Genomic DNA, 57,671 nt, shown 5'->3' with positions numbered 1-57,671 from the left:
GTGGCTTCGTCACCAGGCGCTTTAATCCAGCGTTGTTGGCCATGCCATTCCAAAATAATGTCATCCGCGCAGTCAGCGATAGTAATGGATCCGCAGGCTGCAGGTAGTGCTAAGCGATACAGTGTTTGATCGGCGCCTAGATTTGTAAATGTGGACTGTTTTTGCTCACGCAAATCATTCCAGAAATTTTCTGCCGCTTCACTATTCAGTTCTGTGGCATTTACCAAAGAGCTCATGAGAGGAACGGCAGCTTTCACGGCTGCTGCTGCACCTGCGAGGCGGAAGGTTAACTCTCCATCACCACCTTTGGCTGAACCAATCCAGCAACTTGCTGATAATGGAAGTGGCTGACCAGCCCATTCGTTTAATACTTTAAGAGCATTTTCTTGGGGGATATTGCAACGCAAGCTTGTGGTTGCAGCATGCTTTGGCAATACCTTGACTGAGGCTTCGAGTAAAAGTGCAAGCGTTCCTAAGGAGCCAGGTAACAAGCGAGAGACATCATATCCAGCAACGTTCTTCATTACCTTGCCGCCAAAGGAAAGATCCTGCCCTTTACCATCCAGGATACGGGCGCCCAATACAAAGTCCCGGAAATTACCAACAGTGATGCGTCCTGGACCAGCTAGTCCCGCAGCAATAGCCCCGCCAAAGGTTGCATTCTCACCAAAGTGCGGCGGCTCAAAAGCGAGAACCTGATTCTTTTCTCTAAGGGCAGCTTCAATCACCTTTAGCGGAGTACCAGCGCAAGCGGTGATGACTAGCTCTTCTGGTTGGTATTCCAATATGCCTGAGTAGGAGCGAGTATCTAGCTTGGTATAGCTATTCGGATTTCCATACCAGGACTTGGTGCCGCCACCTTCAATCGAAAGCGGGGTTTTATTCTTCGCTGCATTGAGAATTTGCTCTCGGAATGCGTCGATTTGTAGATTGGAGTGGCTCATTAAAAGCGCTCCAGCTCTGGGTGAGGTAATTGACCGCCACTAATGCGCATACGACCATATTCTGCGCAGCGACTCAAGGTTGGGATAGCTTTATCTGGGTTGAGTAATTTTTCTGGGTCAAAGGCACTCTTCACGCCCCAGAAAGATTCGCGCTCACCTTCGCCAAATTGCACACACATCGAATTAATTTTTTCAATACCAACACCATGCTCGCCGGTGATAGTGCCGCCGAGTTCTACGCATGCTTCTAAAATTTCAGTACCAAATTCTTCTGCACGGTGCCATTCATCTTGATCGGCGCCATTAAATAAAATTAATGGATGCATATTGCCATCGCCCGCATGAAAGACGTTTAAGCAACCGAGGCCATACTTTTCTTCCATTACCTGAATGCGCTTAAGTAATGTGGCAATGTGGCGGCGAGGTATGGTTCCATCCATGCAGTAGTAATCTGCAGCTAAACGTCCTGCTGCGGGGAAAGCATTTTTACGTCCGCTCCAAAACTTTAAGCGCTCGCTTTCATCTTTGGAAATCTGAATACCACTTGCACCAGAATCTTCAAGAACCTTGGTCATACGTTCGATTTCTTCAGCAACTTCTTCCGGCGTGCCGTCAGACTCACAAAGTAAAATCGCTGCCGCTTCTAGGTCATAGCCAGCATGCACAAATTCTTCAACAACACGCGTGGTTGCTTTATCCATCATTTCTAAACCAGCAGGAATAATGCCTGCAGCAATGATGGCAGCAACAGCGTTACCACCTTTTTCAATATCATCAAAACTAGCCATAATCACACGAGCCAATTTTGGCTTAGCAACTAATTTGACAGTGACTTCAGTAACTACTGCGAGCATGCCTTCGCTACCCATCATGATCGCCAGTAAATCGAGCCCAGGGGCATCTGGCGCTAGACCACCAAATTCAACGATCTCACCGTTCATGAGTAATCCGCGAACACGCAGAACGTTATGTAATGTCAAGCCATATTTAAGGCAATGCACACCACCTGAGTTTTCGTTGACGTTGCCGCCAATGGAGCAGGCAATCTGAGAGGATGGATCGGGTGCGTAATACAAACCAAGATGGGCAACTGCTTCCGAGATCGCGAGATTACGCACGCCAGGTTGAACAACTGCAGTGCGAGTGAATGGATCAATGCTGATAATTTTCTTGAGCTTAGCTAATGACAGGACTAATCCCTGAGAAAGAGGCATCGCCCCACCAGAAAGACCTGTCCCTGACCCACGAGGCACCACAGGAATCTGCATTGCGTAGCAAACCTTCAAAATTTGAGCAACTTGCTCTTCTGTTTCAGGTAGCGCCACCGCTAAGGGCATCCGTCGATAGGCTGCCAGACCATCACATTCATAAGGAATAGTGTCTTCTGGCTCCCAAAGAAGGGCATGTTCCGGAACGATTGGGCGCAATGCTTCAACCAATTTGGACTGAAGGGCGCTGATAGCGGCTAAATCGGGGGGTGGGGTCACCATATTCATAGGAATCATTTTAGCCATTTACCTATAATTAGGTTTATGGGAAATCGACTATCAAAAATCGCCACTAGAACCGGTGATGCAGGGATGACGGGCTTGGGCGATGGGAGTCGCGTAGAGAAGGACCACCTGCGGATCTGCGCCATGGGCGATATTGATGAGCTGAACTCGGAAATTGGTGTTTTGATGACCGAAGACATCCCCGCCACCATTGCACCTGAATTGCATGAGCTTTTTCTGCAGGTGCAGCACGATTTATTTGATTTGGGCGGCGAGCTTTGTATACCAAATTACAAGCTACTGAATCCCGACCATGTCGCGCAATTGGATATTTGGCTTGAAAAATACAATTCGCAACTACCTCCCTTAACGGAATTTATCCTTCCCGGCGGAACTCGGGCTGCAGCACAGGCACACGTCTGTCGAACCGTATGTCGCAGAGCAGAGCGTTCGATTGTGCGCTTAGGTTGGGAAGAGCCTTTGTATGACTCTCCTCGCCAATACGTGAATCGTTTGTCTGATTTACTTTTTGTACTTGCGCGCATCCTGAATCGTGCCGCCGGTGGTTCGGATGTGCTTTGGAAGCACGAAAAAAAAGAGACTAAATAATTTAGTCTCTTTTAGTGGTAGTACTTAGTACTTGGAATTTACTTCTGCATTATTTTTTCTTACTTCTACGTTTCTTAACAGCATTAGCAAGACGCTCTAAAACCTTCACAGAATCATCCCAGTTAATGCAGGCATCAGTAATACTCTTGCCGTATTCCAATTTGCTTGGATCATCTTTTCCAGGTGTGAATTTCTGAGCCCCATCATTTAAATGACTTTCAATCATTACGCCAAAAATCTGATGAGATCCAGATTCCATTTGCTGCGCCACATCATCGGCAACGACAATTTGACGCTCATGTTTTTTGCTTGAATTGGCGTGTGACAAGTCAACCATCAAACTGGCTGGAAGCTTGGCTGCCTCTAGCTCAGCGCACGCAGCCTGAACAAACTTTTCTTCGTAATTGGGCTCTTTACCGCCACGCAAAATCACGTGACAGTCTTTGTTGCCTTTGGTTTCTACAACAGATACTTGACCATTCTTATGAACGGATAAAAAGTGGTGTGGACGACCTGCTGCTTGAATGGCGTCAGTTGCAATTTTGATATTGCCATCAGTACCATTCTTAAAACCGATAGGAGCAGAGAGACCAGAAGCGAGTTCGCGGTGAACTTGGCTCTCAGTAGTACGCGCACCAATAGCACCCCATGAAATCAGGTCAGCAATATATTGCGGAGAGATGACGTCTAAGAATTCACTACCAGCTGGCATGCCGAGACGATTAATTTCCATTAGCACTTGGCGGGCAAGACGTAGACCTTCTTCGATACGATAGCTTTCATCAAGGTATGGATCGTTGATTAGCCCTTTCCAACCAACAGTAGTGCGTGGCTTTTCAAAATACACACGCATCACAATTTCCAATTCACCAGAAAAACGCTCACGCTCTACTAAGAGTCGTTGGCAATATTCCAGCGCCGCCTTTGGATCATGAATTGAGCAGGGTCCAATAATGACGAGTAAGCGGTCATCTTTGCCATGAATAATGTCGCGGATCTTTTTGCGAGTTTTGCTGATCAGCGCTTCAGTTGGTGTTCCAGAAATTGGAAAGAAACGAATTAAATGCTCTGGCGGAGGCAGAACAGAAATATTATCAATGCGTTGATCGTCAGTATCTGAAGTCTTGTCGACAGCAGAGTACCAATTAGCGGGATTCGTATTTTGTTGGCTCATCTGGCTATTTTAAGCCGTATTTCGCCCATCTCAGGCAGTCCCGCCTACAGTCAGGCTATCAATCCTGAGGGTGGGCTGTCCTACCCCAACTGGAACGCTTTGCCCTTCCTTACCGCAAACCCCAATGCCACCATCCAATTTGAGGTCATTTCCGATCATGGATACCTGTTTTAAGGATTCTGGACCGCTACCAATAATAGTGGCGCCTTTGACGGGATATTGAATTTTGCCATTCTCAACCCAATAGGCCTCTGAAGCAGAAAAAACGAATTTACCGCTAGTGATATCTACTTGCCCGCCGCCAAAATTGACAGCATATAAGCCACGCTTAATGCTGGCAACAATTTCTTGAGGATCATCTTTGCCGGCTAACATATAGGTATTGGTCATGCGTGGCATGGGCAGAGAGGCGAAACTTTCACGGCGACCATTGCCGGTTAGGGGCATCTTCATCAAGCGTGCATTCAGACTGTCTTGAATGTAACCCTTTAAGATGCCATCTTCAATTAAGGTGGTGCATTGTGTGGGCGTACCTTCATCATCAATATTTAACGAGCCTCTACGTCCAGCGAGTGTTCCGTCATCAACTACCGTGACACCCTTAGCTGCTACTCTTTCCCCTATGCGACCAGCAAAAGCGGAAGATCCTTTACGATTAAAGTCACCCTCGAGACCATGACCTACAGCCTCGTGCAGTAGAACGCCTGGCCAACCAGGTCCCATCACTACTGTCATCGGGCCGGCAGGCGCGGGGCGTGAGTCTAGATTCACTAAAGCGCCATCAACCGCCTCATCCACATAACGATTAATTAGCTCAGTATTAAAGTAAAGGTAGTCATGGCGTGCGCCACCACCAGAAGAACCTGACTCACGACGACCGTTCTGCTCTGCAATGACGTGCACTGAAACGCGCACTAGAGGGCGAACATCGGCGGCCAATAGCCCGTCTGCGCGTACTACCAAAACGACATCAAACTCGCCAGCCAAACTCGCCATAACTTGAATGATGCGAGGATCGCGTGCTTTTGCGCGACGCTCAATGCTTTCTAGCAACGCAATTTTTTCTTTCGGTTGCAACGAATCTAGAGGATTAATGTCTGAGTAGAGCTTATTCGATACATTGTTAAATAGTTTGCTTGCAACGGCTTGCTTACCGCCCTCAGGGCCAATAACTCGAGTAGCTTTTGCTGCCTTATCTAATGCTTCTAGATTAATTTCATCGGAGTAGGCAAAGGCAGTCTTATCGCCATAGATGGCGCGCACACCAACACCTTGGTCAATGTTAAAACTGCCTGATTTCACAATACCTTCTTCTAGACTCCAGCTTTCACTGCGAGTATGTTGGAAGTAAAGGTCTGCATCATCAAGACGGTGGGTAAACAGATTGCCAAAGGTGTGATGCAGGTCTTGCTCTGATAGCCCTGTTGGCTCAAGCAAAATGGATTTGGCTAATTTAATGAGGTCTGCTTGCTTTTTGGTTTTGGTCCAATTGGCGGGAAATAGTGCTTCTGGTGCATTCATGTGGTGGGGCAGGTCTTTCTTTAAAGCTTGCGATGCGCAAGTGCAGGTAACTTAGAGCGTACCTCGTTTAATTTATCTTTGCACAAGATCCCAGAAATAAAGCCCTCCCCTTCAGGAAGGCTAGTCAGGATATCGCCCCAGGGATCAATTAGCATGCTGTTGCCCCATGTGCGACGCTGATTTTGATGTTTGCCACCCTGAGCTGATGCCAATACATAGCATTGGTTTTCAATAGCTCGGGCACGCAATAGGATTTCCCAGTGATCTTTGCCGGTCGTATAGGTGAATGCAGCAGGAATGATATGACAGTCTACTTGGCCAAGAACACGATAGAGTTCTGGAAAGCGTAAGTCGTAACAAATGCTCAAGCCAAATGTCCAATCACTTCCGTTGACTGAAATCTGCAAAAGACCTGGTTTATTGCCAGCTTCTATAGTTTCCGATTCTTGATAACGCTCAGTTGCTGTTTGAAATCCAAACAAATGGATTTTGTCGTAACGTGTAATTTGAGCCCCTGTAGGATCAAATACAAGGGTCGTATTTAGCACCTTGTTAGGATCTTTCGCTTCCAATGGGATCGTGCCTGCCACCAAATAAAGCCTATTTTCTTGGGCAATCTGTGACAGATACTCTTGAATGGGGCCGCTACCAATGCGCTCTCGAGCACGCACTTTATCCGTATCTTTCAGCCCCATTAAACAAAAATACTCCGGCAGAACAGCCAGTTGTGCACCATCTGCTGCTGCAGCAGTAATGAGTCGGCCCGCAGTGGATAAGTTCTCCTGCAAATCAGGGGTAGAAATCATCTGAATGGAGGCAATCTTCATTTCTGCACCACTTTCTGATGTGCTCATACTGTATTCGTTAGAGTTCGCTAGGGGTTTTAATAGGGCCACTTGAATTATTCGGATTACTTTGTGGGCTCGTGCTATTAATGCTTGGTTTGGTTTGCTCCTTTAGTAAATCCTTGCTGCGAATCGTATCAATTACTTTGCTATCGATTGGCTGACCCTTTTGATCAAGGGGGATCACCTCTGGATTATCCCAAGATCCTTGAATCAAATAATCAGACTGAAAATTGCGATTTATTTGACTGGTAATTAAGTACTGCCCAACCAATGCACCAAGCCCCAGGATGGGGTTAATGGCAAATGCAGCTAAAGAGCCCGCTGTAGCATCAATCGTCGGGAAAATAGTGACCCGCAAATCTTGTGTCTGTTGAGGAATATTAATTTGGCCAGACATAGCAACCCTTGCTTGATCTAGACCCATCGTGAATTGCTTAGCCTGAGCTACCCCTGCATTCATTTCAAAAGCGGCATCAATGGTATTGAATGGCGTGCCTTTGGTAACAATATCCCCTAGGCTTCCTTTGAGGTCAAGCGTGGCAAATCTAAATAAGCTTTGTAAGCTCAGAACATCGAGCAGTTTTGCGCCACCACTATTCACTTCTAAGAGACGACCTTTTTCTAGATTGAGATTTACCTTGCCTGCAAGGGTGTCGTATTTAGGGCTAAACGGAGATCCGTCCCAATCGGCATTAACGATTAATTTACCTTGCCCACCCTCTACTGATTTCTGGTTGGTCCAATGCCCAATAATTTGACCAGCATCTTTAATATCCAGATCAACATTTAAGTTTGTATGGGTTAAGGAATTAGAGGTGCTGCCAACCCAACGACCCGTGATCTTTGAGCTACCTTGTGGGTTGCTAAATTGAATGGAATCAATGTTGAGAGCATTGCCGCTAGTGTTGGTTTTAATTTTTAGTTGCCCAAGCTGTGCTTTATTCCACTCAAAGTCATCAATGGTTAAATCAAGATTAGGTATAGAGCCAGGCTCAAGCGCATTTTTAAGAGTAGGGGTTTTTTGAGCCTGTTTTGTCGGCAGGGGTGCTGGGGTAACGACCATCTCAGGAACTTTGAGGCGCATAAGTCGTCCGCTGATAAGGTCTGCCTGAGATTGATTACCAGGTTGGTATTGAAGATTGCCAACAATCTGCGGGGAGCCTCTTAAGCGTAGTTGCCAAGCAGAATTTTTGTTGGTTGCCGCCAGGTTTAAGTCCTGCCAAGTGCGGTCAAACAAGGTTAATTGCTTGACCTGCGCTGAAACTTGAATGCTGTTGCTATCCCTTGAGGAAGAACCGTGTGCAGATTTGTTTTTATTTGACTGGCTCAAAAATTCTTGCCAAATATCTAAGTTGAGTTCGTTGCTTACTAGGTTGAGTTGAAAACCTTGTTGAGGAGGGATGGCGGGAGTTCCAATTCCAACTGCATGACGAAGAATTTCATCGCTTGCTGTTTCGCCTTGAAGAAAGTAGGCATCACCAATCTTTCCATCCCAAGAGAGACGGCTTGAACTGGTTTTGGTTTTTGCAAGAGTTTTGATATTCAGCTGGCCTGACAATGCAGTCCCAATCTGTTTTTTGACGGGTGCAGGAGCAGAGCTACCCCAGTCACGCATATCAATCTTGAGATTGGTATCGCTATTACCTTTGTTAAAGCTAATGGTGCCGTCATATTTAGCCGCACCGCTCATTGCCTGCATTATCGGAAATACTTGTTCATCAGTATCTTTTGCAAAGTAGTTCTTAACAAAACTGGCTGCAATATCTCCTGAGATACTGTAGCTCGGATTGCCTTGGTTAGATCCAACGCTTGAAATTTTGATGGCGCCGCCAAGGAAATTAGCGGTAATGTTTTCAAATTCTGGATTGACTTCGGTAATTCGCATCTTTCCTTTGAGGTTCTCAAAAGGCGGCAAGTCAGCCCATTGAATTCTATTGCCAGGAAAACTTAATTGAATATCAGTGTTGGTATCTCCATTGCCTGACAGCGGAATCTGCAAACCCAAGTTGAGGTTGATAGGCCCTGTTATCTTCAGATTCTTCTCAAGATCGGCCTGTTTTTTGCCAACGGGAGATAAAAATAAATACTCTAAGAGTTGTTGAGCATCGCCTTGTGCCTCTCCATTAACAGTTAGGAGTAACTGCTTTGCACTAACGCTCGGAATTTCTGCATGAAATTTATTCAGAGCAACTTGTTTGTAGCTTGCCTGATTGATATCCACTGTAAAGTTGGCATTCTGCATCTTAAGGACGCCATTGACCTGATTTACAGGGGACCAAACTCCTTGCGCTGGCGTTAAGGTCGGTACGGGGCTGAAGGTTGCGCCTGTGATGGGTAGGTTGAGGGTGAACTCTCCTGCGCCCAATTTAGGGAATGGCACTTCATTTGGATCGCCTTGAATATGGAGGCTCCCTTTTTGAATAACTCCGGCATCGAAGGCTTTGCTTAAGTAGGTCTTGACGTCGCTACTCATGCCAATCGGTAAATAACGAGAGACTGTTTTGAGGTTGGCTTGTGCAAAGTCCATATCTAGAGTCATGTAGTCTGGCTTTTTGGTATCGCCAACAACGTAATTTAGATTGAGTGTTGTTGAGATTTCGGGATTGCTAAGCGCCAACTGCTTTGCATTAATAACCCAATTCCCTTTTTGCTTTGACCAGGAGATTTGACCGTTGGCTTGATCTAAATTGATTTTGGGGTTAACCAATAAGTCATTTACTTCAAGCTCCAAATTGTTGGATTTGATCGAGAAGCTTCCCTTGTTCTGATCTGCAGTCAAAAAGCCTGAAAGTTTTGATACAGACGGCATTGATTTGTTGATGCCAACAAAGCTTAAGTCGATCAGTTTGCCGCTTACGGTAAAGTCGAGCTTATTAGATTTAAACCAGCCACCTGGAATCTTAAGGGCCGACAAAGGCGATTTGCTTTCTGACCAATTGATATCCAAATCTTGTAGTTCTCCATCTGCTTTCGAGGCCTTGATCCATTGATGAACTTTTTTAGATAGTGGAAGGTTGAGAGCAAACAACGCAATATCTTCAACCAATATCTTGGGCGATGAAAATCCAAACTCTTTAATTTCCCCACCTCCGGCTGGCGGTCTCCAGCGGAATGTCATTGGACTTAAATTTTCTAGTGGAGATGATTTGGGGCTATCACTATCGCGCCAGGCAAAATTTTTCGTAGTAACGGCTATCATTCCGCTGTCAGTTTCTTGAATGAGGCCGGTTTCTAATCTTCCAAGCGCAATAGCATCTTCATCTTTGGATAGTTGAATAATTAAGTTATCTGCGGCTAAATAAATTTCCCCACCATCAGGCTTGCCATTATCAATTTTTAGCTTTCCATTGGAAGTAAGGATTCCCTCAAGTGCATTCAGTGGCAGAGAGAAGTCGCTAGCTATTTGACTAAGCTGTAGATCATTTAAGTTCCAGGAAATATTTCCAATCCAGTCGCGCCAATTGCCGGCTTGGCCACCGATATGATGTACTAAGTCAATGTCAACCGTGAGCGGGCCTTTGGTCCATGGTGTAGCGGCGCTCAAAGAGCCTTGATGGCTGCGAATGCCGTTGCTCAGAGAAAGGCTTTGAATGTCTATTGTCGTGATTGATTTCTTCTGGAGCTGATCATCCCAAAATAGTTTGACATTACTAATGCGAATTTCATTTTGAGCAAATAGCCAATTCTCTGCAGAGTAGTTACTGGAATTTCCATCTACTGAAATGCCTGCAACAGTAATGATGCCTTTCTTATTGCGTTGTGCATATATCTCAGCATTTATAATATTGATTTCATGAAAAAATGGCGCAAGGTGATAAAAAGTTGCCCAACTGAGTTGCCCGTTAATTTTTTGAACAAATAAGAGTGGTTGTGATTTATCGGGACTATTAAAGCGCAAGCCCTGTATTTCAAAATTGGGTCTAATCCCAGTCCATGAAACCTGAAGACTATCCATCGAAACTTCAGTGCCAATTCGAGCGCTAATCAGTTTTTCAACTGACGATTTAGATTTTTCAATTTGCGGCCAAAGAATAAAGCGCACTCCTACATGCCCGATGACAAGAAGCGCTAAGACAAGGCCAGCCAAAATCAGGGCACGCTTACGCCAAGCCCCACTCGAACCTTGAGGACGTTTGGCGAGCACGCTCTTGAGGCGAGGTGGGATGAGATTTTGCAGCATGGCCCCTATTATCCTTCAGGCATGCCATGATCGCCAAGCTTCTGGCTTGGATATCGGGGTCGGATTAAGATGGGGGGAATGGATGATTTTTCCCGACAAATTGATTTTTTAAAGCAGCACTCGACTTATGCGCGACGCTGGTTAAGTGCTCACCCCGAATGGCTTGAATGGCTACGTATTCAAGGGCAGAAAACAGTCGATATTCAGGGCATTAAGGATTTGCTGCAAGACTGCTGCCTCGACAGTCAGGCTGTTGAGCAGGATGAGGCGGTGTGGATGTCTAATTTACGCTTAGCTAGGCAGCGTTTAATGCTTTGGGTAGCATTTCGGGATCTCAATGGATTTGCTGACCTTCAAGAGGTTACGCATGCGCTAAGCCATTTTGCTGAGTTAGCGGTTTCTGCTTCGATTGCCTTTATTCGTGAGGATCTCAAGATTCGCTTTGGCCTGCCTTGGAGTGACTCAACACAATCTGAGATGCCCCTGATGGTTGTTGGAATGGGTAAATTAGGTGGTCTTGAGTTAAACCTCTCATCCGATATTGATTTGATTTTTCTTTATGAGCATGAGGGTGAGACTTCTGGCGGCCCTAAGAGCTTATCTAATCACGAGTGGTTTACTCGGATGGGCAAGCGTTTAATTAAGTTGCTTGCCGAGCATGACGCTAATGGATTTGTATTTAGGGTTGATATGCGTCTTCGTCCCAATGGTGATTCGGGGCCCTTGGTATGCAGCCTAGATATGTTGGAAGAATATTTATTGGTGCAGGGCAGGGAGTGGGAGCGATATGCCTGGATTAAAGGTAGATTAATTACACCCCTTCCAGAGTCTCCAGATTTCATCCTCTGTCAAAAAGAGCTTGACCAACTGATTCGTCCTTTTGTATATCGCCGCCATTTAGACTATGGTGTGATTGCTTCTATCCGTGATTTACATGCTCAGATTCAGGCGGAAGCGGAGAAGCGATCCTCGGGTCATCTGGGGCGCTCAAGAGATATTAAATTGGGGCGTGGTGGAATTCGTGAGATTGAGTTTCTGGCACAAATGTTCCAACTGATGCGAGGTGGCACAGACCCTCGCTTTAGAGTGCGACCAAGTTTAGAGGTCTTAGAGTTGATTAAGCAGTGCAGCATCTTGCCCGCTCACGAGGTGGAATCCTTGCAGGCAGCTTATGCATATTTACGGCGCTTAGAGCATCGTATTCAGGTTTGGGATGATCAGCAAACACACTATCTGCCAGAGGATGAAGAGGCGCGCTCACGTTTAGCGATTTCGATGCAGGATCAACACGCCCAAGCTGAGGTTTTTATGGTGGAATTAGAGCGGCATCAAAATAATGTTGCTCAGTTATTTGAAAAAGCATTTTTACTAGACGATAGTACGCGTCTCGAGATTGCTCCCTTATCTCGTGACTGGGCGCCAGACCAAACTCGATTTCCTAATTCATATATTCGCTGGCAAGCATGGATTGATAGCCCTAAACAAAAACTATTGCCACAAAAAAGCCGCTTAATTTTTGATAATTTAATGTGCAAGGCGGCAGAGAGTTTGTATAGTGAAAGCTCTTCTCCAGAGTATGTCGATAAAACGCTATTACGCTTTTTTGACTTGCTAGAAGCAATCGCCAGGCGTAGTGCATATCTTTCTATTTTGGCTGAGTATCCCAAGGCTCTATCTAATGTTTTGGACTTACTGAAAGCCTCTCAGTGGGGTGCTCAATATCTAACGCGTCACCCCCACTTATTGGATCACTTATTAAACGCTCAATCGGAAAGAGCATTAATCGAAGATCCAGAAAAATATTGGACAGAGGTACGCCTCAATCTCAATATGCGGCTTGATGACGTAATGGCCGAGGGGGATGGTTCGGAGCAGGCCATGGATATTTTGCGAGTCACTCATCACAATGAAACTTTTATTACACTATTAGCTGATCTGGGTATTGGTGTACAGCAAGCCTTACCGGTAGAGCGTGTGAGCGATCATCTTTCTGCCTTAGCAGATTTAATCTTACAGACAACCTTTGAGCGCGCATGGCCGAGCGTAGTTAAAAAGTTTGACTTACCCCTTGATGTCAATCCTCCATTTGCGGTGATTTCTTATGGCAAGCTGGGAGGTAAGGAGTTGGGCTATGCCTCTGACTTGGACATTGTATTTTTATATCAGGCAGGCGAATCAGACTATGCGGCGCAAGAAATTTATGCGCTTTTAGCAAAGCGGATGATTAATTGGCTCACAGCATTTACCTCAACGGGAAGCTTATTCGAAATTGATACCCGTCTTCGTCCAAATGGCTCCGCTGGATTCTTGGTAACTAACGCCGAGGCCTTTAGGAGGTATCAACTGCGTGAAGGTGATAACACTGCCTGGGTTTGGGAGCATCAAGCCCTAACTCGCGCGCGCTTCTCCGCTGGTAGTCCAAAGGTGGGGGTATTTTTCGATTCTGTACGCTCAGAGGTATTAAGCCAGCACAGAGATATTGATCAGTTGCGACTTGAGATTCTAGAAATGCGTCGTAAGGTGCATGCGGGCCACCCCAATGCTAATGTTGAGTTTGACTTAAAGCATGATGACGGTGGCATGGTTGATATTGAATTTATAGTACAGTTTTTAGTGCTGGGATATGCTCGTCAGTATCCCCAACTCATCGGTAATCTGGGCAATATTGCCTTGTTGCGTATTGCTGGTGATGTTGGCTTAATTACTCATGAGGCTGCGCAATCTGTAGGAGATGCTTACCGCCTCTTAAGAGCCCGTCAACATCGTTTGCGTTTAGATGGCGCAGAAAAGACCCGTATCAATCTAGTGGATGAGGTTGAGCTTATTGCGGCAAGAGGTGTAGTGCAAGCACTATGGTTGGAGATATTTAAGGCGCCTTCTAATCTCAGTTAGAGGGAGATGAGTACTAGTTTTGTTCTAGCAGCTCACGGGCATGACGGCGCGTAGTGTCGGTAATAGTAGCGCCACCAAGCATACGCGCTACTTCCTCAACACGCTCACCCCTGCCTAGGATCTGAACTTGCGATACTGTCTTCTCACCGGATTGGGATTTGCTGACTTTGAGGTGATGGTTACCTTGTGCGGCAACCTGCGGTAAATGAGTTACGCACAGAATTTGGTGGGATTGACCTAGTTGATGCAAGAGCTTGCCAACTGTTTCCGCCACTGCGCCACCAATACCTGCATCAACTTCATCAAATATTAGTGTCGGTGTAAATGATGCTTTACTAGTGATTACACTGATTGCTAGGCTAATACGTGCTAACTCACCACCAGAAGCTACTTTTGCGAGCGAGCGTGGGGTACTGCCGGCATGACCTGCAACGAGGAATTCAATTTGCTCTAGACCATGCGATCCACCATCATTAAGGGGGGTGAGGGCAATCTCTAGGCGACCACCAGCCATAGATAAATCTTGCATTGCATCGCTTACTAATTTACCGAGATCAGTTGCAGCTTTTTGACGTTTTTGTGAAAGTTGTTTTGCAAGCTTTAAATAGACCGCCTCTTCTTGCTTTACTTGCTCTCGTAATGCTTCAATATTTTGCGATGCAGTTAAAGCATCCAGTCGTTCAGTAGTAGTTTGTAATAACGCTGGCAATTCGTCTACTTCAGAGCGGTATTTTCGGGCCGTACTGTGCAATGCTTGCATGCGTTCTTCAATTTGGGCAAGCCGGGTAGGATCTAAATCAATTTTTTGAAGGTAACGATTAAGCCCATGAATAGCTTCATCAAGCTGAATGCTAGCCGACTCTAAGGCTTCATTAATGTCTACTAGCGCTGGATCATGCTCTGCTAACGCACCTACATTAGCGCATACCTTCGATAATGAAGATTCAAGCGAGTTATCGGCATCACTTAACACTTCAATTGCTTCTTGGCAGCCACCAATCAGCTTTGCACCATTGGCTAAGCGTGCATGCTCACTTTGTATGCTGGTCCATTCACCCTCTTGTGGAGAAAGCTCAGTCAGTTCTTCTAGTTGCCATGCAAGACGCTCACGCTCACGTTCAACATCTTGACCGGCATTTTCTGCTCGCTCTAGGCGACGACGAGAATCAGTAAGGGTTTTAAAGTTCTGCGCCACTTCAACTGCGAGTGGTAGTAACCCAGCATGACGATCTAAAAGCTCACGTTGAGCACCACCCTTTAACAAAAGTTGATGCGCATGCTGCCCATGAATATCTACTAATTGATCACCCGCTTCGCGCAATTGCGCCAAAGTTGCAACACTGCCATTAATAAAGGCACGACTTCGTCCGCTGCTTTCCACTGTTCTTTTGAGTAACAGGCTTTGGTCATCATCCTCTAATGGGAACCCCTGGGCATCAAGCCACTGACTAAAAGATAGCACTAACTCAGGCTCTATACGAAAGAGTGCAGAAATTTCTGCGCGGTTACTGCCTTCACGTATTTGGCTGCTATCGGCACGCTCGCCTAGCACTAGGCCAAGAGCATCAAGCAAAATCGATTTACCAGCCCCGGTTTCTCCAGTAAGCACAGTAAAGCCGCTTGAGAAATCAAGCTCTAGCTGGTCAACAATGACAAAGTCACGAAGTGAGATAGTCTGAAGCATGTATTAGCGTAGCAAAAAACGTGACATCAGAATGTCGATGGATACTCATTCCAGTGCAGTTTCTCGCGTAAGGTTTTGTAGTCGCTGTGACTGCGAGGATGCAGGAGGGTGATTGTTTTTTGAGATTGACGTACTTCAACCTTGTCACCTGTTTGGAGGTCGGTTTGAGATTGCATATCAAAATTGACTATGACTTCTCGGCCATCCACCACTTCAATAATGGTTACGCAGTCTTCAGGCAATACTATTGGGCGATTGGAGAGGGAGTGTGGCGCAATTGGCGCCAGTAAGATGCCAGCAACGCGCGGATGCAAAATGGGTCCACCAGCTGAAAGCGCATAAGCTGTTGAGCCGGTAGGAGTGGATACGATCAAACCATCAGATCGTTGGTTATACATAAATGAACCGTTGACATGTACTGCTAACTCCACCATTCCAGAAATTCCAGAGCGGTTTACGACAACGTCATTAAGGGCTAATCCGCGATTAATTTCTTTGCCACTGCGAAGAACTACTGCATCGAGCAAAGTACGCGTATCGGCTTCATATTCGCCGGCAATAATTTTGGGGAGGGTCGCTTGAACGGACTGAATGGGAATATCTGTCATATAACCCAAACGACCCATATTGATGCCGACCAGTGGCACATTGCTGCCTGCAAGTTGACGACCGATCCCTAGCATCGTTCCATCGCCCCCTAAAACCACTACCAAATCAATTGCTCCAGCAAAATTCTCGGCCGTTTCGGTTAGAAAGTCTTTTAAGCCAACGTGCTTGGCGGTGGCTGCCTCCAGAAATACCTCGCAACCCAGGTCCTTTAGGAGTTTTGCCAGATCTTTGAGGTGTTCCTCAATGCCTTCGGCCTGGTATTTGCCGACAAGTGCAACCCGGCTAAATGCCTTCTTGGTGGAATTTGGGGATGGGCTTAACATATAACGATTAAACCATAGGCATAAAATCCCTTCCACCATGGATGAACGTTCCCGCGCACTACTAAAAACCCTGATCGAGCGCTACATCGAGGAGGGTCAACCTATTGGCTCGCGCACGCTCTCTAGATTCTCGGGTTTAGACCTTTCTGCGGCCACTATCCGTAATGTTATGGCTGATTTGGAGGATATGGGCCTAGTTACCAGTCCTCATACCTCTGCTGGCCGTATACCGACCCCACGGGGTTATCGCTTATTTGTAGACACCATGGTGACTGTCCGTCCCCTGGAGGCGATGGCTGCTCGAGAGGTTGAAAAAGGCCTTTTGCCAGATTCTCCACAAAGGGTTCTCAACTCTGCTGCGCAGATCTTGTCAAACTTGACCCATTTTGCGGGTGTTGTCATGACGCCTAAGCGAGCCCAGGTTTTTAAACATATCGAGTTTTTACGTTTGGGTGAGGGCAAGATTTTGCTCATCATGGTTACCCCAGAGGGTGATGTACAAAATCGCATATTGCCTACAACTCAGGATTACACACCGAGCCAACTGATTGAAGCTGGTAACTTTATTAATGCTCAGTTTGCTGGCAAAAGTTTTGATCAAGTACGCATGCATTTGAAATCCGATTTAGATAATTTGCGTGCAGATATTTCTGGGTTGATGACCTTGGCTCTGCACGCCGGTGTGACTGATTACGATATGGGTCGTGGCGATATGGTGCTCTCTGGCGAACGTCGTTTACTTAATGTTGGAGATTTAAGTTCTAACTTAGATAAGTTGCGCAAGATGTTCGATATGTTGGAGCAGAAATCCGTACTCATGCAATTACTGGATGTATCGAGTCATGCAGATGGTATTCAAATCTTTATTGGGGGCGAGAGCGACTTATTGCCTTATGAAGATCTCGCCGTGATCAGTGCTCCATATAGCGTAGATGGTCAGATAGTAGGTACTCTAGGGGTCATTGGGCCAACGCGCATGGCATACGATCGAGTCATCCCTATCGTAGACATCACCTCAAAATTACTATCGGGCGCATTAAGCTCCTAAGCTAAATACTTTTATATTCATAACTTACTACTAGAGACAAAATATCTTGAATCAGACCCCGCATTTACGCGCAACTAAAACTGCAGTTTTACTTTTGAACTTGGGGACGCCATCTGCTCCGACGCCTAAAGCAGTGCGCGCCTATTTAAAAGAATTTCTTTCTGATCCGCGTGTAGTAGAAATTCCACGCATTATTTGGTGGTGCATTTTGAACGGTATTATTTTGCCAATTCGTAGTAGTGCTTCTGCAAAAAAATATGCTTCGATTTGGTTACCAAAATTAGGTTCGCCGTTGATGCATTACTCACGCCTGCAGGCGAAAGAGTTGGGCGAGAGATTTGCGAATGAAGGTCATACCGTTTTAGTTGATTTAGCAATGCGTTATGGCGAGCCATCAACGCAATCTGCCCTCGAGAGCCTGAAGGCACAAGGCATGGAGCGACTATTGTTACTACCTTTGTACCCCCAATATTCGGCCACGACAACGGCATCTAGCTTTGATGAAGTCTTTCGTATTTTAGGAACCTGGCGTGACCAACCTGAGTTACGTTTAGTGAAGCACTATCACGATAATCCTGCCTACATTGGTGCGTTACGCGATCAGGTGTTATCAAGCTGGGATAAAGACGGGCGCCCTGATTTTGCAAAAGGCGATCGCTTTGTAATGTCTTTCCATGGCTTACCAAAACGCAATTTAATGAAGGGTGACCCCTATCACTGCGAGTGCTTAAAATCGGGTCGTTTGCTCGGCGAATCTTTAGGTTTAGAGCCTGGCCAATATGTTGTTACCTTCCAATCACGCTTTGGTAAGGCTGAGTGGTTAAAGCCTTACACCGCGCCAACGATTGAAAGATTAGCCAAAGAGGGTTGCCAGCGCATTGATATTTTTTGCCCAGGGTTTCCGGCAGATTGTCTGGAAACACTTGAAGAGATTGCGATGGAAGCCCGCGAAATTTTCTTGGAACATGGCGGCAAAGACTATCGCTATATCCCTTGCTTAAACAGCAACCCCAAGTGGATTGAGGCTCTTAGCCAAATTGCGTATCATCATCTGCAAGGCTGGTCTTTAGGAGTGGAGTCTGAGGCGGAATTAGCCAAGCGTAATGAAAGGGCTGAGCTAGCCGAAAGAATGCAGTCTTGAAATTGAAATGATTGACCCCATATTGCACAGTAATAGTGATCCTTATAGAAAAGTAAAATATCCCTCATGACACAAGAAAACCAAAATTCATCTCCAGAGCAAGAAAATCCTGCGGTAGATCCAGTTGCAGAATCTGCAGCAGAAACGCCTGCTGTAAAAACCCCCGAGCAAGAGATTGCTGAGCTCAATCAAAAGGTTAGCGAGTTACAAGACAATTTCTTGCGTGCGAAAGCGGAGGGGGAAAATATTCGCCGTCGTGCAGTGGAAGATATTGCTAAAGCCCATAAGTTTGCAATTGAAAGCTTTGCTGAGCATTTAGTACCGGTCACCGACAGTTTGTATGCAGCATTGAGTACTGATGCTGGTGATGCCAAAGCGTTCAAGGAAGGCTTGGAAATCACTCTTAAGCAGCTACTGTCCGCCTTTGAAAAAGGCCGTATGACTGAAATTAACCCTGCGCTTGGCGATAAGTTTGACCCGCACCACCATCAAGCCATTGCTTCAGTACCCTCCGAGCAGGAATCAAATACCGTGGTTTCGGTCCTCCAACGAGGTTATACCGTAGCCGATCGAATTCTGAGACCTGCCTTGGTGACGGTTAGTGCTCCGAAATAAGCTCTAAAACCCGAAAGAGGGCATAAAAAAGGCAGATTTCTGCCTTTTTTGCTCCTCCCCTCTTGAAATACCCTTTTTAGACCCCATTTATTGGGTATCGAAATATTCATTAGTACAACAAAACAACTTAATTTTTTGGAGCAATTATGGGAAAGATTATCGGAATCGACTTAGGAACCACGAATTCATGCGTTTCAGTCGTTGAAAACAATGCACCTAAAGTTGTCGAAAACGCCGAAGGCGGTCGCACAACTCCATCCATCATCGCTTACGTTGAAGATGGCGAAGTATTGGTTGGTGCGCCTGCAAAGCGTCAGTCAGTCACCAATCCTAAAAACACCATCTACGCAGTAAAGCGTTTGATGGGTCGTAAATTTACAGATCCTGAAGTACAAAAAGACATCAGCTTGATGCCTTATTCAATTATTGCTGCTGATAACGGCGATGCTTGGGTTCAAGCGCGCGACAAGAAAATGGCGCCACAACAAGTGTCCGCCGAAATCTTGCGCAAGATGAAGAAAACTGCTGAAGACTATCTCGGTGAAGAAGTGACAGAGGCAGTAATTACTGTTCCGGCTTACTTCAATGACAGCCAACGTCAAGCAACTAAAGACGCTGGACGTATTGCTGGCTTGGATGTTAAGCGCATCATTAATGAGCCAACTGCTGCTGCATTAGCATTTGGTCTGGACAAACAAGATAAGGTTGACCGCAAGATTGCTGTGTATGACTTGGGTGGCGGTACATTCGACGTATCCATCATTGAGATTGCTAACGTTGATGGTGAGAAGCAGTTTGAAGTGCTCTCTACTAACGGCGACACATTCTTAGGTGGTGAAGACTTTGACCAACGCATCATTGACTGGATCATTGCTGAGTTCAAGAAAGAGCAAGGCGTTGATTTGAGTAAGGATGTTTTAGCATTGCAACGTTTGAAGGACGCTGCAGAAAAAGCTAAGATTGAATTGTCATCTGCACAACAAACAGAAATCAACTTGCCGTATGTGACGGCTGACGCTAGCGGTCCTAAGCATTTGAACTTGAAGTTAACCCGTGCCAAATTAGAGTCCTTGGTAGAAGAGTTGATCAAGCGCACTGCTGGTCCTTGCTTAACTGCAATCAAAGACGCTGGTGTGAATGTAGCTGATATCGATGACGTGATTTTGGTCGGCGGTCAAACTCGTATGCCTGCGGTTCAAGATAAAGTAAAAGAAATCTTTGGCAAAGAGCCACGCAAAGACGTAAACCCAGATGAAGCAGTTGCTGTTGGCGCTGCAATTCAGGGTTCTGTGTTGTCTGGCGATCGTAAAGACGTATTGCTCTTGGACGTTACCCCATTGTCATTGGGTATCGAAACTCTTGGTGGCGTCATGACCAAGATGATTCCTAAGAACACCACGATCCCTACTAAGCATTCACAGGTTTACTCCACTGCGGAAGACAACCAGCCTGCTGTAACTATTAAGTGCTTCCAAGGTGAGCGCGAGATGGCTGCTGCCAACAAGTTGCTCGGCGAATTTAACCTCGAAGGTATTGCTCCAGCGCAACGCGGTATGCCACAAATTGAAGTGACTTTTGACATCGATGCCAATGGTATTTTGCATGTAACAGCAAAAGATAAAACCACTGGCAAAGAGAACAAGATCACCATCAAAGCAAACTCTGGCCTTACTGAAGAAGAAATTCAACGCATGGTTAAGGATGCTGAAGCCAATGCTGCCGAAGATAAGAAAGCGCTTGAGTTAGTAACTGCACGTAATACTGCCGATGCCTTAGCCCACTCAACTAAGAAAGCCTTAGAGGAGCATGGCGCCAGCTTAGAGGCTTCTGAAAAAGAAGCAATTGAAGCGGCCCTGAAGGACTTGGATGAGGCTATTAAAGGCAGCGACAAAGAAGCGATTGAAGCAAAAACTGAAGCCTTGGGTAAAGCAAGTCAGAAGCTGGGCGAAAAAGTCATGGCTGCTGAGCAGGCTAAAGCTGGTGGCGCTGCTGCTGGTGCGGCTCCTGGTGGCGCAGCCCCTGGTGCTGCTCCTGATGCGGACGTGGTTGACGCTGACTTTAAAGAGGTTGATGACAAGAAGTAATTCTGAAATCAGACATTCATTAACGTAGTTTTGATGTACTTAAATAACAAGTCGGCCTCGTGCCGACTTGTGTCATTCAGGTTGTTGAGAGGAATAGGCCGTGCCTAAAAGTAAACGCGATTTTTATGAAGTGCTTGGTGTAGCAAAAGGTGCCAGTGATGATGAGTTGAAAAAAGCTTATCGCAAGATGGCGATGAAACATCATCCAGATCGCAATCCCGATAGCAAAACGGCCGAAGCCCAATTTAAAGAAGTTAAAGAAGCTTATGAAACTCTAACCGACCCTAATAAGCGCGCTGCTTATGATCAGTATGGTCATGCTGGAGTTGACCCATCTATGGGCGGCGGGTTTGGTGGGGGTGGGTTTGGCAGCGGCGGCTTCTCGGATGCCTTCGGTGATATTTTTGGCGACATCTTTGGTCAAGGTGGAGGTCGTCAATCTGGTCCTCAGGTTTACAAAGGCGCTGACCTGCGCTACAACATGGATATCACGCTGGAGCAGGCGGCCGAAGGCTATACGACACAAATACGTGTTCCTAGCTGGAGTAATTGCAAACCCTGTCATGGCACAGGCGCAGAGCCAGGATCAAAAGCGGAAACATGTACAACCTGCGGTGGGCATGGTCAGGTGCGTGTGCAGCAAGGTTTCTTCTCTATGCAGCAAACTTGCCCCAAGTGTCGTGGCACAGGCGAGTACATTCCCAAGCCATGCAAAACTTGTCACGGTAGCGGAAAACACAAAGAACAAAAAACGCTTGAAATCAAAATACCAGCAGGTATTGATGATGGCATGCGTGTGCGTTCAGTGGGTAACGGCGAACCGGGCATTAATGGCGGACCATCTGGCGATCTCTATGTAGAGGTGCGCGTAAAACCCCATAAAGTATTTGAGCGCGATGGTAGTGATTTGCATGTACAAATGCCGATCTCCTTTGCGACTGCAACGATCGGCGGTGAAATCGAAGTGCCAACACTCTCAGGGCGCGTTGAGTTTCCAATTCCAGAGGGTACGCAGACTGGCAAGACATTCCGCTTGCGGAATAAAGGCATTAAAGGCTTACGCTCTACCTTGGTTGGTGATCTTTTTGTTCATGTTCTTGTGGAAACACCAATTAAGCTCACGGACGAGCAAAAGAAATTGCTCCAAGAGTTTGATGACAGCCTAAAGTCTGGCGGCGATAAACACAGTCCTCAACAAAAGGGTTGGTTTGATGGTGTGAAGAGCTTTTTTAGTTAATTAGCCAGCAAAGCCGTATTCGGGTCCGGGGAACTTCCCGGACTTCACTTCGCGTACGTAAGCCTTAATAGCAGCCTCAACGGAGTGGTGGCCTTCCATAAAGTTTTTGACAAACTTTGGCGGCTTCCCTGGACTGATGCCCAGCATATCTTGTAGAACCAATACCTGACCAGAGCAATTTGGTCCAGCACCAATCCCAATCGTTGGAATGTGAAGTTCAGCGGTAATCTTTTCGCCTAATGATGATGGAATTGCCTCCAGCACCAACATTTGTGCCCCAGCTTCCTGACAAGCAAGCGCTTGTTCAAGCATGATGGTAGCCGCATCTTTTGATTTGCCTTGTACTTTATAGCCGCCCAGAATATGCACTGATTGTGGCAACAAACCTAGGTGCGCACAGACTGGAACACTACGCTCTACGAGGTGACGAATTACGTCAACTTGCCAATCACCGCCACCTTCAAGTTTGACCATGTCAGCGCCAGTGCGCATCAATTGGGCGGCTGACTCTAAAGCTTGTGCAGGATCTCCGTAGCTCGCAAATGGCAGATCAGCGATGAGAAAGGCCTGAGTATTAGCGCGCGCAACACACTCGGTGTGATACGCCATTTGTTCAATAGTCACTGGCGTAGTGTTGGAGTGTCCTTGAATGACATTGCCCAGTGAGTCACCAATCAAGATCGTTTCAACTCCGCAGCGATTTAGAAGTGCTGACATGGTTGAATCGTATGCGGTGAGCATGGAAATCTTTTCACCCTCAGCATGCATTGTGAGGAGCTTAGTAATGGTGATTGGCTTGTCGCCTTGTAAGTAACCCATGGCGTGAGTTTAATGAATTAATGAGCCGTTTGGCTATAAACGTCTTTTTCCCCGCAATTGCAGTTCCTACAGGGGAGTTTTTCAATTCTTTGATGAGCTACATTCGGTAAGTAGGCTTTGAGTTCGCCCCAGTTGGGTAGAAAAATATCTGGCGCAATTTCCAGCAGGGGTAGGAGCACGAATGAGCGCTCGATGATTTTAGGGTGGGGCAGCATCAACTCAGTTTCATTCTGAGTAACCCCTTCAAAAGAGAGGATGTCGAGGTCGAGGGTTCGAGGCGCATTTGCATATGGGCGTTCACGACCAAACTCTTGTTCAATCGTTTGGCAAACATGGAGCAGGCCGTATGGACTTAATTCGGTTTCAACTTCAATGACAGCATTAATGTAATCACCACCTGGAGCTTCAACCGGCGCGCTTTGATAAAAGCAGCTTTTTGCTAGGATTTGCAGTTCAGAGCGTAATGCCAGACAGACAATGGCATCAGTAATAAGCTGACGTGTGTCGCCGATGTTGCCGCCAAATCCGATATATGCCCGAGCCATAAGTTTCCAAACTAAAGATCAAACTACTTTACAGAAATTTCTCTAAGTTTGCTCAGCTCGCTGCACTTTCTGGAGGCACGGCTGATTTTGGCTTTCTACGGCGCCGTCTTTTGGCGGGACTTTGGCTGTTACCTAACTCATTTTTGACGCTAGCCATGAGCTCATCTTGGCCTGTGGGTTCGGCTGCAATAAAGTCTGTCCACCATTGACCGATCGCAGGGTTTAATTCTCCCGTAGCGCAGCGTAGGAGCATAAAGTCATAACCCGCTCTAAAACGAGGGGATTCAATGAGGCGGTAAGGGTAGCGACCTACCCGCCTCTCAAAGCGGGGCTGCATAGACCAAATCTCACGCATATCGCTTTCAAAGCGACGTTGAATAGTCATGCCGCTACTTTGAGTTGCAATCGTGCCATCCATCGCATCGTGCAAGGCGGGAATATTGGCCATTCCCTTTGCGGAATTGGCTTTCCAATTCTTCAATAAATCAGGCCAAAGTAGGGTGGCAAATAAAAATCCTGCAGAGACACTTTTGCCAGATTGGATGCGATCATCAGTATTGGCTAATGCCAGTTTTACAAAATCATTTGCCCCTTTGGAGTCTTCACCTTTATCTAGAATGTGATCTAGTAGTGGAAGTAAGCCATGATGAAGTCCAGCATCTTTGAGTCCCTGGATGGCTGCCCAAGAGTAGCCTGACATCAAGAGTTTTAGAATTTCGTCAAAGAGTCTGGCTGAGGGAACATCATTTAATAGTTTTCCTAACTTGGCAATCGGGGCACGTGTAGCGCTGTCTAATTCAAAACCTGTCTTAGCTGCAAACCGAACTGCTCTGAGCATACGAACAGGATCTTCACGATAGCGCTTTGCTGGATCACCAATCATGCGCAAAGTTTTCTTTTGCATGTCTGCCATTCCGCCGTGATAGTCAAGAACGGTTTCGGAAGAAGGGTCGTAATACATCGCATTGATTGTGAAATCACGCCTTGCTGCATCTTCACCTTGCGAGCCCCAGACGTTATCGCGCAGGATTCGACCACTCTCAGCTACGTGATCTCCAGCATTGTCTAATAAGGCCCTGAAGGTTGATACCTCAATGATTTCTGGGTGCCCCTTACCAAAAAAAGTCACATGCACAATCTGAAAGCGGCGACCAATCAGGCGCGCTTTACGAAAGAGTCTTTGCACTTGATCAGGCGTTGCATTGGTTGCAACGTCAAAATCTTTCGGACCAATTCCAAGGGCAAGATCTCTGACAGCGCCACCAACAATAAATGCCTCATAGCCTGCTTGTTGCAATGTGTGCGTTACCTTCACTGCGTTCTTAGAAAGTAGGTGAGGGTCAATACGATGTGCTTTTTTAGGAATGCGTTTTGGGGCGCCAGTATTGTTCGCCTGTGTGTGCTTGACCATTGGGTCGCGGCGCAAAATACGTTTAATAAATTTTGTAATCATGCAAACAATTCAAGAATAGGCCAGTTACGCTGCTTCGCTTCATTGCGCAGGCGAGCATCTGGATTGGTGGCAACAGGATGACTTACCTGTTCAAGCAAGGGGAGATCATTCATCGAGTCAGAATAAAAATAACTGTAAGGCAATGTATCTAAGGATAGTTTTTGAGATGCCAGCCAATCGTGTAGATTTTGAATTTTGCCTTCACGAAAATTTGGAATGCCCTTAACTTCGCCGGTGAAGTTGGCCAAGGGTTGGTTGTCTGCCGTAGCAGGTTCGGTAGCAATCAGATATTCAATCCCAAAGCTCTCAACAATGGGTCGGGTGACAAAACTGTTAGTTGCGGTAATTACGCAGCAAAGATCACCAGCATCCTGGTGACGCTTTACAAGATCCATTGCTTGTTGTCGGAGTTGGCCGTTAATCACTTCTTTCATAAAGGCGTCGTGCCATTCTTTGAGTTGTGCGCGTGAGTGCTCTGAAAGAGGCTTTAAAGCAAATCGCAGAAATTCATGAATATCGAGCTTGCCATCTTTGTAGTCTTGATAAAAGCGTTCGTTTTGTCGTGCGTAGTATTCACTATCTACAACCCCAATGCGAGCCAAAAATTGGCCCCACTCGTAATCGCTATCGCAGGGCAAAAGAGTGTGGTCTAAATCGAAAAGGGCTAACTGGGTCACGAATGAAGTATTGAATAAATTATTTAGGCTGCAAAAGCTCGCGTACAAGAGGCAAGGTTACAGCACGTTTTGTTTCTAGTGAGTAAGCATCTAACGCATCAATTAAAGCCATTAAGCTAGGCATATCCCGGTAAAACCGACTTAATAACCAAGGAAGTACATCAGGAGATAGAATAAGCCCTCGTGCTTTGGCCGCTTCCTCTAATGCCTGTATTTTCTCATCATCATCCAAAAGCTGCGTCTGAAAGATCAAACCCCAGCCCAGACGGGTTCTCAGGTCCTCTCGAAGCTTTAAATTAGCCGGCGCAGCCTCACCAGCCATGAAAATGTATACCGCTTTGCCTGCCTGCACTCCATTGAGAATGCGAAAAAGTGACCCAACGAGGCGATCATCTAATCGATCAACATCATCTACAGTGATTACTGAAGGGGTAGTGCTTTCAGAGATTGCCCCCATCTTTTCTTCGAGTCGAACCCAAGATGCAGGCTCGAATGGGGTAAGGGCAATGCGCTCTAAGCTGGCATGTTCTGCTGCATTCCCAATGGCATCAAGTAAGTGCGTTCTTCCAGACCCTTCAGGTCCCCACCAGTAAATCCAGCGTTGATTCAGCGGATTCTCAGAAGCATGGTTACCAAGCGTGTTCCACGATTTTTGAATATCTTGTAGAGCAGAAATTAAGGCAAGATCTTTTCCAGGAAGATAGTTTTCTAAACTAGCTTTCGGTGAATGACTGATATCAAGCGCAAATTGTTTTGGAAGCGAAGGTGTATTCATTGCTACCAATTTTATTTTTGATACCAAGAGCTTTGTGTATAGACAGACCAAAAATACTGAACTAATACTAAACTTACTGCGCTAATTGGAAGTGCAAGTAGCACTCCAAAAAAACCAAACAAGTTGCCAAAAAGTAGCAAGGCAAATAGAACGGCAACAGGGTGCAAGCCAATACGCTCTCCAACTAGACGTGGTGTTAAGAAAAAGCCTTCTAGAAGTTGGCCGATGCCGAATATGATTAGCACCCCAATAAGCTGAGGTCCAATACCAAATTGTAAGATTGCAGAGATGATTGCTAGACTAAAGCCAAGGGTAATCCCAACATACGGTATGACAATCATCAAGGCGGTGAATACACCTAAAGCAACTGCCCCTTTGATACCAATCACGCTCAAAGCAATACTATAAAAAACAGACATGATAGAAATCACAATAATCATGCCGCGCAAATATTGCGAGAGCAAACCATCAGTGTGCATTGCCAAGTGCGTAATCGTATCTTGAGCTCGCAAAGGTACTAGCGTTTTAACAAGAGTGAAGAAGTGAGTCCAATCAATGAGTAGATAGAACATCACAAAAATAATGAGCACTGAATTTACAAATCCAGTGATTACCGAACTACCTGACATAAGTACCGTATTAAAGGTCGTTGTCATTAAAGAATCTGCATTATCACTAATATGCTCAGATATTTTTTGTGAAGCTGCAGTTTTTAAAGTGCCCCAGTCAACATTAATATGAAACTCGGCCAACTTTGGCTCGAGCCAGGCCTGTGTATTTGCTATCCAATCTGGAAGCTGGGCTTTAATCAAGGGAATCTCGTTTTTGAGTAGGCCAATAAATAAGCTCAGAATGGCAATTACGATTGCTAGGCCCAAAACTACAGAGAGTGCTGCTGCCACAGCAGCGGGTATCCGCCTTCCTTCCATCCATAGGAAAGCAGGCCTTAGGATGTAGGCAAGGATGAATGCAGTCAGAAAAGGGGTAAAAATTTCAGCCATGACGAGTAATCCTCTAGAATTCAATGATTCTACTGATCTAGTAGCATTTTTTACTAATATTCCGGCCCCGACATGACTTCACCTTCTAATTCCTCCTCAAAAGGCCTTTCCTACCGTGATGCTGGCGTTGATATTGACGCTGGGGACGACTTGGTTGACCGCATTAAGCCGCTCGCCAAGAAAACCATGCGTGAGGGTGTTCTGGCTGGAATTGGCGGCTTTGGAGCCCTTTTTGAGGTGCCTAAGCGCTATAAAGAGCCAGTTTTGGTTGCTGGTACGGATGGCGTAGGCACTAAGCTTAGGTTGGCATTCGAGTGGAATCGCCATGAAACCATTGGCCAAGACCTGGTAGCCATGAGTGTGAATGACATTTTGGTTCAGGGTGCTGAGCCTCTTTTCTTCTTGGATTATTTTGCTTGTGGCAAGTTGACTGTGGACACTGCGGCAACCGTTGTTGGCGGTATTGCCAAGGGTTGTGAATTATCTGGCTGCGCATTGATTGGTGGCGAGACAGCTGAAATGCCCGGTATGTACCCACCAGGAGAATATGACTTGGCTGGTTTTGCAGTCGGCGCCGTTGAAAAATCCAAAATCATTACAGGTGCAACCATTGTTCCAGGCGATGCGGTATTGGCAATTGGTTCTAGTGGCGCGCATTCCAATGGTTACTCATTGGTGCGTAAGATTATTGAACGTGCCGGTGCAAAGCCAAGCGATGATTTAGGTGGTCGCTCACTAGGTGATGTTGTGATGGCGCCAACAGAAATTTATGTAAAGCCGCTTCTGAAATTGATTTCTGAAATCAATGTAAAAGGAATGGCACATATTACTGGTGGTGGTTTGGTAGATAACGTACCCCGCGTGCTTCCAGAAAATACTCAAGCAGTGCTTCATCGTGATAGTTGGGAAATGCCGGAGCTCTTCCGTTGGTTGCAAATGAAGGGCGGTGTTGCTGATGCAGAAATGGTGCGCGTATTTAACTGCGGTATCGGAATGGTGGTGATTGTATCTCCTGATCAAGTGGATGCTGCGATCAAGTCTTTAACTGCTCAGGGCCTCAAAGCTTGGACAGTTGGCGAAGTGGTTGAGCGTCCAAAAGATGCGCCACAAACGATTGTTATTTAAGTTACCAACCTAGTTACTCAAATTTTTCTTGCAGTAATCTAATGCCGCCTTCAACTCTTCGGGGTTGAAGGGGTCAAATGTTTTTCTTCCCTCAATTGCCCGCAGCCATGTGAGTTGTCGTTTGCTAAGTTGTCTAGTTGCCGCTAATGCTTTGTAGCGCATTTCTTCAGCATCAATTTCCCCATTAAGAAATTCCCAGGCTTGGCGATAGCCTACCGAGCGAATGGCTGGAAGATCTGCATGTAATCCAGTATTGGCACGCAGTGCTTTGACTTCATTCATAAATCCCGCCGCAAGCATTTCATCAAAGCGTTTCTCTAAATTGAGATGCAATCGTTTGCGATCACTTGGCTCTAGTGAAACTAAATTAATCCATGGTGGAATGGCACAGCCTTCCCTGCCATCTTCACTGGGCGAGTCAGCAAGTAATGCTGACATGGGTTTACCAGTGATTTCAAAAACCTCTAAAGCGCGTTGCACTCGTTGAGAATCATTCGGCTTTAAACGCGCTGCAGTTTCGGGATCCACTTTAGCAAGCTGATCGTGCATTGCTGGCCAACCGATAGTCTTACCCTCTTCATCCAAGCGAGCTCGAATTTCTGGATTTGCTGGAGGCAGCGAGGAGAGTCCATGCGCCCACGCGCGCCAATACAGCATGGTTCCGCCTACAACAACCGGAATATTTCCTCGAGCACGAATTTGTGCGCAAAGATCTTTCGCATCTTTAGCAAAACGCGCCGCTGAATACACTTCGGTGGGATCGATGATGTCAATCAGGTGATGTATGACTGCAGTTTGTTCGGCTTTGGTGGGTTTTGCGCTACCTATATCCAAACCGCGGTAGACAAGGGCAGAATCCATGCTGATGAGCTCAATCGTTTGACCAATGGATTTTGCATACTCAGCCAATGACATGGCGAGATGGGTTTTGCCTGCGCCCGTGGGCCCAACAATACAAAGAATGGGGGCTTCATAGAGAGCATGCATTGGCTGAATGTAGGGTTCAGTTGACATACCCAATTATAAGAGCCTGTTAATATCCGCAACAACCCACAAGTTAGAGAGCGAGTCGATGGATACCCTTTTGCAAATCAGTGATTTATTGCTTCATATTGATAAACATCTAGATGTGGTGATTCAGCAATATGGCCCCTGGGCTTATGGATTGTTATTTACCATTGTTTTTGCAGAGACGGGCTTGGTGGTGGCCCCATTCTTGCCAGGTGATTCACTTTTGTTTATCGCTGGTGCATATTGCGCCACAGAACATTTCAATATCTGGACCTTATGCATTGGTTTGTTAGTTGCTGCAGTCGCAGGGAATACCTTGAACTATTTCATTGGTCGCTGGATTGGCAAACGCGTATTTAGCAGTAAATCGCGCTGGATTGATCAAGGTGCTCTACTGAAGACGCATGCCTTTTATGAAAAGCATGGCGGAAAAACCATCATCCTTGCGCGCTTCCTACCAATTATTCGGACCTTTGCGCCTTTTATCGCCGGTGTATCCGAGATGAACTTCTCACGCTTTCAGCTTTTCAATATCACGGGCGCTGCTCTGTGGGTATTTGGGTTGGTGATTGCTGGATATTTCTTTGGCAATATTCCTATTATTCGCCAGAACCTGAATGTGATTGTGCTAGTGGGGGTTGGTGCAGCGGCTATTCCAGTTGTACTAGCAGCCCTGTATAAAATTTTTCAGCGCAAGCAAGACTAAAGCAAGCAAAACAACTAAAGCCAAAATTTCTTGGCTTTAGTGCAGCTTTGTTTGACTCTCGAGAGTGGCGATATGCTCACGAATATCGCTGGCATCTTCAGCCTCTGGCATTTCACTCAGGTAGCGATGCATATCTGCTAATGCAGGACGTAAATATTCCAGTTGTGCAAAGATCAACCCGCGGTCTCTAATCTCCTCAGCGGAGTCAGGCAGAAGGATTACAAGACGCTCTTGAATGCCCAATAAACGCTCCCAGCGCTCATGCTCAGAGTAAATCATTTTCAGGTTTCTCAGGAAGCGCGACAAAATCTCTCTCGAGCTGGAGGCGCGTAAGAATATATTCAGCGGCAGGCTCAGCTCACCTCGATACCCTTTGGCATCCAAGTAGGGGTCAAGCATCTCTTGCAATTGATGTTTAGAGAGTGATTCTCCAGTAAGGGGATCCATGATCACTTCACCTTGTTGTAAAGAGATGCGCATCATGAAGTGATTGGGAAATGAAACCCCCCGAATTTTCAAACCAATTTGATTGCCTAATTCCATCATTAGCATTGCCAATGAAATTGGAATGCCCCTGCGATTCTCGAGTACGTAATGCAAGTACGAATTCTCGGGCGCATAAAAATCATTTGGATTCGGACCAAATCCTAACTCGTTATAAAAGAAATGCTTCAGAATTTGTAAGCGCTGAACTGGGGATGTATCTGGAGTCACGCGTGACTTTAATTTATTACCCAATTGATCAAGCTGATCCAGTACATGTTGAACATCTAGATCGGGATAAGCGTGTTGTGCGATGGCGATTGCAGCCTCCGTTAGAGGGAGGTGTTCGTCTTCAGCAACTAGGGAAGTGAAATAGTCGAGTTGTTGTGTTGGCATAAAGTCTATTTTGCATGACGTAAGAATTTTTGCCAGCGAATTCCAACTAAAGCGAGGGATGCAAAGTAAACGATGGCCGCAACAGCTAGCCATGTGGCAAGTAAGCCAATGCGAAGCCATGGCTCGGCTTGAAGCTCGATCCAATGATATGCGCCAGCAGCATAAAAAAGTACTGCGGCAAAGGGAATGAGGGCCAGGAATAATTGGCCTAGGTACTTGGCCCAGGCAGAGCTTGGTAGGGCACCGCGTCTATGTAGGCCAACCCATAAGAGGGCTGCATTCAGACAAGCGCCCGTGCCAACCGATAAAGCAAGACCAGCATGCCCAAGCCAAGGCACGAAGACGAGGTTGGCTAATTGGGTGGCCACTAAAACGAGTAATCCAATTTTGACTGGGGTGCGAATATCTTGGCGAGAATAAAAGCCGGGAGCTAAAATTTTTACCAGAATCAAGCCAATCAGCCCAACTCCATAGGCGGCTAAAGCTCTTTGCGTCATCACGACATCAAGTGCATTGAATTTACCGTAGTGGTATAGGACGGCTGCCAGTGGCTCCCCAAATATAAAGAGCGCAAGCGCACATGGTGCGGCTAGCAAAAATGTCAGTTGCAATCCCCAGAGGAGTAATTCTCCAGCATGTACTAAATCATTTTTGGCATTGGCTTTGCTTAAGCTTGGCAGAAGCACGGTACCTAGCGCTACTCCAAGTAGTGCAGTTGGAAACTCCATTAAGCGATCTGCATAAGATAGCCAGGAAACACTTCCTGCTTGAAGGCGTGAAGCAATATTGGTATTGATGATGAGGGATATTTGTGCCACAGACACCGCAAAGACTGCCGGCCCCATCAGGCGCAATACTCGTCTTGCATCTGGATTATTGATAGCCGTTTTGATGGCGCCTGGCAACAAACCAATGCGCGGTAATAGGCCAATGCGAGAGAGGGCGGGAATTTGAATGGCAAGTTGCAAAACGCCACCAATCAAAACGCCAATGCTTAGGGCGTAAATGGGCTGCTCAAGATGGGGCGATAAAAATATGGCGCTTCCAATTAAGGCTAGGTTGAGTAAAACCGGGGTAAAGGCGGGAATAGCAAAGCGCTGGAATGTATTCAAAATGCCGGCTGACAGCGAAACCAGGGAAATCAGGCCGATATAAGGGAACATGATGCGGGTCATCACTACGCTAGCCTCATAGGCAGGACCACCCTTAAAGCCCGTAGCAACGATCAAAATGAGGGCTGGGGCGCCAATTACGCCCACCAATACTGTGAGCAGCAAAGCCCAAAATAAGAGGGTGGAGACCGCATTAACGAGGATTTGGGCCTGTTTTTGATGCCCTTTACTGGAGATTTCTCCCAAAATAGGTACAAAAGCCTGAGAAAAAGCCCCTTCGGCAAACAGTCGGCGTAGCAAATTGGGTAGCCTAAAAGCCACATTAAAGGCATCGGTCCACTCTGAAGCCCCGAAACTACGGGCAATCAGGGTCTCCCGAAGCAAGCCCGTAATACGGGACAGCATGGTCAGGGAGCTGACCTTAGCGGCGGCAGAAAGCAGATTCATGAGCCGATTTTCACCTATTTATCAGTCGGCTGGGCTTTTTTGCCCCTTTAATGTAAAATCTTGGGTTTTGGCGAGCTTGCTTATGAATCTAGCAAGTCCGCAAGATTTTTAACTAATCGCATTTTGCAATTTATAGAGGCAAGGTTTAAAGATGGCCAATACAGCACAAGCGCGCAAGCGTGCACGCCAAGCAGTAAAACAAAACGAACACAATTCCAGTTTGCGTTCAAAGCTCCGTACTTCCATTAAGGCAGTTCGTAAAGCTATCGAAACTGGTGACAAAGCCGCTGCAGCGAAAGTTTTCTCTGCAACTCAAGCAACAATCGACAAGATTGCTGACAAAAAGATTGCTCACAAAAATACTGCAGCTCGTCAGAAGTCACGTTTGTCTGCAGCTATCAAGGCTATGGCAGCGTAATACAGTTTTAGTTTTAGGCTGGTCGAAGTAGTTTCGACCTAGGCCCGCTCCTCAACAGAGCGGGTTTTTGTTTTTAAGGCTGGGCCGAGGCTGTTGGGTTGAACTCACATGCCTCTTCGATTGGTAGGTCATTGTCTTTGGCAAAGTTCATGACAAAGTCTAGCGCTCGTGGATCTAGGTCTCTCAGCCGAGTATCGATAACAACGCATTTCACTTTTGCAATTAGCACTGGTCTGACATAGGGCGAATAAGTGAAGCGAGGGTCCCCGGAATCTCCGGGAGGGCGAAAAGTAGCCATTACCCCGCACAAACGCTCTGCCCAATCGCTGGGCCGAAATGGTTTGCCAGAAGTGGTAATGCCTTGAATGAAAAGCTTTTTGTGGTTCAAGTTCGCGTAATGATGGTTGTAGGAATTAGTATTGCTAAGTCCTCTAGCTTAACAGCCTGAGTTGGCCGTAAGATGACTTTAGGATCTATTTTCGTGCAGCCGAATGTTTGAAGAAAAAAAATGCAAGCCAAAACTTTAGTAGAAAGCTCAACTATGACATCGCTGGCAAAGCCTCAAGCGCCCGGTAAGGTAAAGCACTACCTGCAGTTTTCTGATCTGACTCGTGAAGAGTACGACTATTTACTCAAGCGTTCGGCGTGGCTTAAGGCCAAATTCAAGAGCTATGAAACTTGGCATCCACTGCATGACCGCACTTTGGCCATGATTTTTGAGAAGCATTCCACCCGCACTCGTTTGTCATTCGAGGCGGGTATTCATCAGCTTGGCGGTCATGCGGTATACCTAAACACCCGAGATACCCAGTTGGGTCGTGGCGAACCTGTAGAGGATGCTGCTCAGGTGATTTCAAGGATGACGGACATCATCATGATCCGTACCTTTGGTCAGGAGATTATTGAGCGTTTTGCTGCTAATTCACGGGTGCCTGTGATCAATGGTCTGACAAATGAATTTCATCCTTGCCAAGTATTGGCCGATATTTTTACGTTTGTTGAGGCTCGCGGTCCGATTCAAGGGAAGACGGTAGCTTGGGTAGGCGATGCCAACAATATGGCCTATACCTGGTTACAGGCTGCTGAATGCCTAGATTTTCAATTGCGCTTCTCTGCGCCAGAGGGTTATCAGTTAGATGCAACGCGTTTGTCACCAGAATCCGTCAAGCATTTAACCATTTGCGCTGACCCCAAAGAAGCTTGCAAAGGTGCTGATCTAGTGACTACCGACGTATGGACCAGCATGGGCTATGAGGATGAAAATGCTTTACGTATGAATGCCTTCCAGGATTGGATGGTCGATCAAGAGCTAATGTCCTTGGCTAAGCCTAATGCCCTATTTATGCACTGCTTGCCAGCGCACCGTGGTGAAGAGGTTTCAGCGGAAGTGATTGATGGGCCACAAAGTATTGTTTGGGAAGAGGCAGAAAATCGTTTGCATGTCCAAAAGGCTCTGATGGAGTATTTGCTTTGCGGTCATTTGGATTAAGTAATAAAACTTCAGCAATAAAATAATCAGCAAGTAACAAGCAATTCGTTTTCACTAATTTTGATTGAATAAGAAAAAATGTCCGATATTAAAAAAGCAGTCTTAGCGTATTCCGGTGGTCTAGATACCAGTGTGATCTTAAAGTGGCTTCAAGATACTTATGGCTGCGAGATCGTCACCTTTACCGCTGATTTAGGTCAGGGCGAAGAGCTGGAGCCAGCACGCGCTAAGGCTTTGCAATTTGGTATCAAGCCTGAAAACATTTTTATTGATGACTTACGCGAAGAGTTTGTGCGTGACTTTGTGTTCCCAATGTTCCGTGCGAATACGATTTACGAGGGTGAATATTTGTTGGGCACCTCTATTGCGCGCCCATTAATCGCTAAGCGTCAAATTGAAATTGCTCGCTTGACCGGTGCTGACTCTGTATCGCATGGCGCAACCGGCAAAGGAAATGACCAGGTTCGCTTTGAATTAGGTTACTACGCTCTTGAACCAGGAATCAAGGTAATCGCTCCTTGGCGTGAGTGGGATCTTCTCTCACGCGAGAAGTTGATGGCTTATGCAGAGAAGCATGGCATTCCAGTTGAGATGAAGCATAAGCAAGGCGGTTCACCGTACTCAATGGATGCGAACCTCTTGCACATTAGCTATGAAGGCCGTCACCTCGAGAATCCAAACGCAGAGGCAGAAGAGTCTATGTGGCGTTGGACTGTTTCTCCTGAAAAGGCTCCAGATGCCCCAGAAATTATCGAAATCGAATTCAAGGCTGGCGATCCAGTAGCAATCGATGGCAAAACTTATAAGCCGCACGAGTTGTTGGCTGAATTAAATCGTCTTGGTGGCAAACATGGCATTGGTCGTCTCGACTTAGTGGAAAACCGCTTTGTTGGCATGAAGAGCCGTGGCTGTTACGAGACTCCTGGCGGCACAATTCTTCTAAAGGCTCATCGTGGTATAGAAAGTATCACCCTGGATCGTGAAGTAGCCCACTTAAAGGATGATTTGATGCCTCGCTACGCAAGCTTGATCTACAACGGTCTGTGGTGGGCGCCAGAACGTCTCGCACTCCAAACCCTGATTGATCATACGCAACAGGCTGTGAATGGTGTTGTACGTCTAAAGCTCTACAAAGGTTCTGTCTCCGTGATTTCGCGTGACTCAGCCAATACTTTGTTTGATCAGAATATTGCAACCTTTGATGATGATGGTGGCGCATACAACCAGGCAGATGCTGGCGGCTTTATTAAGCTCAATGCTTTACGTATGCGTATTGCTGAAACAGCTAGACGTAAGCGCGCAAAGAAATAATCAAAACCAACTAGTTTAGAAAGAACCAAGATGCAATTTGATCAAGTTTCCGTAGGTAAAAAAGCCAATGTATTTTTTGATGGCAAGTGCGTGTCTCACACTGTGACATTGCCAAATGGCGTGCGCAAGTCAGTTGGCGTGGTACTGCCAAGTACCTTGCGTTTTGACTTAAGCACTAGCGAGATTATGGAAGTAGTTGATGGCAATGCTTTTGTCAGCATCAACGGCGCCCCTGAGCAAGAGTTCAAGGCTGGTCAAAGCTGGGAAGTAGAAAAGGGTGGCTATTTCATTATTCGTGCTGAGCAACCAGTGCACTATGTTTGCCATTTCGAGTAACTAAAAGATACTTCAAATAATGCCACCTTCGGGTGGTTTTTTATTTTGTGTCGTGTAAGAATCTACAAATGAAGATTGCTCATATTGTTACTGTATTCGGGATACTTATATCCTCTACTGCATATTCCCAAGTCTTTGATGTTCTTTACAAAGACGATGCGCCTACTAGAACATTGTTAAACCCAGTCAAAAATGCTAAAGCAGTAGTCTTGTTATTTCCTGGTGGCGGTGGCGTCTTAAATCTGAAGGATGATGGTTCAACGACCAACGGCCATACCTTTGTCAGGTCTAAGGATCTCTGGGCTCAGTATGGAATTGATTCTGTGTTGGTGGATACGCCTTATGACCTTGGTGCAGGTATGCGTAATTCAAGATCCATTAGAGATCACCAGCAAAGAATTTTGAATGTGGTGACTTATTACAAAGAAAAATTAAATCTACCGGTATGGATATTTGGCCACAGCATGGGCACTGTTAGCGTTACTGAATTTGTAAATGGTGGAAAAGAAAAAGAAAAATTGATCGCTGGGGTAATTGTTGCGGGCACTTATAGGTCGGCCACAATAGATTCCGATGTAACAGTGCCTGTGCTAGCAATTCATCACGTTGATGATGGTTGTGGGTCTACGCCATTTGTTTCATCTGAAAGAATTATTGATGGCCGCTCAAAAAAATTAAGCTCCCAATTTATTCAGATCGATGGCGGAATCAGTGAAGGTGATGTTTGTGGCTCAAGGGCGTATCACGGCTTCAATCAAAAAGAACCAGAGTTCGTTAAAGCTGCAGCCCAGTTCATATTGAAGAACTAAGCCCAAATAATTACCGCCTTGGCAAGCCAGTGACAACTGCGCCCGGTACGATTACTCTTTCTGAGAACCACTGCTTATTCATTTCCAATGCATAACGCACAGCCGCTTTAGGGCAATGGTTGTTAGTAGTTTCAGCCTGCATCTCTTCAATGTTCACAATCTTGCCATCATCCGCAATGAATGCAATCGAGAGTGGAATCTTAGTGTTATTCATCCAAAAGCAGTGACCAGCTTTTTGTTCGAAGATAAATAACATTCCAGAATTGGTTGGCATGCTTGTGCGATTCATGAGACCAACCTCTCTAGCCTTCGGTGTATCGGCAAGCTCAGCCTGAATTCGGTAGATACCCGCCTTTAATTCAACAGTCGGTAAGCCAACATTGACTTGAGCTGACGCAAAGCCCGAGCAAAAGAAAAAGAGGATGGCAAATAATTTAATGAAATTGTTTTTTGAGATAAGCATGAATATATTTTAAGTGAGGGAAATTGCGGACGAAAAAAAACCCAGGAACGAATCCTGGGTTTTTAATAATGATCTAAGGACTATTAAGCCGCTTGGATATTGGTAGCTTGCTTGCCTTTAGGACCTTGGGTAATATCAAACGTTACCTTTTGGTTTTCCTTGAGGGTTTTGAACCCAGGCATAGTAATTGCGCTGAAATGCGCGAACAACTCTTCTTCACCATCATCAGGTTTGATAAAGCCAAAACCTTTTGCATCATTGAACCACTTAACAATTCCGGTCGCCATGCGAACTCCATTACATAAACTTAAAACAACCGTGATGAGGGTAAATACTTTTTAATCAGTCTCAATCCACAACACGCCTAAATAGAACCTCTCTTGAAGCCTACCCCCTGATTGTTTGCCCTTTTTGGAGGGGTGTCAAGGAGTTATATGCCCCTACCCCCTAGTAATTACCCCTTTTTTTATAGAAAAATGCCCCAATATAGGTTTAAGAGGGTTTTTTTGCGTGTTTTTCGCAACATGACCCCTGTAAATTAGAGTTTCAATATCTGTGTTTAGAATGTTTCTCATGAGTCGCGCTCCCAAAAACCCCACCACTGGCAACCCCAGCAATCCATACGTTGAAGATACCCTTCTGCTCGAAAAACAGATCGAGCAAGTTAAGGCGCCCTCGATGTATAAAGTTTTACTATTAAATGACGATTACACGCCAATGGAATTTGTGGTGATGGTCATTCAGGAGTATTTTAATAAGGATCATGAAACAGCTACACGCATTATGTTGCAAGTACATTTAATTGGCAAAGGCGTTTGCGGAGTATTTACCCGTGATGTCGCTGCCACGAAAGTGCATCAAGTTATCGAATTATCCCGTGAAGCGGGTCATCCACTACAGTGCACTATGGAGGAAGCATGATTGCCCAAGAATTAGAAGTAAGTTTGCACATGGCGTTTGTTGACGCAAGGGCATCGCGACATGAGTTCATTACGGTCGAGCATTTGCTCGCGGCCTTACTGGATAACGCCACCGCGGTAGAGGTCTTAAAAGCCTGTGCAGTCAATATTGCAGAGCTGCGTAGCCAACTCAAAAACTTTATTAATGACAATACACCGGTGGTCCCAGGCAATGACGAGGTTGATACGCAACCTACGCTAGGATTTCAGCGAGTCATTCAGCGTGCCATCATGCATGTGCAGTCCACATCAAATGGAAAGAAAGAAGTGACTGGTGCAAACGTACTAGTGGCCATCTTTGGTGAAAAAGATTCGCATGCAGTGTATTTCTTGCAACAACAGGGCGTTACACGATTAGACGTTGTGAACTTCATTAGTCATGGTGTGCGCAAAGATCAGTCCGAGCATGTGAAGCCTGTGGAGCCCTCTCAGGAAACTGAGGAATCTAGTGCCTCTGGCAAAGAAAGTCCTCTAGAGCAATACACCCAGAACCTCAACACACTGGCCCGTCAAGGCAAGATTGATCCATTGATTGGCCGTGAAAGTGAAGTAGAGCGCGTGATTCAGGTCCTCTGCCGTCGTCGCAAGAACAATCCATTATTAGTGGGCGAAGCTGGCGTTGGTAAAACGGCGATTGCTGAGGGCTTGGCCTGGAGAATCGTTAAGGGTGATGTGCCTGATATTTTGGCTAACGCTACCGTTTACTCTTTGGATATGGGCGCTCTTTTAGCGGGGACTAAATACCGCGGTGATTTTGAACAGCGCTTGAAAAGTGTTCTGAAGTCTTTAAAAGATCATGCGCATGGCGTTTTATTTATTGATGAGATTCATACATTGATTGGTGCTGGTGCGGCTTCTGGCGGAACATTGGATGCTAGCAATTTACTAAAGCCTGCATTGTCCAATGGTCAGCTGAAATGTATCGGCGCAACTACCTTTACAGAATATCGTGGAATTTTTGAAAAGGATGCAGCTTTATCGCGTCGTTTTCAAAAGGTAGATGTTGTTGAGCCAACAGTAGATCAAACCGTGCAAATTTTACGTGGCTTGAAGTCACGCTTTGAAGAGCACCATAGCGTGAAATATGCGGCAGGCGCATTAGTCGCCGCTGCCGAGCTTTCTGCGCGCTACATTAATGACCGCCATTTGCCCGATAAAGCAATTGATGTCATTGATGAAGCGGGCGCTGCCCAACGTATTTTGCCGAAATCTAAGCAGAAGAAAACTATTGGCCGTCCTGAGATTGAGGAAATTGTGGCAAAGATTGCGCGCATACCGCCGCAATCAGTCACGGTCGACGACCGTAGTAAGTTGCAAACTTTGGATCGTGACATTAAGAGTGTGGTTTTTGGTCAAGATCCTGCGATCGAGGCCTTGGCTAGCGCTATCAAAATGACTCGTGCTGGTCTAGGCAAGATCGATCGTCCAATCGGCTCATTCTTGTTCTCCGGACCAACTGGTGTTGGTAAGACTGAAGTTGCTAAACAGCTTGCCTACATTCTAGGTATTGAGTTGCTCCGTTTTGATATGTCCGAGTACATGGAGCGTCATGCAGTGAGTCGCTTGATTGGTGCGCCTCCAGGTTATGTAGGATTTGATCAAGGCGGCTTACTCACTGAGGCCGTAAATAAGAAACCACATTGCGTGCTCTTGCTTGATGAAATTGAAAAAGCTCACCCAGATATTTTCAACATTCTCTTGCAAGTGATGGATCATGGCACATTAACGGATAACAATGGTCGTAAGACTGATTTCCGTAATGTGATCATTATCATGACCACGAATGCTGGTGCTGAAGCGATGCAGAAATCAACCATTGGCTTTACCAATGCGCGTGAGTCTGGTGATGAGATGGCTGATATCAAGAAATTCTTCACGCCGGAGTTCCGCAATCGCTTAGACGCCATCGTTTCCTTCAAAGCTCTTGATGAGTCGATCATCATGCGCGTGGTTGATAAGTTCTTGATGCAGTTAGAGGAGCAACTCCATGAGAAGAAAGTGGATGCAACCTTTAGTCCTGCCTTGCGAGCCCATTTGGCCAAGCATGGCTTCGATCCTTTAATGGGCGCTCGCCCGATGCAACGCATCATTCAAGACACTGTCCGTAAGGCGCTTGCTGACGAGCTACTGTTTGGTAAGTTGGCTCAAGGTGGTCATGTGGATGTTGATATTGATGCTGATGGCAAAGTCCTATTGAACTTTGATGCTCCAGCATTACCAGGAAAGCGCGCTAAGGCTGATGTAGCGCCTGCTGAAGAAATTTAATTCACTAATTTATTTAATAAATACAAACCAAAAAGGAAAACATGTCTCATCACGATAAATTACTAGAAGCCTTTGAAACTTACAAAGCTGAAAATGAAAAGTTTCAAGGAAAAGGTATTAAAGCTTCTGCAGCCCGCGCTCGCAAGGCTTTGCAAGAGATCGCAGGATCATGCAAAGAACGCCGTAAAGAAATCACTGCTGAGAAAGAGTCTCGTGAAGGTGCTGGTGCAGGTATGTCACAAGATGCAGCTCGCAAGGCGCATATTCGTAAGTAGCTTAGTAGAGTTTTTATGAAAAGCCACCCTTGGGTGGCTTTTTTGTTGCCGCGCGAAGCTTATGTAAGGCGTTGGTGTTCCGGGTTACAGGAGATGGCGATAAAAACTATTATTCAATTAATTAGTAGAAAAGTACTAATTAATTGAATAATCTGACAATGAGCAGTCCTTTTCAGTCGTGGTTCGGGATAAGATTGAAGAAGTCAAATAATAAATATCTAATTCTTAATTACAGTCATGCAGGACTCTGAAAATTTAATTGAAGTGCAAGACCCTGTTGCTGCAGTAGTGGGACAAAAATATCAGTCAGACATATTTTTTGCCGTCACTTATGAGGGGCAATTCGTGGAGGCTAGCGATGGATATTGTCAGCTCATAGGCTATGACAAAGCAGAGCTATTCGGCATGAACATGAGTGACGTGCAAATAGAGGGTGCACGGGAAAAGAGTTTGAATGGCCTGCAGCATCTCGTTGATAAAAGCTTTACCCAAATTTCAATCGAACAGCTATCTAAAGATCAAAGAGTCATTTCATTTTTGATCAATGCGTTTATTGGATCTCAAGATGAAAAGATTTTCTGCTTTGCCATTGAGAATAAATCAACGCCCAAAGCAAAAGACGGATTAAAGTTATCGCTCGAGCTTGCCAATAGTTTAATCAAGAATTCCAGTGACTTAATTCTGATTACTGAGGCTGAGCCATATCACTGGCCGGGACCGAAAATTGTTTTTGCTAACGATGCCTTGCTCAAACAAACTGGCTATACACTCGAAGAGGTCATAGGAAAAACTCCCCGAATATTTCATGGGCCAAATACCGATGCCGAAACGGCGCATCGTATTCATCTTGCTCTGGATAGGTGGCAGCCGATTCGAGAGGAGGTTCTTAATTACACAAAAGATGGAAAAGAGTTTTGGCAAGAACTGAATATTTATCCACTGGCTAATGAGGTTGGATGGTTTACTCATTGGGTTTCAATTCAAAGAAATATTACCGAGCGAAAACTTTTAGAAAAAAAACTTAATGAGATGCAGTACTTCTTGGAGGAATCCCAGCGGCGTTTGGTGATTGCAACTAGTGCTGATGGTGTCGGAATTTGGGATTGGGATATTATTAATGATATTTTGATTTGGGATGATCAAATGTATCAGCTTTACGGAATTCAGAAAGAGCAATTTGCTGGTGCATATGAAGCTTGGCAAAATGGCCTACATCCTGACGACAGACAGGAGGGTGAAAAAGCGATTCAAGAAGGAATCCAAAGCGGTGAGTTCAAGCTTGAGTTCCGCATAGTTTGGCCAGATGGCAATATTCGCTACATACGTGGTCATGCTCGCACCTTAAAAGATTCAGGCGGCATTGCTTATCGCATGATTGGAACAAATTGGGATATCACTGAACAAAAATCAGCAGAAAATAAAGCTGAGGAACTCGCTTTTTTTGACCCTCTCACTAATTTAGCAAATAGGCGCTTGTTTATTGATCGGCTTCAACGAGCTATTAAAGCGACTCAGCGCAGCAAGGCCTATTGCGCGCTTTTCTCTATTGATCTTGATAATTTCAAGATGACAAACGATATCCATGGACATAATGGTGGCGATACTGTATTGAAATTAGCCGCCACCAGTTTTTTAGGCGCAGTGCGGGCTGGTGATACTGTTGCGCGCATGGGCGGGGATGAATTTATGATTTTGATAGAGGACTTGAGCTCTAGCGCCTCAGAGGCGGCACATGCAATCAAAATTATTGCAGAAAAAATTGCATCTTCGTTTAATGAGGCTCGGAAAAAAACTTCACATGTTTCAATGGGCACCATTAGCATTGGAACTACATTATTCCAAGGTGAGGGTTGTGGTGAAATTGATGAATTGATAAAGCAGTCGGATCTGGCTCTTTACCAAGCAAAAGAGGCGGGCCGGAACTGCATTAAATTTTATGATGAAGATATGCAGGCCTCTATCAATGCGAGGATGGCTTTACAGGCCACGTTGCAACAGGCGCTTAAGAATCAATGGTTTGTATTGCACTACCAGCCACAAATTGACGGCAAGGGTCGCATTAGCTCGGCTGAGGCACTTATCAGGCTAAATCATCCCGAACTTGGCCTTATGAGTCCGGCAAGATTTATCGGTCTGGCTGAGTCTTCGGATCTTATTGTTCCTATTAGCTGGTGGGTAATTAAGGCTGTCTGTTCGCAACTTGTTTCATGGTCTACTCAGGAAAAGATGGCGCATCTTTCAATATCGGTCAGTATTAGTATTAAACAGTTTGAGCAAGATAATTTTGTTAGCAAGCTAATTAAAATGGTTGATGAGTCTGGGGCAAATCCAAGGCTAATTAATCTCGAATTAACAGAATCCTTATTTTTAGGCGATAGGGCTAATGCCATCCTCAAGATGCAAGCATTAAAAAAACATGGCTTTAATTTTTCCTTGGATGACTTTGGTACGGGTTACTCATCCTTATCTTATTTAAAGAGCCTTCCTTTTGATGAGTTAAAAATTGACCAAGCATTTGTGGCAGATATTCCTGAAAATAAGACAAATTGCGACATCATTCGCATCATTATTCAAATGGGACAAACGCTTGATTTGAAAGTAGTTGCTGAGGGTGTTGAAAATAAGGTTCAATTTCAGTACCTCCAGGCGATGGGTTGCCATCACTACCAAGGGTATCTATTTTCTAAGCCGCTGCCAGTCGATGATTTTGTTGCGGCCACCATGCAGTTTAATTAGTGGTTTAAGTCAAGTTGGAGCTTAATTGAAATGACACACTTCTTTATTTAAAGGTAAAAATTCTTATTCACGCGATCATGAGTGTATTTACTAGACAACTCTCAACAGTTCAAAGGAGAATTATTGCCTTCCTAATTGGTGCGCTTGCGGCTTACGCATTGCTTCTATTCGCGCTGGAGATGGGTTTAGAGTGGCGCTTTTCGATCTTGGGGCCAATAGCGGGTTTTGGATCGGCAATTGTGATTGTATTTGGCAGAAAAGCAGCCATTCCATTGTTGATATTTTCCTTTCTTATCCAAACTTTCATTCTTTATCAACAAAATCAGATAGCCAATCTGGCTATTTTTTATCAGTCCGTCATTCAAGCGATAGTCTTCGCTTTTATAGCATATTTAAATGCAACCTGTTTCACTAGATTTAATAGAGCCTATCACCAGTCAAATTTTAAAGAGTGTGTTTTATTTTTTTGCACACCTGGTTTCAGCACAGCCCTTTGGTTGGGCTTGTCCTTATTCTTTCTCCCCCTCCCTGACTCCCTTGAAGTCTCGGCGTTATTTCTGCTCGTTTTTACAGCTACATTAGGTCAATATATCGGCTTGATATTAGCCCTTCGCTTGATTAGAGTTTTGTCTAATTTTGATCGCGGATCTAATAATATCAAGATAAAAAACACGGTAATTCCACTTTGGGTAGTTTTTGGGTCTATATTTCTTTTCCTGCACTTACTAAATAATGAATTAGAAAAAAAGTTCAGCATTCAATTTGAAAAGATATCAATTGAGGTGAGTGACTTAATTGAGACTCAATTTACAGCGCAAGATGCATTCATTGATGGTGTAGGAGCATTTTTTTCTACCCAGATCTTGCCCGTGACTCAGGATAATTTTAAAGAATACGTGGCACATGGATTGACTCGTTATCCGATGATTCAAGGTATTTCATGGCTCTCATACCTTCGACCTGAACAATTGCAAAGTTATATTCTTGCTCAGCAAAATAGATATCCTAACTTTGATGTTAGGGCAATTGGCAGTAATGAAAGGTTGGTGCCTGATGGAATAAGACAGTTTTATACCCCGGTGACTTTTATCGAGCCATTTGATGTCAATCTGAAAGCGCTTGGTGTTGATATCTCTAGTAATCCAGTTTGCTTGGAGGCTATTGAAAAGGCAATTTCTGGCAACAAGATGGTCTCTAGTGCACCCATTAAGCTAGTTCAAAGCCAGGAAAATAAAATAGGTATATTGCTTCTGAAATATATTGCATTTTCTAAAAATGGCCCTGGGCTAGTCAGTGAAGTATTGCGTCTAGAAGATTTTATTGGGCTCACAACGAAACGCTTAAGTAATGATGCTAATATCAGAGTGATAGACATGGGCTCAAAAACTGTGGTTTACGATAATCATTTTGACTCATCCAGGCTAACTACCTCTCAATCTTTCATGTTTGGTGGACGAGTATTTAATGTTGAAACTGGTCCAACCCCAGAATTTATGGCGATTCATAACCCGCCAAAATATAAATTTTTTATGGGAGCGATAGCCGCAATCCTGTTTTCAGTATTTAACTCATTCTTACTGTTAATCTCGAGATTTCATAGGGGAATTGAGGAAAAGGTTTTTGAGAAAACTTCTCAGCTAAATAAAAGTGAACAGCAATTGCAATATGTATTGACTGCCACGGGTGATGGTATTTGGGATTGGGATATTAAGGGTGGCACTGTTACACATAATCAGCGTTGGTTGGAACTGCTGCGCTTGCAGTCTAGTAATGTGGACGCTACCATGGAGAGCTATAAGTCTCTTATACACCCTGACGATTTTGATAATGTGTTGAATGCTATTAACAGCACATTGCAGACTGGTAATAAATATGAATTTGAATACCGCATGATAAGCGGGGATAAGAGTTTGCTCTGGGTCTCGGACAAGGGAATGATCGTTGAACGCTCCCCCAGTGGTGAGCCTTTGCGCATGGTTGGTGCAATTACGGATATCTCAGCTCAAAAGCAAGCCCAAGAAAAAATTGAGGAGTTGGCTTTTTTTGATTCTGTTACGGACTTACCGAATCGACGCTATATTGAAAATCAAATTAACCAGGCTCTTCAAGAGTGTCGCCGAAATAATCGTTTCTCTGGGCTAATGTTATTGGATCTAGATAACTTTAAGTTTGTTAATGATACCCATGGTCACAATATTGGAGATGTTCTATTGAAGCAATTTGGAGAGCGTTTAAAGAGCGCCCTTAGACCAATGGATTTTATTTCTCGTATTGGCGGCGATGAATTTTTAGTATTGTTTGACTCGTATTTTGATTCTGAAGGGCAGTGCGTCGAAAGTCTGAGGGTGATTGTTGAGCGCATATGCGAACAAATAGCAGAGCCCTTTGTGATTGATCGCGTCATTAGAGTGCATATTAAGCCCAGTATTGGCGTACTTACTTTTGGCTCTGATGCTAAAGGCTTCAAAGAACTGATGACATATGTAGACTTGGCAATGTATAGCAATAAAGCTAACCGATTACAAAAGTACCGCTTTTTTGATCAGTCCTTGCTCGAAGAATTTAAACAAAAAAATGATTTGAGTGATGGGCTAATTGATGCCTGTAGTTCTGAGCGGTTTTATGTGGATTACCAGCCGGTTCTCAACCGGGAAAAGGAAGTTGTTGCCTATGAAGCTTTGGTGCGATGGAATCACCCTACATTAGGTAAGCTAGGGCCAGAAAGGTTTATCCCTTTTGCCGAAAAAAATGGGCAAATTAGGTCGGTTGGAAACGCAATTTTCAATAAGATATTCTCCAGTACAAATGCAACTCAATTAGGAAGAGGGGATAAAACATGTAGTTTGTTGCTTAATGTGAGTGGCCTTCACTTGATGGATGCCGAGTTTGCTGATGAGTTCATATCAATCATAAAGAATTATCATTTCCCCCTAGATTTGATTCATTTAGAAGTGACTGAGAGTGTATTTTTATACGATAAAGAACAATCTGTACGCACAATGCAAGCCCTAATCAATGAGGGCGTTAAGTTTGCTTTAGATGATTTTGGTACAGGTTATTCTTCATTTTCCTATTTGCAAAAATTACCCATTAAGTACTTAAAAATTGACAAAACATTTGTCGCTGCTTTAGGCGATATTGAAAGTCGCTCAATTGTGAGAAATATTATTATCTTGGCTCATGCCCTAAATTTAGAAGTGATTGCCGAGGGGATAGAAACCGCAGATCAATATCAGTTGCTATTTGAAATGAATTGCACCTATTTTCAGGGTTGGTACTGTGGGATTCCTGGCCCGCTGCCAACCACCTAATAAAACTCTAGCCTGCTAGATATGAGGCTTATTAGCTCCGACCGGTGCTACCAAAGCCTCCGGCACCACGACTGCTTTCAGTAAAATCTTCAACAACTTTGAGCTCCACTTGTTGTACTGGCATTACTACCAATTGAGCTAAGCGTTCCATCGGCTCCAGTTTGAATGAAGTTGAGCCACGATTCCAGGTGCTCACCATTAATTGACCTTGGTAATCAGAGTCGATTAAGCCCACTAAGTTACCGAGCACAATGCCGTGTTTATGACCTAGACCAGAGCGTGGAAGAATAAATGCTGCATAGCGTGGATCTTCAACATAGATTGCTAATCCGGTAGGCACGAGCACCGTTTGACCAGGGACAATCTCGATTGCCTCATCAATACACGCACGCAGATCTAATCCAGCGCTGCCAGGAGTGCCATAAGTTGGCAGCTGGTCGCGCATACGTTCATCGAGAATTTTGACTTGGAGTGATTGCATGATGTTCCTAAAACGGGGGAATTAAATTTTCTTGGCTACAAGCTGAATAAGCTGGCGGGCTAAATGTAGTTTTTCTGCTTTAGCAATTTTTTTGCTACCGCTGGCATCCATCACGAGTAATTGATTCAGGTCGCTGCCGAATGTATCGGGACCAATGTTGCCAACAATCATCGGAATACCTTTGCGCTGTCGCTTCTCATCAGTATGTTTTTCTAAATCAGTGGACTCGGCTGCAAAGCCTACGCAGTAAGGATATGGCTTACCACCTTTAGTTTTCACTATTTTGGCAATATCGAGCAGAATATCTGGATTGGCTGAAAACTCAAGATGAGGCGCTTGGTTACCTTGGCGCTTAATCTTTTCATTGGCAGGCTTAGCAATCCCCCAGTCAGCAACGGCGGCGACTGCGAAGAAAATATCGCAGTCAGCTGCGTTCAGAGTGGCTGCATGCATTTCTTTGGCGCTAACGACATTGGTGCGGGTAATTTGTCCGGTAGCTTCAAGTGGGGTACTGAGATCACATGGCCCAGCAATTAAATGGACTTGAGCGCCAGCCTCAACCGCAGCCCTTGCAATTGCAAAGCCCATCTTGCCTGAGCTGTGATTGGTGATGCCGCGCACAGGATCTATCGCCTCGAATGTGGGACCTGCAGTAATCAATACTTTTTTGCCGGGCAATGATTTTTTCTGAAAGAAGGCAATAACTTGCTCAGTGATTTCGGCGGGCTCGAGCATTCTGCCCATGCCCACTTCGCCACAAGCTTGGAAGCCGCTGGCAGGCCCAAGAAGGGTAACACCATCGTCTGCAAGTCGTTTGACGCTTCTTTGGGTAGCCGCATGTTCCCACATCTGCTTGTTCATGGCCGGCGTGAGTAATAGAGGGCAATCTCTTGCAAGGCATAAGGTAGTCAATAGGTCATCAGCTAAGCCCAGAGAAAGCTTGGCCATCAAATCAGCACTTGCAGGGGCAATCAGAATGGCATCTGCAGAACGCGATAACTCAATGTGAGGCATATTATTTGGAATGGTGCTATCCCATTGACTCACGTAAACCGGATTGCCTGTGAGCGCCTGCATGGTCACTAGCGTTACAAATTGCTGCGCAGCTTCAGTCATGACTACTTGTACTGAGGCACCTTCTTGCATGAGTTGGCGTGCAAGCTCTGGGGCCTTATAGGCCGCTATCCCACCAGAGATTCCGAGAACGATCTTCTTATTAATAAGTGATTGCATGGCGTCAGCTTAATGGGATTGGGCGGATTTGCCAAATGACTTGCGTAATTCACCCCAAATAATGAGGGCAGCACCGATGCAGATGGCGCTATCCGCGATATTAAAAGCGGGCCAATGCCAGTTGCCGTAATAGACATCAATAAAGTCGACTACAGCGCCATACATCATGCGATCCAAGACATTCCCCAGTGCGCCACCCAGAATCAGGCTCAGCGCTATGCAGAGGAGCTTATCGTTTTGGTCTTTATGTAGCATCCAAATAATGTAAACGGATGCTGCTAGCCCAAGAATGGTGAAGAACCAGCGCTGCCAACCAGAGCCCTGCGCCAGAAATGAAAATGCTGCACCGGGATTGAAGAGAAGTAACCAGTTTAGAAAGGGAAGAACCGGTTCAGGGGCACCCATTTGCAAATTACTGAGTGCGGACCACTTACTCAGTTGATCTAGCAATAGCACGATGACAGCAATTGCTAGATAACGAGGCAGAGCAAGACTTTTCATATGGGATTTCTTAAGCGAAGAGGCGGTGATCACCATCACCAAATAAGTTGCTAATGCAGCGACCACATAATTCTGGATGGTCGGCATTGCTTCCTACATCTTTGGTGTGATGCCAGCAGCGACCGCATTTCTTGTATTGGCTACCGCGTACCAAAACTTCCAGACCTTCGTTGCTGAGTTCAATATTGGCGCTAGAGGTGATGGTTACAAAGCGTAAATCATCTTCTAATGAGTGCAGGATGGCGAAATCAATATCACCGACTTTGATCGTGAGCTCAGCTTGCAGCGATGAGCCTACATTGCCTGCTTCGCGCTCAACCTCAATTGCCTTAGTCACTTCTGAACGAATTTCACGAATACGATCCCATTTAGCAAGTAACTCATCAGCATGTGTAATTTCAGGGAACTTACCAAACTCTTCCATAAAGATGGATTCAGCAGGCTTACTTCCTGTGCCATGCGGAAAATCTTTCCAAGCTTCCTCTGCGGTGAAGGAGAGGAATGGAGATAGCCACTTTAAAAGATTGCGAGTGATGTGAAATAGGGCGTTCTGCGCAGCGCGGCGGTCAGGAGAGTCTGGTGCGCTAGTGTAGAGACGGTCCTTCAAAATATCCAAATAGAAGCCGCCCAAATCCTCGGAACAGAAGGACAGTATGCGAGCCACTGCTGGTTGGAATTCATATGCCTTGTAATGAGCCTCAACATCATTCTGTAATTGATTGGCAAGAGCAACTGCATAGCGATCAATCTCAAGCCATTGATCGGCAGGCATGGAGTGCTTGCTTGGATCAAAATCCGATAAGTTAGCCAACAGGAAGCGCAAGGTATTGCGAATACGACGATAGCTCTCGGTAACGCGTTTGAGAATCTCGTCTGAAATCGTCATTTCACCTGAGTAGTCGGTAGAGGCAACCCATAAGCGAATGATTTCAGCACCGAGTTTGTCGGCAACTTGTTGAGGCGCAATGACATTACCTACAGACTTACTCATCTTGCGCCCTTGACCGTCGACTGTAAAGCCGTGGGTAAGGAGTGCCTTGTATGGCGGCTTGCCATCCAGCATGGCGCCAGTAAGTAATGAGGAGTGGAACCAACCGCGGTGCTGGTCTGATCCCTCTAGGTATAGATCTGCCAAACGACCATTGGGCGTTTCTGCATCTGCAGTGAGTAGTTCGTTACGGTGTGATCCACGAATGACATGCCAATGGGTTGTGCCAGAGTCGAACCAAACATCTAGGGTGTCGCGGTTCTTCTCGTATTGCGCAGCTTCTTCACCCAGTAGTTCAGCAACTTCGAGTTTTTGCCAAGCTTCAATACCTTCTTTTTCGACGCGCTTAGCGATCTCTTCAAGCAGTTCAACGGTGCGTGGATGTGGTTCACCACTTTCTTTGTGGACAAAGAAGGCCATTGGGACGCCCCATTGGCGCTGACGTGACAGAGTCCAATCGGGGCGATTGGCAATCATGCTGCTTAAGCGTTGTTTGCCCCATGCTGGGAAGAACTCAGTGCTATCGATTCCCGCTAAAGCAGTCTCGCGCAAACTGGCTTTACCATCCGATGGTTTCTTATCCATGCTTGCAAACCACTGTGAGGTTGCACGGTAAATGATGGGCGATTTATGGCGCCAGCAATGCATATAAGAGTGGGTATAGGTTTTGTCGCGCAAGAGGCTGCCAGCTTCACGCATGGCTTCAACAATCTTTGGATTTGCTTTCCAGATGTATTCATTAGCGAAGAGTGGTAACCATGATGCGTACACTCCATTGCCCATCACTGGATTGAGAATGTCCTTATCGGCAAGCTTATTGGCTTTGCAGGATTTAAAGTCTTCCTCACCATAGGCAGGCGCTGAGTGAACAATGCCGGTGCCTGTATCGAGCGTAACGTACTCTGCGGGATAGATTGGTGAGAGTCGTTTATAGCCTTCGTGTAATGGTGCTAGCGGATGCCAGAAAGAAATATTTGCCAATTGAGAGCCCTGGCAAGTGGCAATCACTTTGCCTTCTAGGCCATAGTCTTGCAGGCAAATCTCAACTCGGTCCTTTGCCAGAATTAATAACTTGTTGCCAACATCTACTAAAGCGTAAGTAAGTTCTGGGTGGACATTCATCGCTTGGTTAGCAGGAATGGTCCAAGGGGTTGTTGTCCAGATGACAATTTGACCTGGTTTATTTGGTAGCTCGGCAAGTCCAAATGCTTTTGCCAGCTGTGGGCGCTGTGCATCATCAAAGGCAAAGCCAACATCCACCGTTGGGTCAGTTTTATCTTGGTATTCCACTTCCGCTTCAGCTAGCGCCGAGCCACAATCAAAACACCAGTTCACTGGCTTCAATCCACGGAAGACATATCCTTTTTCCCAGATCTTCCCAAGGGCGCGAATTTCATCAGCCTCATTGCGGAAGTTCATAGTGAGGTAGGGGTTATTCCAGTCACCCAATACACCTAAGCGTTCAAAATCTTTCTTCTGTTTTTCCACTTGAACATGAGCATAGGCACGCGCTTTAGCTTGCACTTCAGCGGTTGGTAGGTTCTTGCCAAATTCTTTTTCAATCTGAATTTCAATCGGCATGCCATGACAATCCCAGCCAGGAACATAAGCAGAGTCAAAGCCCATGAGCCAGCGAGACTTGACGATCATATCTTTCAAAATCTTATTGACTGCATGACCAATATGAATATCGCCGTTTGCATAAGGAGGGCCATCATGCAAAATGAACTTTGGCTGGTCTGCATGTGCTGCACGAATCTTTTCATAGAGCTTATTTTTTTGCCATCCAGCAACCCACTGAGGCTCACGCTTGGCTAGATCTCCTCGCATTGGAAAGGAAGTATCTAGTAGATTAACGGGATAAGAGTTTTCTTTTTCAGACATAAGCTTTTTTCTGGAAATAATTTCTGGCATGCGCTGCATCTGCTGCAATCGCTTGTGTAAGGGTTTCGAGGTCTGGGTACTTCGCCTCATCACGGATTTTTTCTAATAGCTCTACGGTAATAATTTTTCCGTAGACATCTGCGTTGTAATCAAAAATATGGGTCTCAAGTAAAACCCTGCCTTCATCCTCTACTGTCGGCCTAACGCCCAGGCTGGCTACCGCAGGCAAAGGCTTTTCACTTAAGCCTAAAACTTGCGCAGTAAAGATGCCAGTCGTTGCTGGCTTGCGATGATGTAGATGGTTTGCAACGGCTAAGTTCAAAGTCGGGAAACCCAGCTGACGTCCAAGTTGTTGACCATGTATAACATGGCCAGAAATTCCGTAGGGGCGACCTAATAACTTTTCAGCTAATTCCATGTCTCCATTTGCAAGAGCGGTACGTAATGCTGAGCTAGAGATGCGTTCACCATCTTGTTGAATAGTTTGAATGCTAGAGACTTCAAAACCATATTTTTCACCAGCAGCTTTTAAGCTAGCAAAGTTACCAGTGCGCTTTGCACCATAGCAGAAATCATCACCAATCAAGATCCATTTAGCATTGAGTCTTTTCACAATAATTTCTGAAACAAATTCTTCAGGAGAGAGTTTCGCAAAAGCAGAGTTGAAATGCTCAACAACAACGCGATCAATTCCGAGCTCAGCAAGAGCGGCTAATTTATCGCGCAGATTCAAAATGCGGGGTGGCGCTTGTTCTGGAGAAAAGAATTCTTTTGGATGTGGCTCAAAGGTCATGACGCAACTGACCAGTCCCCGCTCTTTGGCACCATCAACAAGCTCTTTAAGCAGGGCGCGATGACCCCTGTGCACCCCATCGAAATTACCGATGGTTAGGGCACAAGCTGGTCCTGCAGAAAACTGGGTGGGTCCACGGAATACGTTCACAAAATCGCTTTCAGGGTAGCCATCAATTATATTGTGGGCATGCCTTCTATCGTCACCTTAATCTCCGGCCGCGGATCTAATTTCGAGGCCATTGTCAAAACAGCTCAAAAAGAGCAATGGCCAGTTACATTTGCCGGGGTCATAGCGAATCATTCAGAGGCCAAGGGCCTTGATTTTGCTCGCTCCCAGGGTATTCCAGCCTTTGCCATTGATCATAAGGCGCATCCGACCCGCGAATCCTTTGATGCGGCCTTAATTGCGCAGATTGATGCCTTAGGGGCTGATTTGGTGGTTCTTGCCGGCTTTATGAGAATTCTTACACCAGGATTTATTCGTCATTTTGAGGGGCGATTGATCAATATTCATCCTGCTTTGCTGCCTGCCTTCCCTGGTTTGCACACCCATGAGCGGGCTTTGGAGGCGGAGGTAAAGGAGCATGGTGCCACTGTTCACTTTGTGAATGAGGGCGTGGATGAGGGCCCCATTATTTGTCAGGCCTCGGTTCCGGTGCTAGAAAGTGACGATGCTGACACCTTAGCTGCCCGTGTTTTGGCTGCTGAGCATCAAATTTACCCGCGGGCCGTAAAATGGTTCCTTGATGGACGATTGCGCATAGATGGTAATCAAGTGAAGTTACAACCCCCGGAGTCGCAATTTTTTAAATTATGAGTGCAGAACGTCCACCCCGCAGATCTGGTAGCAGACTAGCCCCCCACAAAAGTTACGCAACGAAATCGAAAGATCCGCTGCGTCGTCCCGAGCGTCGCAATGCTAGCGGTAATTTAATTGCGCCAGAAGGTCAAAAGAATTTCTCTAATGCGAAAGCATTGCCACAACATGCGATTCATCTTGAGCGTTTACTCCCCGAATTGCTTAGTTTTGAACAACCAGCCGACCGAGTAGTCAGTCGTTATTTTAGAGAAGAGAAACAACTTGGAAATCGCGATCGTGCTTTGATTGCTGAGAGCGCGTTCGCCATTTTGCGTCGTAAAAATGAATTCTCCCAATTCGCTTCAAGTGGTGAAGGCTCTCAGGCTAGACGCTTAGCCCTATTGGGTTTGCTGTCTGCTCTATCTGAAGGTGGGCTTGGTTCCGCTAATCGTGCAGAGAGCGCAATTGCTGATTTAGCGCATGTACTGAAGACGGGTGAATATGAGTGGCTACAACGTTTTGCAACGGTTGATCCTGCAGCATTAAATCCTCTCGTGCGGAACAATTTACCAGAGTGGTTGTGGGATGCATTTGGTAAGTATCCTGGTGAGGAAACTCGCGAAGAGTTAGCTAAGTCATTAATGCACCCAGCACTTTTAGATTTGCGTGCGAACACCATGAAAACCAACCGCGAAGAATTACTCGCGCAGATGAATGCATTAGGCGGTCGCTATCAAGCGATCCCAACGCCATATGCACCTGATGGTGTGCGCATTATGGGTAAGCCTGCTTTACAAAATACTGCAGGGTTTAAGGCGGGCATGTTTGAAGTGCAAGATGAGGGCAGTCAACTCTTGGCTTACTTACTTGCACCTAAGCGCGGCGAGATGGTCGTAGACTTTTGCGCTGGTGCCGGCGGTAAGACTTTGGCGATTGGAGCGATCATGCGCTCCACAGGACGTTTGTATGCTTTAGATACATCAGAGCGTCGCTTAGCAAATCTGAAGCCAAGGCAGGCTCGTAGCGGCCTTTCAAATGTCCATCCGGTTTGGATTGATAGTGAGAACGACGCCAAAATCAAACGCTTGGCCGGCAAGATTGATCGTGTATTGGTTGATGCCCCTTGTAGTGGAATGGGTACTCTACGACGCAATCCAGACCTGAAGTGGCGCCAAACCCCTGAGGGAGTTTTGGAGCTCAACCAGAAGCAAATGAATATTTTGACTTCCGCCGCTCGTTTATTGAAGCCTGGAGGCCGATTGGTATATGCCACTTGCAGCCTCCTACCCCAAGAAAATCAAGCTATTGCCGAGGATTTCCTGGTAAAACACCCACAATTTGAGGCTGTTCCCGCTGCAGAAGTGCTTAAACCATTGTTTCCAAAGGATAAGTTACCCATGGGCTGCAGCTCGGATAATCCTTGGTGGCAGTTATGGCCACATATTCACGGAACAGATGGCTTCTTTGGGGCGGTATTCCAAAAGAAAGCTGCTGCTCTAGCTCCCAAGTCTGAAATAGGCGATGAAAAAGAGACTAAGGTCAAAAACAAGAAGGCGCCTAAAGAACTAAAATAAGGTTTTAGACCTCTTTAGGGATTCCCTTTTGAGTATAGCTTCAGGTTTTGATTTGTTTCTCCATTGGCTAGCCAATGGATATTTGGATTGGTCTTGGTGGAAGATTATCGTTTTCACTCTGATAGTCACTCACATCACGATTGCAGCAGTCACTATCTTCTTGCATCGCTGCCAGGCGCATCGTGCTTTAGAACTGCATCCTATCGTTTCTCATTTTTTCCGTTTTTGGCTCTGGCTAACCACAGGTATGGTTACCAAAGAATGGGCTGCGATTCATCGCAAGCATCATGCCAAATGTGAGACAGTCGACGATCCACATAGCCCACAGGTTTTAGGAATTAACACTGTTCTCTCTCGAGGCGCTGAGCTCTACAAAAAAGAAGCGGCCAATCAAGAGACTTTAAACAAGTTTGGACATGGCACGCCAGATGACTGGGTTGAGCACAACATTTATTCCAAGTTTTCATGGCAGGGTGTTGCCATCATGCTTATCGTTGATGTGTTTTTGTTTGGTGCGGTTGGGTTAACTGTTTGGGCGGTGCAAATGCTGTGGATCCCAATTACTGCTGCTGGTGTTATTAACGGTATAGGCCACTATTGGGGTTATCGCAGCTTTGACTGTGAAGATGCCTCCAGAAATATTGTGCCTTGGGGTATTTTAATTGGTGGCGAAGAGTTACATAACAATCATCACACTTTCGCAACCAGTGCGAAGCTATCTAATAAATGGTATGAGTTTGATATTGGCTGGATGTATATCCAGATGATGAGTGCAGTTGGTTTGGCTACTGTGAAGAAGACTCCACCCAAGCCAGTATTAAGTGACTTGCGTCCTGCCGATCAAAACACTCTTGAAGCTATCATTGCGAATCGCTATGAAATTATGGCGCGTTACAGCAAGACATTGCGCCGCTTTTTCAATAATGAAGTTCAGCATATGCAAGTCTTGGCAGCGCATCTAGGTGATGCTCGTACTTGGTTGGCTAAAGATGAATCACGCCTGAGTGCAGAAGAGAAGGCAAAGTTAGAAGAGCTCATGGCCAGCAATGCGCAGCTTCGCAAAATGATTGAGATGCGTCGTGATCTCCAGGCCATCTGGGGCCGCTCTAGTGCCACAAAAGAGCAATTACTTTCTCAGTTGCACACTTGGTGTCAGCACGCAGAAGAAAGTGGCCTATCAAGTCTGCGTGAGTTCTCTTTGCGTCTACGTCGTTACGCTTAAATCAATTTCTAGACATTAAAAAACCCGCTGATGTAGCGGGTTTTTTATTTACTGGAAGTAAGTATTAAATGAATACCTTACTTCAGCTTTGTTTCTTTGTAAGCAACGTGCTTGCGAATAGTAGGATCAAACTTCATGATCTCCATTTTCTCAGGCTTCGTACGCTTGTTTTTTGAAGTTGTGTAAAAGTGACCAGTACCTGCTGATGACTCTAACTTGATTTTTTCTCTGCCGCCTTTAGCCATTTGTGCGCTCCTTAAATTTCGCCACGTGCACGTAAATCAGACAACACAGCATCGATGCCGTTCTTGTCGATAACGCGCAAACCAGCATTGGTTAAGCGCAAGCTAATCCAACGGTTTTCAGATTCAACCCAGAAACGACGGTTTTGCAAATTCGGCAAAAAGCGACGCTTCGTTTTATTGTTTGCATGGGATACATTGTTGCCAACCATCGGCTTCTTCCCAGTGACTTGGCAAACTTTTGCCATGACATAACTCCATTAATTGCGAAAAAAGAAGATTGTATCAGTCTCAGCCCATTTTGGGCTAGCCCTAAATAGCTTTCATGAGAAGGAATTGAAAATAAACTATATGACCGGGTGTCATTTTGGTACATAAGTTAGTAATTACTATCATTTATTGATATTACCCATAAGGCCAGAGTCCGAAAAAGAGAAAAAACCACTGCCACTCACAATACAATGATCGAGTAACTGAATATCTACCAGTTGTAGGGCGTTCGCCAGTATTTTTGTGAGTTCTTGGTCTGCATTGCTGGGTAATGGATTGCCGCTAGGGTGGTTATGAGCCACGATTAGGGCGCTGGCATTTTTAGCTAGGGCCTCTTTGAGGATTTCTCGGGGATAGA

At 45.6% G+C, this 57,671-nt stretch carries 50 protein-coding genes (2 of these 50 cut by a window edge); 22 read left to right on the top strand and 28 right to left on the bottom strand.

What is annotated here, in order from left to right:
• Positions 1-944, bottom strand: partial view of a glycolate oxidase subunit GlcE gene (glcE, locus tag ICN48_RS08595; RefSeq protein WP_216153285.1) — the 5' portion only. Its footprint begins 202 nt before the window's first position; only the first 944 of its 1,146 coding nucleotides appear in the window; it begins with the start codon at positions 942-944; its stop codon lies off the left edge, out of view.
• Positions 944-2,449 carry an FAD-linked oxidase C-terminal domain-containing protein gene (locus ICN48_RS08590; protein WP_370624190.1) on the bottom strand — a complete coding sequence of 502 codons (1,506 nt, stop codon included), beginning with the start codon at positions 2,447-2,449 and terminating at the stop codon, positions 944-946. Before ICN48_RS08590 ends, glcE begins: the two co-directional genes overlap by 1 nt.
• A 27-nt stretch (positions 2,450-2,476) precedes the next feature.
• Here ICN48_RS08590 and ICN48_RS08585 point away from each other — a divergent pair, with 27 nt between their 5' ends.
• Entirely contained in the window at positions 2,477-3,046 is a 570-nt protein-coding gene (locus ICN48_RS08585; RefSeq protein WP_216153284.1) for a cob(I)yrinic acid a,c-diamide adenosyltransferase, read from the top strand.
• Positions 3,047-3,095: 49 nt separating this feature from the next.
• Here ICN48_RS08585 and ICN48_RS08580 read toward each other — a convergent pair whose 3' ends face one another.
• From ICN48_RS08580 to ICN48_RS08565, 4 genes are read right to left on the bottom strand one after another with little or no spacing between them, the layout of a single operon-like run.
• Complete coding sequence (locus ICN48_RS08580; RefSeq protein WP_216153283.1) at positions 3,096-4,220, bottom strand: 3-deoxy-7-phosphoheptulonate synthase; 1,125 nt, start codon at positions 4,218-4,220, stop codon at positions 3,096-3,098.
• Positions 4,221-4,250: 30 nt separating this feature from the next.
• Positions 4,251-5,741 carry a metalloprotease TldD gene (gene tldD / locus ICN48_RS08575; protein ID WP_255539515.1) on the bottom strand — a complete coding sequence of 497 codons (1,491 nt, stop codon included), beginning with the start codon at positions 5,739-5,741 and terminating at the stop codon, positions 4,251-4,253.
• A gap of 20 nt (positions 5,742-5,761) precedes the next feature.
• Positions 5,762-6,595, bottom strand: coding sequence for a carbon-nitrogen hydrolase family protein (locus tag ICN48_RS08570; RefSeq protein WP_216153282.1), 834 nt, complete (start codon positions 6,593-6,595; stop codon positions 5,762-5,764).
• Positions 6,596-6,605: 10 nt separating this feature from the next.
• On the bottom strand, positions 6,606-10,769 hold the full coding sequence (locus tag ICN48_RS08565) for a YhdP family protein (protein WP_216153281.1): 4,164 nt from the start codon (positions 10,767-10,769) through the stop codon (positions 6,606-6,608).
• 78 nt (positions 10,770-10,847) lie between these two features.
• Between ICN48_RS08565 and glnE the strand changes: the two genes are divergently transcribed.
• Positions 10,848-13,661 (top strand): bifunctional [glutamate--ammonia ligase]-adenylyl-L-tyrosine phosphorylase/[glutamate--ammonia-ligase] adenylyltransferase, encoded by a 2,814-nt coding sequence (glnE, locus tag ICN48_RS08560; RefSeq protein WP_216153280.1) that lies wholly within the window; start codon positions 10,848-10,850, stop codon positions 13,659-13,661.
• A gap of 13 nt (positions 13,662-13,674) precedes the next feature.
• Here the strand turns inward: glnE and recN are convergent, their stop codons facing one another.
• On the bottom strand, positions 13,675-15,345 hold the full coding sequence (gene recN, locus ICN48_RS08555) for a DNA repair protein RecN (RefSeq protein WP_216153279.1): 1,671 nt from the start codon (positions 15,343-15,345) through the stop codon (positions 13,675-13,677).
• A 26-nt stretch (positions 15,346-15,371) separates the two neighbouring features.
• Positions 15,372-16,277 carry an NAD kinase gene (locus tag ICN48_RS08550; RefSeq protein WP_216153278.1) on the bottom strand — a complete coding sequence of 302 codons (906 nt, stop codon included), beginning with the start codon at positions 16,275-16,277 and terminating at the stop codon, positions 15,372-15,374.
• Positions 16,278-16,314: 37 nt separating this feature from the next.
• Here ICN48_RS08550 and hrcA point away from each other — a divergent pair, with 37 nt between their 5' ends.
• The 5 genes from hrcA (at position 16,315) to dnaJ (ending at position 22,402) form a co-directional block, all read left to right on the top strand.
• A complete protein-coding gene (hrcA, locus tag ICN48_RS08545) occupies positions 16,315-17,325 on the top strand; it encodes a heat-inducible transcriptional repressor HrcA (protein WP_216153277.1) in 1,011 nt (336 codons plus the stop codon).
• Positions 17,326-17,371: 46 nt separating this feature from the next.
• Positions 17,372-18,466, top strand: a complete 1,095-nt coding sequence (hemH, locus tag ICN48_RS08540) for a ferrochelatase (RefSeq protein ID WP_216153276.1) — start codon at positions 17,372-17,374, stop codon at positions 18,464-18,466.
• Positions 18,467-18,532: 66 nt separating this feature from the next.
• Positions 18,533-19,081 carry a nucleotide exchange factor GrpE gene (grpE, locus tag ICN48_RS08535; RefSeq protein ID WP_216153275.1) on the top strand — a complete coding sequence of 183 codons (549 nt, stop codon included), beginning with the start codon at positions 18,533-18,535 and terminating at the stop codon, positions 19,079-19,081.
• A 146-nt stretch (positions 19,082-19,227) separates the two neighbouring features.
• Positions 19,228-21,165, top strand: coding sequence for a molecular chaperone DnaK (gene dnaK, locus ICN48_RS08530; protein ID WP_216153274.1), 1,938 nt, complete (start codon positions 19,228-19,230; stop codon positions 21,163-21,165).
• Positions 21,166-21,265: 100 nt separating this feature from the next.
• Entirely contained in the window at positions 21,266-22,402 is a 1,137-nt protein-coding gene (gene dnaJ / locus ICN48_RS08525) for a molecular chaperone DnaJ (protein WP_216153273.1), read from the top strand.
• Here the strand turns inward: dnaJ and panB are convergent, their stop codons facing one another.
• From panB to ICN48_RS08495, 6 genes are read right to left on the bottom strand one after another with little or no spacing between them, the layout of a single operon-like run.
• Positions 22,403-23,221, bottom strand: a complete 819-nt coding sequence (gene panB / locus ICN48_RS08520; protein WP_216153272.1) for a 3-methyl-2-oxobutanoate hydroxymethyltransferase — start codon at positions 23,219-23,221, stop codon at positions 22,403-22,405.
• 17 nt (positions 23,222-23,238) lie between these two features.
• Positions 23,239-23,766, bottom strand: a complete 528-nt coding sequence (gene folK / locus ICN48_RS08515; protein WP_216153271.1) for a 2-amino-4-hydroxy-6-hydroxymethyldihydropteridine diphosphokinase — start codon at positions 23,764-23,766, stop codon at positions 23,239-23,241.
• Positions 23,767-23,818: 52 nt separating this feature from the next.
• Positions 23,819-25,219 (bottom strand): polynucleotide adenylyltransferase PcnB, encoded by a 1,401-nt coding sequence (pcnB, locus tag ICN48_RS08510; RefSeq protein WP_216153270.1) that lies wholly within the window; start codon positions 25,217-25,219, stop codon positions 23,819-23,821.
• A complete protein-coding gene (locus ICN48_RS08505) occupies positions 25,216-25,896 on the bottom strand; it encodes an HAD-IB family hydrolase (protein ID WP_216153269.1) in 681 nt (226 codons plus the stop codon). The genes pcnB and ICN48_RS08505 overlap by 4 nt, the downstream gene beginning before the upstream one ends.
• 19 nt (positions 25,897-25,915) lie before the next feature.
• On the bottom strand, positions 25,916-26,671 hold the full coding sequence (gene hda / locus ICN48_RS08500; protein ID WP_216153268.1) for a DnaA regulatory inactivator Hda: 756 nt from the start codon (positions 26,669-26,671) through the stop codon (positions 25,916-25,918).
• 11 nt (positions 26,672-26,682) lie between these two features.
• A complete protein-coding gene (locus ICN48_RS08495) occupies positions 26,683-27,672 on the bottom strand; it encodes an AI-2E family transporter (RefSeq protein ID WP_216153267.1) in 990 nt (329 codons plus the stop codon).
• Between the two features lie 72 nt (positions 27,673-27,744).
• Here ICN48_RS08495 and purM point away from each other — a divergent pair, with 72 nt between their 5' ends.
• The gene (gene purM, locus ICN48_RS08490) at positions 27,745-28,797 is read left to right on the top strand and encodes a phosphoribosylformylglycinamidine cyclo-ligase (RefSeq protein ID WP_216153266.1); all 1,053 of its coding nucleotides are present in this window, start codon (positions 27,745-27,747) and stop codon (positions 28,795-28,797) included.
• Between the two features lie 9 nt (positions 28,798-28,806).
• On the opposite strand, the gene miaA is transcribed toward purM, so the two are convergent.
• The gene (gene miaA, locus ICN48_RS08485; protein WP_216153265.1) at positions 28,807-29,811 is read right to left on the bottom strand and encodes a tRNA (adenosine(37)-N6)-dimethylallyltransferase MiaA; all 1,005 of its coding nucleotides are present in this window, start codon (positions 29,809-29,811) and stop codon (positions 28,807-28,809) included.
• Between the two features lie 58 nt (positions 29,812-29,869).
• Here miaA and ICN48_RS08480 point away from each other — a divergent pair, with 58 nt between their 5' ends.
• The gene (locus ICN48_RS08480) at positions 29,870-30,514 is read left to right on the top strand and encodes a VTT domain-containing protein (protein ID WP_216153264.1); all 645 of its coding nucleotides are present in this window, start codon (positions 29,870-29,872) and stop codon (positions 30,512-30,514) included.
• Between the two features lie 36 nt (positions 30,515-30,550).
• Here the strand turns inward: ICN48_RS08480 and ICN48_RS08475 are convergent, their stop codons facing one another.
• Together ICN48_RS08475 and murJ are read right to left on the bottom strand one after the other, a co-directional pair.
• On the bottom strand, positions 30,551-31,393 hold the full coding sequence (locus tag ICN48_RS08475; RefSeq protein WP_216153263.1) for a SirB1 family protein: 843 nt from the start codon (positions 31,391-31,393) through the stop codon (positions 30,551-30,553).
• 5 nt (positions 31,394-31,398) lie between these two features.
• Positions 31,399-32,952: a murein biosynthesis integral membrane protein MurJ gene (gene murJ / locus ICN48_RS08470; RefSeq protein WP_216153262.1), complete on the bottom strand. Its 1,554-nt coding sequence runs from the start codon at positions 32,950-32,952 to the stop codon at positions 31,399-31,401.
• Positions 32,953-33,103: 151 nt separating this feature from the next.
• Between murJ and rpsT the strand changes: the two genes are divergently transcribed.
• Complete coding sequence (rpsT, locus tag ICN48_RS08465) at positions 33,104-33,370, top strand: 30S ribosomal protein S20 (protein ID WP_215391548.1); 267 nt, start codon at positions 33,104-33,106, stop codon at positions 33,368-33,370.
• Between the two features lie 73 nt (positions 33,371-33,443).
• Here rpsT and ICN48_RS08460 read toward each other — a convergent pair whose 3' ends face one another.
• Complete coding sequence (locus tag ICN48_RS08460; protein WP_216153261.1) at positions 33,444-33,758, bottom strand: DUF3579 domain-containing protein; 315 nt, start codon at positions 33,756-33,758, stop codon at positions 33,444-33,446.
• 153 nt (positions 33,759-33,911) lie between these two features.
• On the opposite strand from ICN48_RS08460, the gene argF reads away from it, so the two are divergent.
• The 4 genes from argF to ICN48_RS08440 all read left to right on the top strand — a co-directional run bounded on the left by argF (position 33,912) and on the right by ICN48_RS08440 (position 37,315).
• The gene (gene argF, locus ICN48_RS08455) at positions 33,912-34,859 is read left to right on the top strand and encodes an ornithine carbamoyltransferase (protein WP_216153311.1); all 948 of its coding nucleotides are present in this window, start codon (positions 33,912-33,914) and stop codon (positions 34,857-34,859) included.
• Positions 34,860-34,937: 78 nt separating this feature from the next.
• The gene (locus ICN48_RS08450; protein ID WP_216153260.1) at positions 34,938-36,170 is read left to right on the top strand and encodes an argininosuccinate synthase; all 1,233 of its coding nucleotides are present in this window, start codon (positions 34,938-34,940) and stop codon (positions 36,168-36,170) included.
• A gap of 30 nt (positions 36,171-36,200) precedes the next feature.
• Positions 36,201-36,506, top strand: coding sequence for a pyrimidine/purine nucleoside phosphorylase (locus ICN48_RS08445; protein ID WP_215358532.1), 306 nt, complete (start codon positions 36,201-36,203; stop codon positions 36,504-36,506).
• Positions 36,507-36,574: 68 nt separating this feature from the next.
• Entirely contained in the window at positions 36,575-37,315 is a 741-nt protein-coding gene (locus ICN48_RS08440; protein WP_216153259.1) for an alpha/beta hydrolase, read from the top strand.
• A gap of 10 nt (positions 37,316-37,325) precedes the next feature.
• On the opposite strand, the gene ICN48_RS08435 is transcribed toward ICN48_RS08440, so the two are convergent.
• Together ICN48_RS08435 and ICN48_RS08430 are read right to left on the bottom strand one after the other, a co-directional pair.
• Complete coding sequence (locus ICN48_RS08435) at positions 37,326-37,778, bottom strand: DUF192 domain-containing protein (RefSeq protein ID WP_216153258.1); 453 nt, start codon at positions 37,776-37,778, stop codon at positions 37,326-37,328.
• Between the two features lie 83 nt (positions 37,779-37,861).
• A complete protein-coding gene (locus ICN48_RS08430; RefSeq protein WP_011903586.1) occupies positions 37,862-38,065 on the bottom strand; it encodes a cold-shock protein in 204 nt (67 codons plus the stop codon).
• A gap of 277 nt (positions 38,066-38,342) precedes the next feature.
• Here ICN48_RS08430 and clpS point away from each other — a divergent pair, with 277 nt between their 5' ends.
• From clpS to ICN48_RS08405, 5 genes are all read left to right on the top strand, one after another.
• Positions 38,343-38,699 carry an ATP-dependent Clp protease adapter ClpS gene (gene clpS, locus ICN48_RS08425; RefSeq protein WP_370624189.1) on the top strand — a complete coding sequence of 119 codons (357 nt, stop codon included), beginning with the start codon at positions 38,343-38,345 and terminating at the stop codon, positions 38,697-38,699.
• Entirely contained in the window at positions 38,696-41,002 is a 2,307-nt protein-coding gene (gene clpA / locus ICN48_RS08420) for an ATP-dependent Clp protease ATP-binding subunit ClpA (RefSeq protein ID WP_216153257.1), read from the top strand. Before clpS ends, clpA begins: the two co-directional genes overlap by 4 nt.
• A gap of 41 nt (positions 41,003-41,043) precedes the next feature.
• Complete coding sequence (locus tag ICN48_RS08415; RefSeq protein ID WP_068320954.1) at positions 41,044-41,277, top strand: hypothetical protein; 234 nt, start codon at positions 41,044-41,046, stop codon at positions 41,275-41,277.
• 237 nt (positions 41,278-41,514) lie between these two features.
• Positions 41,515-44,013: a bifunctional diguanylate cyclase/phosphodiesterase gene (locus ICN48_RS08410; RefSeq protein ID WP_216153256.1), complete on the top strand. Its 2,499-nt coding sequence runs from the start codon at positions 41,515-41,517 to the stop codon at positions 44,011-44,013.
• A gap of 77 nt (positions 44,014-44,090) precedes the next feature.
• Complete coding sequence (locus ICN48_RS08405) at positions 44,091-47,324, top strand: EAL domain-containing protein (RefSeq protein WP_216153255.1); 3,234 nt, start codon at positions 44,091-44,093, stop codon at positions 47,322-47,324.
• Positions 47,325-47,355: 31 nt separating this feature from the next.
• On the opposite strand, the gene dut is transcribed toward ICN48_RS08405, so the two are convergent.
• The 5 genes from dut to ICN48_RS08380 are packed head-to-tail and all read right to left on the bottom strand — an operon-like array spanning position 47,356 to position 53,354.
• On the bottom strand, positions 47,356-47,805 hold the full coding sequence (gene dut, locus ICN48_RS08400; RefSeq protein WP_216153254.1) for a dUTP diphosphatase: 450 nt from the start codon (positions 47,803-47,805) through the stop codon (positions 47,356-47,358).
• Positions 47,806-47,826: 21 nt separating this feature from the next.
• Positions 47,827-49,038, bottom strand: coding sequence for a bifunctional phosphopantothenoylcysteine decarboxylase/phosphopantothenate--cysteine ligase CoaBC (coaBC, locus tag ICN48_RS08395; RefSeq protein WP_216153253.1), 1,212 nt, complete (start codon positions 49,036-49,038; stop codon positions 47,827-47,829).
• 9 nt (positions 49,039-49,047) lie between these two features.
• Entirely contained in the window at positions 49,048-49,539 is a 492-nt protein-coding gene (lspA, locus tag ICN48_RS08390; RefSeq protein ID WP_216153252.1) for a signal peptidase II, read from the bottom strand.
• A gap of 10 nt (positions 49,540-49,549) precedes the next feature.
• Positions 49,550-52,429, bottom strand: a complete 2,880-nt coding sequence (ileS, locus tag ICN48_RS08385; protein WP_370624188.1) for an isoleucine--tRNA ligase — start codon at positions 52,427-52,429, stop codon at positions 49,550-49,552.
• Positions 52,404-53,354: a bifunctional riboflavin kinase/FAD synthetase gene (locus ICN48_RS08380; protein ID WP_216153250.1), complete on the bottom strand. Its 951-nt coding sequence runs from the start codon at positions 53,352-53,354 to the stop codon at positions 52,404-52,406. Before ICN48_RS08380 ends, ileS begins: the two co-directional genes overlap by 26 nt.
• A 39-nt stretch (positions 53,355-53,393) precedes the next feature.
• Between ICN48_RS08380 and purN the strand changes: the two genes are divergently transcribed.
• Genes purN through ICN48_RS08365 form a run of 3 tightly spaced genes read left to right on the top strand, consistent with a single transcriptional unit; the run spans position 53,394 to position 56,801 of the window.
• A complete protein-coding gene (gene purN, locus ICN48_RS08375) occupies positions 53,394-54,023 on the top strand; it encodes a phosphoribosylglycinamide formyltransferase (RefSeq protein ID WP_216153249.1) in 630 nt (209 codons plus the stop codon).
• Positions 54,020-55,579 carry an RsmB/NOP family class I SAM-dependent RNA methyltransferase gene (locus tag ICN48_RS08370; protein WP_216153248.1) on the top strand — a complete coding sequence of 520 codons (1,560 nt, stop codon included), beginning with the start codon at positions 54,020-54,022 and terminating at the stop codon, positions 55,577-55,579. The genes purN and ICN48_RS08370 overlap by 4 nt, the downstream gene beginning before the upstream one ends.
• Before the next feature lie 28 nt (positions 55,580-55,607).
• Positions 55,608-56,801 (top strand): acyl-CoA desaturase, encoded by a 1,194-nt coding sequence (locus ICN48_RS08365; protein WP_216153247.1) that lies wholly within the window; start codon positions 55,608-55,610, stop codon positions 56,799-56,801.
• Between the two features lie 77 nt (positions 56,802-56,878).
• Here the strand turns inward: ICN48_RS08365 and rpmG are convergent, their stop codons facing one another.
• The 3 genes from rpmG to radC form a co-directional block, all read right to left on the bottom strand.
• The gene (rpmG, locus tag ICN48_RS08360; RefSeq protein ID WP_015421876.1) at positions 56,879-57,046 is read right to left on the bottom strand and encodes a 50S ribosomal protein L33; all 168 of its coding nucleotides are present in this window, start codon (positions 57,044-57,046) and stop codon (positions 56,879-56,881) included.
• A gap of 11 nt (positions 57,047-57,057) precedes the next feature.
• On the bottom strand, positions 57,058-57,291 hold the full coding sequence (gene rpmB / locus ICN48_RS08355; RefSeq protein WP_011903570.1) for a 50S ribosomal protein L28: 234 nt from the start codon (positions 57,289-57,291) through the stop codon (positions 57,058-57,060).
• A gap of 144 nt (positions 57,292-57,435) precedes the next feature.
• Positions 57,436-57,671: the final stretch of a DNA repair protein RadC gene (gene radC / locus ICN48_RS08350; RefSeq protein WP_216153246.1), read on the bottom strand. Its footprint extends 487 nt past the window's final position; 236 of the gene's 723 nt are visible here — the last part of the coding sequence; its start codon lies off the right edge, out of view; its stop codon occupies positions 57,436-57,438.

It is taken from the genome of Polynucleobacter sp. JS-Safj-400b-B2 (assembly GCF_018881975.1).
Classification (GTDB): domain Bacteria; phylum Pseudomonadota; class Gammaproteobacteria; order Burkholderiales; family Burkholderiaceae; genus Polynucleobacter.
This window is presented reverse-complemented; position numbering and strand designations above follow the sequence as displayed.

What these genes read in the sequence shown, in the direction of transcription:
- ICN48_RS08590 (WP_370624190.1), bottom strand. Translation starts at nt 2,449, where the DNA reads ATGATTCCTATGAATATGGTGACCCCACCCCCCGATTTAGCCGCTATC.
- ICN48_RS08585 (WP_216153284.1), top strand. Translation starts at nt 2,477, where the DNA reads ATGGGAAATCGACTATCAAAAATCGCCACTAGAACCGGTGATGCAGGG.
- ICN48_RS08580 (WP_216153283.1), bottom strand. Translation starts at nt 4,220, where the DNA reads ATGAGCCAACAAAATACGAATCCCGCTAATTGGTACTCTGCTGTCGAC.
- tldD (WP_255539515.1), bottom strand. Translation starts at nt 5,741, where the DNA reads ATGAATGCACCAGAAGCACTATTTCCCGCCAATTGGACCAAAACCAAA.
- ICN48_RS08570 (WP_216153282.1), bottom strand. Translation starts at nt 6,595, where the DNA reads ATGAGCACATCAGAAAGTGGTGCAGAAATGAAGATTGCCTCCATTCAG.
- ICN48_RS08565 (WP_216153281.1), bottom strand. Translation starts at nt 10,769, where the DNA reads ATGCTGCAAAATCTCATCCCACCTCGCCTCAAGAGCGTGCTCGCCAAA.
- glnE (WP_216153280.1), top strand. Translation starts at nt 10,848, where the DNA reads ATGGATGATTTTTCCCGACAAATTGATTTTTTAAAGCAGCACTCGACT.
- recN (WP_216153279.1), bottom strand. Translation starts at nt 15,345, where the DNA reads ATGCTTCAGACTATCTCACTTCGTGACTTTGTCATTGTTGACCAGCTA.
- ICN48_RS08550 (WP_216153278.1), bottom strand. Translation starts at nt 16,277, where the DNA reads ATGTTAAGCCCATCCCCAAATTCCACCAAGAAGGCATTTAGCCGGGTT.
- hrcA (WP_216153277.1), top strand. Translation starts at nt 16,315, where the DNA reads ATGGATGAACGTTCCCGCGCACTACTAAAAACCCTGATCGAGCGCTAC.
- grpE (WP_216153275.1), top strand. Translation starts at nt 18,533, where the DNA reads ATGACACAAGAAAACCAAAATTCATCTCCAGAGCAAGAAAATCCTGCG.
- dnaK (WP_216153274.1), top strand. Translation starts at nt 19,228, where the DNA reads ATGGGAAAGATTATCGGAATCGACTTAGGAACCACGAATTCATGCGTT.
- panB (WP_216153272.1), bottom strand. Translation starts at nt 23,221, where the DNA reads ATGGGTTACTTACAAGGCGACAAGCCAATCACCATTACTAAGCTCCTC.
- folK (WP_216153271.1), bottom strand. Translation starts at nt 23,766, where the DNA reads ATGGCTCGGGCATATATCGGATTTGGCGGCAACATCGGCGACACACGT.
- pcnB (WP_216153270.1), bottom strand. Translation starts at nt 25,219, where the DNA reads ATGATTACAAAATTTATTAAACGTATTTTGCGCCGCGACCCAATGGTC.
- hda (WP_216153268.1), bottom strand. Translation starts at nt 26,671, where the DNA reads ATGAATACACCTTCGCTTCCAAAACAATTTGCGCTTGATATCAGTCAT.
- ICN48_RS08495 (WP_216153267.1), bottom strand. Translation starts at nt 27,672, where the DNA reads ATGGCTGAAATTTTTACCCCTTTTCTGACTGCATTCATCCTTGCCTAC.
- purM (WP_216153266.1), top strand. Translation starts at nt 27,745, where the DNA reads ATGACTTCACCTTCTAATTCCTCCTCAAAAGGCCTTTCCTACCGTGAT.
- miaA (WP_216153265.1), bottom strand. Translation starts at nt 29,811, where the DNA reads ATGTCAACTGAACCCTACATTCAGCCAATGCATGCTCTCTATGAAGCC.
- ICN48_RS08480 (WP_216153264.1), top strand. Translation starts at nt 29,870, where the DNA reads ATGGATACCCTTTTGCAAATCAGTGATTTATTGCTTCATATTGATAAA.
- ICN48_RS08475 (WP_216153263.1), bottom strand. Translation starts at nt 31,393, where the DNA reads ATGCCAACACAACAACTCGACTATTTCACTTCCCTAGTTGCTGAAGAC.
- murJ (WP_216153262.1), bottom strand. Translation starts at nt 32,952, where the DNA reads ATGAATCTGCTTTCTGCCGCCGCTAAGGTCAGCTCCCTGACCATGCTG.
- rpsT (WP_215391548.1), top strand. Translation starts at nt 33,104, where the DNA reads ATGGCCAATACAGCACAAGCGCGCAAGCGTGCACGCCAAGCAGTAAAA.
- argF (WP_216153311.1), top strand. Translation starts at nt 33,912, where the DNA reads ATGACATCGCTGGCAAAGCCTCAAGCGCCCGGTAAGGTAAAGCACTAC.
- ICN48_RS08450 (WP_216153260.1), top strand. Translation starts at nt 34,938, where the DNA reads ATGTCCGATATTAAAAAAGCAGTCTTAGCGTATTCCGGTGGTCTAGAT.
- ICN48_RS08445 (WP_215358532.1), top strand. Translation starts at nt 36,201, where the DNA reads ATGCAATTTGATCAAGTTTCCGTAGGTAAAAAAGCCAATGTATTTTTT.
- ICN48_RS08440 (WP_216153259.1), top strand. Translation starts at nt 36,575, where the DNA reads ATGAAGATTGCTCATATTGTTACTGTATTCGGGATACTTATATCCTCT.
- ICN48_RS08435 (WP_216153258.1), bottom strand. Translation starts at nt 37,778, where the DNA reads ATGCTTATCTCAAAAAACAATTTCATTAAATTATTTGCCATCCTCTTT.
- ICN48_RS08430 (WP_011903586.1), bottom strand. Translation starts at nt 38,065, where the DNA reads ATGGCGACCGGAATTGTTAAGTGGTTCAATGATGCAAAAGGTTTTGGC.
- clpS (WP_370624189.1), top strand. Translation starts at nt 38,343, where the DNA reads ATGTTTCTCATGAGTCGCGCTCCCAAAAACCCCACCACTGGCAACCCC.
- clpA (WP_216153257.1), top strand. Translation starts at nt 38,696, where the DNA reads ATGATTGCCCAAGAATTAGAAGTAAGTTTGCACATGGCGTTTGTTGAC.
- ICN48_RS08415 (WP_068320954.1), top strand. Translation starts at nt 41,044, where the DNA reads ATGTCTCATCACGATAAATTACTAGAAGCCTTTGAAACTTACAAAGCT.
- ICN48_RS08410 (WP_216153256.1), top strand. Translation starts at nt 41,515, where the DNA reads ATGCAGGACTCTGAAAATTTAATTGAAGTGCAAGACCCTGTTGCTGCA.
- ICN48_RS08405 (WP_216153255.1), top strand. Translation starts at nt 44,091, where the DNA reads ATGAGTGTATTTACTAGACAACTCTCAACAGTTCAAAGGAGAATTATT.
- dut (WP_216153254.1), bottom strand. Translation starts at nt 47,805, where the DNA reads ATGCAATCACTCCAAGTCAAAATTCTCGATGAACGTATGCGCGACCAG.
- coaBC (WP_216153253.1), bottom strand. Translation starts at nt 49,038, where the DNA reads ATGCAATCACTTATTAATAAGAAGATCGTTCTCGGAATCTCTGGTGGG.
- lspA (WP_216153252.1), bottom strand. Translation starts at nt 49,539, where the DNA reads ATGAAAAGTCTTGCTCTGCCTCGTTATCTAGCAATTGCTGTCATCGTG.
- purN (WP_216153249.1), top strand. Translation starts at nt 53,394, where the DNA reads ATGCCTTCTATCGTCACCTTAATCTCCGGCCGCGGATCTAATTTCGAG.
- ICN48_RS08370 (WP_216153248.1), top strand. Translation starts at nt 54,020, where the DNA reads ATGAGTGCAGAACGTCCACCCCGCAGATCTGGTAGCAGACTAGCCCCC.
- rpmG (WP_015421876.1), bottom strand. Translation starts at nt 57,046, where the DNA reads ATGGCTAAAGGCGGCAGAGAAAAAATCAAGTTAGAGTCATCAGCAGGT.
- rpmB (WP_011903570.1), bottom strand. Translation starts at nt 57,291, where the DNA reads ATGGCAAAAGTTTGCCAAGTCACTGGGAAGAAGCCGATGGTTGGCAAC.